Raw genomic sequence first — 57,671 nt, 5'->3', positions numbered from 1 at the left:
AGCAACGGATATTGGCTACCCAGTCTTAGTGCGACCATCTTATGTACTTGGTGGACGGGCAATGGAAATTGTAGAATCTGAAGAAGCGTTAAAACATTATATGACAAATGCAGTAAAAGTTAATCCGAAACATCCTGTGTTAGTCGATCGTTATGTTAGCGGTCAAGAAGTAGAAGTCGACGCAATCAGCGACGGCGAAAATGTATTAATCCCTGGAATCATGGAACACATTGAACGTGCCGGTGTCCATTCTGGTGACTCGATTGCCGTATATCCAGCACAACGTTTAAGCGAACAGGTGAAAAATACAATTGTAGATTATACGACCAGACTTGCAACAGGCTTAAACATTATCGGTATGCTTAACATCCAGTATGTTGTTGACGGTGAAGAAGTTTTCGTTATCGAAGTAAACCCTCGCTCAAGCCGGACAGCACCATTTTTAAGTAAAATCACGGAAATCCCAATGGCGAATGTGGCAACAAGAGTTATCTTAGGTGAAAATTTGATTGACCTTGGTTACACGCCGGGACTTGCACCAGAAAAACAAGAAATTTTTGTGAAAGTACCCGTGTTCTCCTTCGCGAAATTGCGTAGCGTTGATACATCACTTGGACCTGAAATGAAATCAACCGGGGAAGTTATGGGGAAAGACGTTACGCTTGAAAAAGCTCTCTATAAAGGCTTTGTAGCAAGTGGAACAACGATGCATGATTATGGGACAGTACTGCTAACAGTTGCTGACCGTGATAAAGAAGAAGCAGTTGAACTAGCTAAGAGATTTAATCGCATTGGTTTCACTATCATGGCGACAAAAGGAACAGCCAGCACACTAGAAGAAGCAGAAATCCCAGTTTCACAAGTGAAAAAAATTGGTGAAAATCAAGAAACATTAATTGATTACATTCGAAACGGCCAAGTAACGCTCGTAGTGAACACTTTAACTACAGGTAAACGTCCAGAACGTGATGGTTTCCAAATTCGTCGTGAATCTGTCGAAAATGGCATTCCAGTTTGTACGTCGCTCGATACAGCAGAAGCAATCTTGCGTGTACTTGAATCACGCTCCTTCGAACTAGAATCAATGAATGCCAGTGAAGTTAAGCAACCTAAAGCACGCGTATAAATAGAAGAAACGGGGTGGAACCGTGTTACAGACGGAAATGAAAGTCATTCAGCAAACCGAAATTGCAGATAAAGTATACGAATTAATCTTATCAGGAGAATGTGTAGCCGACATGTCACCGGGGCAGTTTTTAATGCTAAAACCAAGTCGCTCTGATTTAATAATGAGACGACCGATCAGTATTTGTTCTTATGATAAAACGGCAAAAACATGCATTCTCTTATACCGGGTAGAAGGAGATGGGACTAAAGATTTTAGTAGTCTTTTAGAAGGGGATTCTATCGATGTGTTAGGTCCGCTTGGAAAAGGTTTTGATCTAAATACTACTCCGGCACCAAAAACCGCTCTTTTAATCGGGGGTGGAATTGGTGTCCCTCCGATGTATCAACTTGGTAAAGAGCTAGCTGATAAAGGCGTACAAGTCACGTTTGTAAACGGGTTCCAATCTGAAAAAGACAGTTTTTATGAAAAAGAAATGACAGAATACGGCACTGTGCATATTGCGACAGTCGATGGGTCATACGGAACACAAGGCTTTGTCACAGATATTACGAAAAAATTACCAGAAGAGCCAGACGTTATCTATAGTTGCGGACCAAAAGCGATGTTACAAGCTGTGAAAGCAAGTTTTCCAGAAACAAAAACATATCTTTCTTTAGAAGAACGAATGGCTTGTGGAATAGGAGCTTGCTATGCATGTGTTTGTCCAAAAGCTGGGGATGCGAAGAAGCAATTTAAAGTGTGCGAGGATGGCCCAGTATTTCGTGCAGATGAGGTGAGTTTATGAATCGATTAGCGGTAGAAATTCCAGGATTATCCTTAAAAAATCCGATTATGCCAGCATCTGGGTGTTTTGGATTCGGACAAGAATATAGCAAATACTATGATTTAAATGAACTTGGTGCAATCATGGCAAAAGCTGTCACACCAGAACCTAGACTTGGAAATCCCACACCACGAGTAGCAGAAACAGCGAGCGGAATGCTTAATGCAATTGGCTTACAGAATCCTGGTCTGGAACATGTTTTAGCCCATGAATTACCATTTTTAGAGCAATTTGAAACGCCGATTATTGCTAATGTAGCGGGTGCGACGGAGGACGATTATGTTCAAGTCTGTTCCCGAATTGGGGAATCAAAAGCAGTAAAAGCAATCGAGCTCAATATTTCTTGCCCAAATGTGAAACACGGCGGCATTGCTTTTGGAACAGATCCGGAAGTAGCGCACCGTTTAACGAAAGCCGTGAAAAGTGTCGCAAGTGTGCCAGTTTATGTAAAATTATCACCGAATGTAGCGGATATTGTTTCCATCGCGCAAGCAATTGAAGCAGCGGGGGCAGATGGACTAACGATGATTAATACGTTACTCGGTATGCGTATTGATTTAAAAACTAGAAAACCAGTCATCGCTAATGGTACAGGTGGGCTTTCAGGACCAGCGATTAAACCAGTTGCTATCCGGATGATTCATCAAGTTCGTGCTGTAAGTAATATTCCTATCATCGGCATGGGCGGCGTGCAAACCGTTGATGACGTGCTAGAATTCTTAATTGCTGGGGCAGATGCAGTCGCAGTCGGAACGATGAACTTTACAGATCCCTTTATTTGCCCAAAATTAATTACCGAACTGCCAAAACGAATGGACGAACTCGGCATTTCTTCTTTACAAGAACTTAAAAAGGAGCTACTAAACCAATGAATAAACCAATTATCGCGCTAGATTTTCAAACCTACCAAGAAGTAGAGGCTTTTTTAGCCCAGTTTTCCGGAGAATCTTTATCCGTAAAAGTCGGTATGGAACTTTTTTATACTAACGGTCCAGCCATTGTTGAAAAAATAAAGCAACAAAATCATGCTATTTTTCTAGATTTGAAACTCCACGATATTCCAAATACGGTCAAAAGTGCGATGATTGGTTTGGCAAAGTTAGGTGTTGATATGGTGAATGTACATGCATCAGGCGGAAAGAAAATGATGGAAGCTGCTCGTGAAGGTCTAGAAATAGGTTCAACTAGTAGCAAACGTCCAAAACTTATCGCAGTGACACAACTTACTAGTACAAGTGAAACCGACATGCAAAAGGAACAATTAGTAAAGGCTAGTCTCCTTGAATCAGTGCTACATTACAGTGACTTAACCAAACAAGCAGGGCTAGATGGTGTTGTCTGCTCAGCACTCGAAGCAGAAGAAATTAAACTACAAAATGGTTCTGACTTTTTACGCGTAACGCCAGGTATTCGATTAGCAAGTGATGCGGCAGACGATCAAATCCGCGTCGTAACACCTAAAAAAGCTCGTTCGATTGGATCATCAAATATCGTCGTTGGTCGCTCTATCACTCGAGCAAACGACCCAGTAGCAGCATATAATCAAGTTTTGAAGGAGTGGAATGCATGAGTATTGAAAAACAAGTTGCGGAACAATTATTAGAAATTAAAGCGGTATTTTTAAAACCAAATGAGCCATTCACTTGGGCTTCCGGCATTAAATCACCTATTTACTGTGATAATCGTCTAACACTAGGCTTTCCAAAAGTTCGTCAATTTATCGCTAAATCGTTAGCAGAAAAAATCAAAGAAAATTTTGGCGAAGTAGATGTTGTAGCAGGAACCGCAACGGCAGGAATCCCGCACGCCGCTTGGGTAAGCGATTTACTAGATTTACCAATGGTCTACGTACGTTCAAAAGCAAAAGAACATGGCAAAGGGAACCAAATCGAAGGGCCACTTACTAAAGGTCAAAAAGTAGTTGTGATTGAAGATTTGATTTCAACAGGTGGAAGTTCGCTTAAAGCAGTTGAGGCTTTAGAGGAAGCCGGAGCAGAAGTACTAGGAATCGCAGCCATCTTTACATATGGATTAGATAAAGGTAAAAAACTACTTGAAGAATCTGATACAAAACTAGTAACTTTAACAAATTATGACGAACTGATTGAAGTCGCTTTAAATAAAAATTACGTTACTACTGAAGATATGGCAACCTTGAAAGAATGGAAGAAAAACCCAGAAGCTTGGGGGAAATAAAAAAACAGCTCACCGGTAGAGGTGAGCTGTTTTTTATTAATATACTTTATAACTTTCACCCGTTTGTGCACCAAAAACACTTTTTTCAAACGCACGGGCAACTTTTGCGGCAGGAACTGGGAGGAAACCTTCGAAAAATGGTTCTAGTTTATCCCAAGATTCTTCTAGTACATTCGGGCTCACTGTATTAATCCGAATTCCGCGTGGCATTTCAATCGCCGCAGATTTTGCAAAAGCAGTTACTGCACCGTTAGCCATGGCAGCGGAAGCCCCTTGAACGATTGGATCTTCCATCATAATCCCAGTCGTAAGTGTAAAGCTTCCTTTATCATTTAATGAGTCAATTCCTAGTAATACGAGATTAATTTGCCCGCCTAATTTACTACTAATTGTCACGGCATTTTTCTCTGGAGTTAATTCCGTTAAAGGTGAAAAAGTGGCGCTCCCAGTTGCTGAAACAATCGCGTCTACCTTACCCACTTGTTCGTACATTTTTTTTATACTATCAATATTTGTTATATCCACGGTAACATCACCACTATGTCTACCAGCAGTAATCACTTCGGCTTTTTTCTCCAAACGTTCTTTCACCGCAGAACCAAGCGTACCTGAAGCGCCAATTAATAAAATTTTCATTTGTCTATCATCCTTCCAATAAAAAAGTAAAGTCAGTATAATATCTACCCTAAATTTGAAAGAAAAAACGGCTCCGCGAGGGAACCGTTAATTTTTCAGCGCTAAAACAAGTGTTTCATCTGGTGTGACAAAATATGTTGTTTGATTATCGTAAATAACATAACCAGGTTTAGCGCCATTTGGTTTTTTAACGTGTTTTACAAGTGTGCCGTCGACTGGGACAGTTGCTGAAAGACGCGCTTTGGAGTAGTAGGCGGCAATCATCGCTGCCTCTGTGATAGAAGTCTCATCCGGGTTATTTGACTGAATCACAACATGCGAACCGGGTAAATCCTTCACGTGGAACCAATATTCATTATTTCGAGCTAATTTATTCGTTAAATAATCATTTTGTTTATTATTTTTTCCAACTAAAATTGATAAGCCGGTCGAAGAAGTATATTTTTCTGGTGTGGGTAAAGTAGCTTTTTTACGGCTACCTTTTTTCTGTTTGTAACGAAGATAGCCTTGTTCAGCTAGTTCTTGGCGAATTTCTTCCACATCTTCTGGACCGGAAGTTTCTAGTTGGGCTTCAACGGACTCTAAATAAGAAATTTCTTCTTTAGTAAGTACGATTTGCTCTTTTACTACTTCGACGGCGTTACGTAATTTTTGATAACGACTAAAGTAACTTTGCGCATTGGCAGATGGCGTTTTTCTAGAGTCAAGCGGGATCGTCATTTTTTTCATATCATCGTAAAAATTTTCGACGGTAATTTCTTCCATTCCGCGCTCCATTAAATGTAAATTGGCTGTTAGAAGCTCACCTTGGATACGATAAACGTCCGCTTTTTCTGTTTCAAGTAAGGTGTTTTCGAGTTTTTCGATTTTCAGCCTACTTCTAGCGAGTTCATTGGAAATCAGTTTTTCCAAATCATGTGCAAATTGGTGAACACGGTCACGACGCGCTTTGCCGATATAAAAATGATCTAAAAGGGCGCTTAAATTAGCGAATTCAGTTGTCACAGCATCAACATGACGGAGCGGGAAGAAATAATAATCTTCCTTATTTTGGATCCGCCATTCGTTTGGAATAGCGGCACTTCCTAAATGCTCATTCACTAACCCAATCACTTCAAAAAAGGCAGAAACAAGCGAGTCGGCTGTTAAATTTCCAGCACGAAAAACAATTTCTCGAGCGAGTAATGGACTAAATCCCGCAAAATTTTGTACGAGTTGTTTGTCGATTCGACCTGCCGTAAAATCAAGTCTATCCAGAATTTGCTCCGAATTAACCTCGAATGGGTTCAGTTTATCGGTTGCAGGCGGTAACACATAAGTCGCCCCCGGTAAAAGTGTCCGGTAACTATTTTGTGCTGGAGAGACGTGTTTAATACAGTCGACAATCACATTTTTCGCACGATCGACAAGGGTAATATTACTGTGGCGCCCCATAATTTCCACAAATAAGTCGCAAAAACGGTTTTCGCCAATATCATCTTTCCCGCGAATACTAAATTGTAAAATCCGTTCATTAGGAAGTTGCGTGATAGACTCAATAATTGCTCCTTCTAAATATTTCCGGAGTAACATACAAAACATTGGTGGTGTTGCTGGGTTTTCTGGAATATCATCGGTCCACTGAATTCGGGCATAGCTAGGGTGCGAAGAAATTAGCAGACGTTTATTTTCACGGTTTTTTCGAATATATAAAACAAGTTCATGCGAAAATGGTTGGTGGATTTTCATAATACGACCACTTTCACCATGTTCCGCAAGTTCTTCTGTCATTGCTTTTAAAAACATTGCATCAAACGCCATTAGTTATTCATTCCTTTTTTGAGTTAGTTACTTTCTATTTTAACATACATTCCGAAAATGTATTGTATGCATGAAGTAGCTTTGGTATAATAAGAAGTCAGAACAAATTTCAAGTAATCTTAGAGGAAACTTTAAGTTATGAAAGGTGTCTTGCCAAATGGTGAAAAGCATGACGGGATTTGGGCGTGCTACGAAAGAATTTGAAGCGTTCAAAGTAACCATTGAATTAAAAGCAGTCAACCACCGCTACTCCGAATTTCTTTTTCGGATGCCAAAACAACTTGCTTATTTAGAAGGAAAATTAAAAAAGACGATAAGTAAGCAAATCAAACGTGGTAGAATTGAATGTTTCTTTTCCATCACAGGAGAACAAATTTCAAAACGTGAACTACATATTGATTGGGACCTCGCAGACAGCTATTACCGTTTTATTAAACAAGCAAGCGCTCGATATGAATTACAAGAATTACCTACAATGACCGATTTACTTCAAGAACAAGCTTATCTTTCTATTGAAGAAGAAGTGGAAGCAAGTAGCGAGCTAGAGCGACTAGTTTTAGACACACTTGCCCGCGCAACCGAGCGACTGGACGAGATGAGAAGTATGGAAGGAGCAGAATTACTGCTATATTTCAAACAACATCTTACAGCACTCGAAACAAGTTTGGAAATCATTCAAGCCGAAATTCCAAATACAGAAAAACATTATCAAGAAAAAATTGAAACTCGCTTACAAAACGTTGTGGGCGACCAATTTGATCCTAGTATCGTTCTTACAGAAGTCGCAATGCTACTTGAAAAGACAGATATTAATGAAGAAGTAGAACGAACTAAGAGCCATTTAAAGCAATTTTATGGTATTATTTTACTCGAAGAACCAATTGGACGGAAGCTGGATTTTCTTATCCAAGAAATGAACCGCGAAATCAATACCATTGGATCCAAAGCAAGTTCTCTAAAAATCACCGAACAAGTGGTTGAAATGAAAACGACGCTAGAGAAAATTCGGGAACAAGTGCAAAATGTGGAATGATATGCAGGAGGGGAAATGATGACAGAAAGAGGACTGTTAATTGTACTTTCAGGTCCATCTGGAGTAGGTAAGGGAACTGTTCGGGAAGCTGTTTTTAAAGATCCGGAAACAAGTTTTGATTATTCTATTTCCATGACAACTCGTCTTCCTCGTGAAGGCGAACAAGACGGTGTCGATTATTATTTTCGTTCACGAGAAGTGTTTGAACAAGCTATCAAAGACGGAAAAATGTTAGAATATGCAGAGTATGTCGGTAACTATTACGGCACTCCGCTTGAATATGTCGAGGAAAAACTAGCCGCTGGGATAGACATTTTTCTCGAAATTGAAGTACAAGGAGCAATGCAAGTTCGAAAAGCGATGCCAGAAGGAATTTTCATTTTCTTAACGCCACCAGATTTATCCGAGCTTAAAAACCGGATTATCGGGCGCGGTACAGAATCGATGGAAGTTGTCGAGGAACGCATGGAAACAGCTAAGAAAGAAATTGAAATGATGGCGTCTTATGATTATGCTGTGGTGAATGATGTCGTATCAAAAGCCGTACAAAAAATCAAAGGCATTGTCGAAACAGAACACTTAAAAACCGAGCGAGTAATTCATCGCTACAAAAAAATGTTGGAGGGATTACAATGATGTTATATCCATCAATTGATAATTTATTGTTAAAAATCGACTCAAAATATTCGCTAGTTACTGTGGCTGCTAAACGTGCGCGCTACATGCAATTAGAAAACGATAAAGGTGTATTACCAAGCTACCAATCTGATAAATTTGTTGGTAAAGCGTTAGAAGAAATTCACGCTGGAAAATTAGTTTTACAAAACGACGAGAAATAAGCCTAACTGCTCCGCTTCATTGCGGGGCTTTTTTGTTAGCTAGACTCATCATAAAAATAAGCAGAAATCTAGTTTCTTCATGGTTTTGTCCTGCCTTAATTTAAGGTATAATAGAACTAATGATTTTTTATAATAAAATGAGGTGACTTATCGATGCAAGGAAAAAATATTTTACTCGCAGTGTCAGGTGGCATTGCTGTCTATAAAGCAGTCGCACTTACAAGTAAATTAACGCAAGCAGGTGCAAACGTTAAAGTCATGATGACCGAGCACGCACAAGAATTTGTTCCACCGCTTTCGTTTCAAGTATTATCCAAAAATGATGTATATACCGACACCTTTGACGAAAAAAAATCTAGTGTGGTTGCACATATTGATTTAGCTGACTGGGCTGATTTAGTAATTGTCGCACCAGCAACAGCAAATCTGATTGGTAAAATGGCAAATGGTATTGCTGATGATATGGTAACAACGACTATTCTAGCTACAGAAGCGCCAGTTTGGGTTGCACCAGCAATGAACGTCCATATGATTCAACATCCAGCAGTTATTCGAAACATTAACAGACTATATGCAGATGGCGTCCGTTTTATTGAACCAGAAGAAGGTTACTTGGCTTGTGGTTATGTTGGCCGCGGTCGCCTCGAAGAACCCGAAAAAATCGTTCTCCGTATTGCAGAATTTTTTCAAGAAAAGAAAGACCTCCTTCAAGGCAAAAAAGTACTCGTAACAGCCGGCGCGACTCGCGAAAAATTAGACCCAGTACGCTACTTTACAAATCATTCTACAGGGAAAATGGGCTTTAGTATTGCTGAATCAGCAGCACGTCACGGTGCAAATGTAACGCTTATTACGACAAGTAAAACCCTACCCGTACCACCAGGCGTAGAAGCGGTGTACGTTGAATCGGCGGATGAAATGTATCAAGCTGTTTTAGAACATAAGACCGAACAACATATTTTCGTGATGACAGCAGCCGTCGCCGATTACACGCCAGCCAATGTTTCAGAGCAAAAAATCAAAAAACAACCAGGCGATTTTACAATTGAAATGAAACGAACAAAAGACATTTTACTTGAAATCGGCCAAAATAAAACAGCCGACCAAGTAGTAATTGGTTTTGCTGCTGAAACAGAAAACCTAGAAACAAATGCACTTAAAAAACTCACGTCAAAAAATGCCGATATGATTGTCGCAAATAATATCAGCGAAGCAGGCGCAGGTTTTTCAGGAGATACCAATATTGTCACTTTTTACCGAAAAGATGGATCGAATGAGGCATTACCGTTACTAGACAAAAAAGAAGTTGCAGAACATATCATCGAAGAAGCCGCTAACTTTTTAAGGAAGTGAACGAATGATTAATATAGCAAAAGTTATTGTGGACGTTCCAGCCATGCAAGTGGATCGTCCATTTGATTACTTTATTCCAGAAGATTTAGAAGATCTTATTCGTCCTGGTATGCGAGTGAGTGTCCCATTTGGAAATCGTAAAATACAAGGCTTTGTCATTTCTCTTGGCGAAACAGAAGAAAATCCGAAATTAAAAGGTATTGAGGCTGTCATGGATTTAGCGCCTGTATTAAACGAGGAATTGATGGAACTAGGTGATTGGTTAGCGGAGGATACCCTTAGTTTTCGCGTTTCTGCTTATCAAGCCATGTTACCAGCTGCACTACGGGCGAAGTATGAAAAATATTTTTTGCGTTTAGATGAAGAAAATGAAGCGCTAGAACGATTATTCGAAGGCTATGAAACACTTGATTGGAAAGTAGCAGAGTCGCGCGGCTTACTCAAAGAAATTGGCAAATGGGTAAGAGAAGGTAGCGTAGAAGTTGTCTACCAAGTGAAAAATAAAATTACAAGCAAAAAAGTTCGTGTCGTTAGCTGTTTAAAGGCACCGCACCAATTAGCTGAAATAATAGAAGATATGCCTAAAAACGCCAAAGCACAATCACGTGTATTAGCATTTTTTCAAGCATTTGAAGGAACCGAAATTGCCGCTGCAGAACTAAAAAAACAAGCAGAAACAACCGATGCAACAATAAAAAAATTAGTAGATTTAAATATACTCACTATCCAAGAAAAAATCATTTCACGCGATCCATACGAAAATCACCAATTTGAAAAAAGTGAGTCGCTCCAGTTGCTACCAGATCAAGCGTTAGCCTGTGAGAAAATCATTGCAGCAACCGAGCAAGAAACCTTCTTAATACACGGCGTCACCGGAAGTGGAAAAACCGAAATCTATTTACAAACAATTGAAGCAAAACTAAAAGAAGGTAAAGAAGCTATCGTTTTAGTGCCAGAAATTTCCCTTACACCGCAAATGGTAGAACGTTTTAAAAGTCGCTTTGGTAGTGAAGTTGCAGTACTCCACAGTGCCCTTTCTTCCGGAGAAAAATACGATGAATGGCGTAAAATCGAACGGAAAGAAGCACGTGTTGTCGTTGGCGCTCGTTCCGCTGTGTTTGCACCATTTGAAAATTTAGGAATAATCATTATTGATGAAGAACACGAAGCAAGTTATAAACAAGAAGATAATCCGCGCTATCATGCAAGAGACGTAGCGATTTGGCGCGCAGAAAAGTACCAATGTCCAGTCGTTCTTGGGAGTGCCACACCATCTCTTGAATCTTTTGCTAGAGCGAAAAAGGGCGTTTATACATTGATTGAACTCCCTAGCCGAGTGAATGATCGTGCAATGCCGGAAGTTCGGGTTGTGGATATGCGCGAAGAATTGCGTAAAGAAAACCGCACTGAATTTTCGACTGAATTGTTAGAGAAAATTAAAGACCGAATTGCCAAAAAAGAACAAACCGTTTTAATGCTAAATCGTCGTGGTTACTCTTCTTTTGTAATGTGTCGTGATTGTGGTTATGTTGTCGAATGTCCTAACTGTGATATTTCGCTCACTTATCACCAGTCTAGCAACCAAATGAAATGTCACTACTGTGGTCATGAAGAACGCGTCCCTAAGCATTGTCCTAGCTGTGAAGGCGAACATATCCGTTATTTTGGAACAGGTACTCAAAAAGTAGAAGAAAGCCTAACGAAGCTGATTCCAGAAGCTCGTGTGATCCGAATGGACGTAGATACAACGAGAACAAAAGGCGCCCATGAAAAATTACTCAAAAGTTTTCGTAACCATGAAGCGGATATTTTACTAGGAACACAAATGATTGCTAAAGGGCTAGATTTTCCCGATATTACGTTAGTTGGCGTATTAAATGCGGACACCATGCTTCATTTACCTGATTTTCGCGCCTCAGAAAGAACTTTCCAATTGCTCACTCAAGTAAGTGGTCGGGCAGGGCGCCATGAGCGAACAGGCGAAGTAGTTGTCCAAAGCTATAATCCAGAGCATTACAGCATTGAATTTGCCAAACAACATGACTTTATCGGCTTTTATAATCACGAGATGAAGCTCAGGAAAATGGGTTCTTATCCACCATTTTATTACTTAACGATGATTAATGTCAGCGATGAAAATGAAATGAAAGCCATTCGAACAATTCAAGAAATGGCGCAGTTTTTACGAGGGAAGTTAGGTCCTGATGCCGTTATTCTTGGCCCAGTTCCAAGCACTATCACCCGAATTAAAAACAAATATCGTTACCAATGTATTATTAAATATAAAATTGAACCCAACTTAAAAAAAGAACTCAAAACACTCATCACCCATTATCAAAAAGACCAACAAAAAGGCTTAACGATAACGATTGACGTACAACCATACGTATTAATGTAAAAGGAGTAAACCGATGACAAAAATTATTTTTATGGGAACACCTGCATTCTCTGTCCCAGTTTTAGAACAATTAGCTAATGCATATGATGTGATTGCAGTTGTCACACAGCCGGACCGACCAGTTGGACGTAAACGAATTTTAACCCCACCGCCTGTAAAAAAAGCAGCTTTGGAATTAGGAATCCCAGTTTATCAACCAGAAAAATTACGCACATCTAGCGAGCTAGAAGAACTTATTTCATTAGAAGCAGATTTACTTGTAACAGCCGCATACGGTCAAATTCTACCTAATACGCTGCTTGAATCACCTAAGCATGGCGCGATTAATGTCCACGCATCACTTTTACCAGAATATCGTGGTGGGGCTCCGGTCCATTATGCACTGCTTGACGGAAAAACAGAAACCGGCGTAACGATTATGTATATGGTTGAAAAATTAGATGCAGGCGATATGATAAGTCAGCGCAAAATTCCTATCACAGAAGAAGATAACACCGGTACTATGTTTGATAAATTAAGCAAACTTGGCGCAGAACTATTAATGGATACATTACCTGACTTTTTAGCAGGAAAAATTACCGCTGTAGCACAAGATCCAGAAAAAGTAACTTTCGCGCGAAATATTTCTAGAGAACAAGAGAAAATCAATTGGACAAAACCAGGACGGACGATTTTTAACCAAATTCGTGGACTTTCGCCTTGGCCAGTTGCTTATACGACACTTGAAGAAAAACCTTTTAAAATTTGGGAAGCAACGTTTGAAGATACAAAAACAAGCGGCGAACCGGGCACGATTTTAACAGATAAATCAACGCTCAAAATCGTAGCAGGTGACGGCACACTTATTGTCCCAACAGTAATCCAACCAGCTGGAAAACCGAAAATGGATATCCATTCATTCATGTCTGGTGCTGGCAGAAATCTAAGCAAGACGACAAGGTTTGGTGAATAAATGAAAAAACAAAAAACAGTTCGTGCAATTGCATTAGAACTCATCATTAAAATCGAAAATAATCAATCATACAGCCATTTATTAATTAATGACGCGCTAAAAAAACAGAAGTTAAACCCGCTTGATAAAGGACTTTTAACAGAATTAGTATACGGAACCACACAGCGCAAAATCACGCTTGATTACTACTTAGCGCCGTTTCTAAACAAAGAACCAGACAACTGGGTGAAAAATCTATTAAGAATGTCCGTTTACCAATTAACCTTTTTAGATAAAGTTCCAGAACACGCGATTTTAAATGAAGCAGGCGATATTGCTAAAGACCTTGGACATCAAGGCGTGACGAAATTTGTCAATGGGGTATTACGAAATGTTATCCGTAAAGGCGTACCAAGTATTGATTTAATTAAAGACCCAGTACAAAAAATCGCTGTCGAAACAAGCTTGCCGGAATGGTTAGCGAGAAGATGGGCTGATCAATATGGTCTCGAAAAACTACGTGAAATTGGTCTGGCATTCTTAGTAGCCCCGCATCAAAGTATACGCGTGAACCAAACGGAAATTCGCGCCGAGCAGCTAATCAAAGAATTAAATGACCAAGGTATCACTGTTACTCGCAACGAATTTATCGATGAAGCTTTACTCGTTGAAAAAGGGTCTGTAGCTGAAACAAAAGTTTATAAAGACGGCAAATGTAGCATTCAAGACGAAAGTTCGATGCTCGTAGCCTATGCGCTTCAACTAGAAGACAATTTAACCGTACTAGATGCTTGTGCAGCGCCAGGCGGAAAAACAACCCACATAGCTGAAAAAATGCACGGCACTGGAATGGTTCATGCACTTGATATTCATGAAAAGAAAACCAAACTCATTGATCAAGCCGCCAAAAGATTACAACTTTTAAACATTCGTACAGCTCATCTAGATGCGAGAACCGCAAGCACAATGTTTGAACCAGAAACGTTTGACCGTATTTTAGTCGATGCGCCGTGTTCAGGATTTGGTGTTCTTCGCAGAAAACCAGATATTAAATACGCAAAAACAGAAAAAGATATTCATAAACTAGCAGAAATTCAACTAGCAATTTTAGATGATGTTAGCCAATTAGTAAAAGAAAATGGTATATTAGTTTATAGTACTTGTACCATTGACAAGGAAGAAAACGAAACAGTCTTGCGCGCATTCCTAGAAAAACATCCAGAATTTGCACTAGAACCTGTAGTACTTCCTGAAAAATTGGCACAAATTAAGAAGGACGATTTTGTACAACTTTTACCAACAGATATCGGAAGCGATGGATTCTTTGTTTCCAGCTTAAGAAAAGTGAGTCCTGAAAAATAGTGAGGTGCGTATAAATGCATGCAGAATTTAGAACAGACAGAGGCAGAATAAGACATCATAATGAAGACAATGGCGGCGTATTTGAAAACAAAGATAAGCAGCCGATTGTCATTGTTGCAGACGGTATGGGGGGGCACCGCGCAGGAGATGTTGCGAGCGAAATGGCAGTTCGTCTACTTAGCGACGCGTGGAAAGAAACGACCGCTCTTTTAACCGCAGAAGAAATTGAAACATGGCTTCAAAAAACAATCCAAGAAGTCAATAAAGAAATTGTACTTTACGCGGAAAGTGAAATGGATCTAAATGGTATGGGGACAACCCTTGTTGCAGCAATTATGGCTCAGTCACAAGTAGTTATCGCCAATGTAGGGGATAGCCGAGGTTATTTACTTCAAAATGATGTAATGCGTCAATTAACAGAAGATCACTCGCTTGTACACGAACTTCTAAGAACTGGCGAAATCAGCAAAGAAGATGCGATGAATCATCCGCGGAAAAACATTCTTTTACGAGCACTAGGCGTAGAAGGAAAAGTTGAAGTAGACACATTTGTAGTACCATTTCAAACGAGCGATACATTATTACTTTGTTCCGATGGTTTGACTAATATGGTCCCAGAAGCTGAAATGGAAGAAATTTTAAAAAGTAAACGAACTCTTTCTGAAAAAGCCGATGTATTTATTACAAAAGCGAATTCTTACGGGGGAGAAGATAATATCACTGTGTTGTTAGTAGAAAGAAATCTTATGCAGAAAGGGAGGGATGCTTCATGATGATTGGTAAGCGACTAAATGATCGATACAAAATTTTACATGCGATAGGCGGGGGTGGAATGGCCAATGTCTACCTTGCGCATGATATAATTCTTGACCGCGATGTAGCTGTAAAAATTTTACGGATTGATTTAGCGGATGAAAGCAACCTTATTCGCAGGTTCCAACGTGAAGCCCAATCAGCAACTAGCTTAGTGCATCCTAACATAGTTAGTGTGTACGATGTTGGCGAAGAAAATGATTTACACTATATAGTGATGGAACATGTGGATGGGATGGATTTAAAACAGTATATCCAAGAAAATCACCCAATTAGCTATGATAAAGCTGTAGACATCATGCTTCAAATCGTTTCAGCAGTAGCTATCGCACATCAACATCACATTATTCATCGCGATTTAAAACCACAAAATATTTTAATTGATCATGATGGAGTCGTAAAAATTACTGATTTTGGGATTGCGATGGCACTTTCTGAAACATCCATCACCCAAACGAATTCCTTACTTGGCTCTGTCCATTACTTATCACCAGAACAGGCTCGCGGTGGGATGGCAACTCAAAAGTCAGACATCTATTCGCTCGGAATTGTTTTATATGAACTCCTAACTGGGAAGGTACCTTTTGACGGAGAATCGGCTGTTTCAATCGCTATCAAACATTTACAAGCAGAAATTCCGTCTGCAAGAGCCCAAAACCCAGAAATTCCTCAAAGCTTAGAAAACATTATTATTAAAGCAACAGCAAAAGATCCATTTTTACGTTATCAAAACGCAGAAGAAATGGAAAAAGATTTGCAAACCTGCTTAAATAAAGATCGTCTAAATGAACCTAAATACGTTTTTCCTACTAATGATGATGATGGCGACACAAAAACAATTCCAATCATCGCCACAAAAGAAGCGATGCAAAATCTAGATAAAACCATCGTTCCAGAAGGTAAAGTAGCTGCAGAAGAAGTAGCTGTAGACGATAAAAAAGGTAAAAAGAAGAAAAAAATGAGCAAGAAAAAGAAGATTATTTTAATCGTGTCTTCCGTAATCGTTCTTTTCATTATTGGTATTTTACTGTTATGGCTTTTAGGTAAAAGTCCTGATGAAGTCGCTGTACCTGATGTTTCTGGTAAAACAGAAGACCAAGCAATTGCCTTACTGCAAAAAGATGGCTTTGTTATTGGTAAAACAGCAGAAAAAAATAGCGATGACGTAGAAGAAGGCAAAGTTATTAATACTGACCCATCAGCGGGTGAAATGAAAGAAAAAGGCACGAAAATCAATTTATTTGTAAGTATAGGTTCTAAGAAAATTACGATGGAAGACTATACTGGTAGAAGTTACTCTGAGACTAAAACTTTGTTAGAGCAGCAAGGTTTCAGTAATATTTCTGCAGAAGAAGCATATAGTTCTGAAGTTGGTAAAGGAATGATTATTAGCCAAACGCCAACTCAAGGAACGGAAGTAGTTGCTAAGTCGACAGATGTAAAATTTGTCGTAAGTAAAGGTGCTGAACCGATTACACTTAAAGACCTTCGTGGTTATACAAAAACAGCTGTAGAAGATTATGCTTCACCACTTGGACTCAAAGTTTCGAGTAAAGAAGAAAACTCAAACTCAGTAGAAAAAGGGCAAGTAATTTCGCAATCCCCATCAGCTGGAACGGCAATAAATGCAGGCGATACTATTGAAATCGTTATTTCTGCTGGACCAAAAGAAAAACAAGTTAAAGAAGTTACAAAAACGTTTAACATTCCTTATACACCAAGCGATCCAGAAAATCCAAAACCACAGAAAGTCCAAATTTATATTCAAGACAAAGATCATAGTATGACAAGCGCATACCGAGAAATGAATATTACCCAAAATACCTCGGTAGAAGTGACTTTCCAAATTGAAGAAGGTTCTAGCGCAGGCTACAAAATCATCAGTGACGATAAAGTAATCGATGAAGGTACAGTCCCTTATCCAAATTAAAAAAGAGAACGGAGGAAATGTGCTGGAAGGACAAATTATCAAAGCGTTGAGCGGATTTTACTATGTATTCTCTGAAGGGAAAATATACCAATGTAGGGCGCGCGGAAATTTTAGAAAACGAAATATTTCCCCGCTAGTTGGTGATGACGTAGAATTTCAAGTAGAAAATAAGACGGATGGTTATATTTTAGATGTGTTATCACGGGAGAATGCGCTAGTTCGCCCTCCCGTGGCAAACATCGATATTGCGATTCTTGTGTTTTCGGCAGTAGAACCAGATTTTTCTACAAACCTGGCAGATCGTTTCTTAGTCGCAATCGAAAAAGAAGACATCCAACCTGTTATTTGTATTAGTAAAATGGATTTAGCAACAGATGCGGAAAAAGAACAAATTGCGGTTTATAAAGAGGTATATGAAACAATTGGCTACGACGTTTTTGTAACTAATGATGAACCAGATAAAGAAGCAATTAAAGACTACATTAGCGGAAAAACAGCAGTTATTGCCGGGCAATCGGGTGTAGGTAAGTCCACTTTATTAAATAGTTTAAATAGCGATTTAACCTTAAAAACGGCCGAAATATCGAACTCACTTGGACGTGGTAAACATACGACTAGACACGTAGAACTAATGCCAATTGGTGATGGCTTTGTAGCAGATACGCCTGGCTTTAGCTCGATTGAGTGGGATGATTTACAACCAGAAACATTACAATTTTGTTTTCCAGAAATGGAAGATCGTCGTAGTGGCTGTAAATTCCGAGGTTGCATGCATGACAATGAGCCGAATTGCGCTGTAAAAACAGCTGTTGAAGCAAATGAAATAGCCGATTTTCGCTACAAACACTACATCCAAATTTTACAAGAATTAAAAAACAGAAAGCCGAGGTATTAAAAATGGGAAAAATAGCTCCTTCGATTTTAAGTGCAGACTTTGCAAATCTTGCAAGAGATATTAAAGAAGTAGAAAATTACGGCGCGGATTATATCCATGTTGATGTAATGGACGGACATTTCGTTCCAAATATCACTTTCGGTCCGGCTGTCGTAAAAGCGATTCGTCCAGAAACAAAACTACCACTTGATGTTCATTTAATGATTGAAAATCCTGATACATACATCCCTGAATTTGCAAAAGCAGGCGCGGATTATATTACCGTTCATGTGGAAGCGTGCACGCATCTTCACCGCACGTTACAACTCATCCGTTCGTACGGAGTAAAAGCAGGTGCAGTACTAAATCCAGCAACACCAATTGACGTATTACAACATGTTTTAAATGAACTAGATATGGTTTTATTTATGACAGTAAATCCAGGATTTGGCGGACAAAAATTTATTCCAGAGGTACTAGAAAAAATTTCTGCCTTTAAAAAAATCGTGGATGAAAAAGGCTTAGACATCGAAATCGAAGTAGATGGCGGCGTGGATCATGAAACAGCGAAATTATGTCGAGATGCCGGCGCAAATGTTTTTGTAGCTGGAAGTTATATTTATGGAAATAAAAATCGTCAAACGCCAATTGACAAATTACGAGCTATTGTAGGCGAATAATATTTGGGGGCTGGGACAGACTTTTCGTTCCAGCCTTATTTGTTAGGAAAGAAGGGAACACAAATATGAAAATAATTAATATCATGGTTGGTGGACCTGCGTCAGAAATTCCTGATTTAGCACAATATACGAATACAGATATTAGTTGGGTTGGCGTAGACCGCGGGGCTAAACGTCTATTAGATAGAGGAATTGTTCCGACCGTCGCAATGGGAGATTTTGATTCTTTAACAAAAGAGGAATTAGCTCATTTAAAAACAAAAGTAGCTGATGTACATGAATTTCCTGCTGAAAAGGATGAAACAGATACAGAAATTGGGCTAAGCTGGGCAATGGAACAGAAACCAGATAAGATACGTATTTTTGGAGCAACAGGAGGCCGTTTAGACCACTTACTTGCGAATCTGATGATGCTAACAAAGCCACGATTCTTAGACGCTGTGCCGGTTGTAGAAATGATTGATCGCTATAACTATATCAAAATGTATACACCAGGAAGCTATACAATTGAAAAACTGCCAGATAAAAAATATGTAGCATTCACAACAATGAAAGATGTTACAGGACTTACGCTAAAAGGATTCGTTTATCCACTTGATAATGCCACTTACCCAGTAGGTTCGGCACTTTCGAGTAATGAGTTTGTTGATCAAATTGGAGCGTTTTCTTTTAAAACTGGAATGATTTTATTAACACAAAGTAACGATTAATAAGAAATACGGGTGATTTTCGCCTGTATTTTTTTATTTTTAGACAAAGAAAAAATGCACCGACATGATTGTCGCTGCACTTGATTTCTCCTTCGATTAAACGCGTTCCACTTTACCAGATTTAAGCGCACGAGCAGATACCCAAACTTTTTTAGGTTTGCCGTTAACCAGAATCCGTACTTTTTGCAAGTTAGCTTTCCAAGTACGTTTGCTGGAGTTCATTGCGTGGGAACGTTTGTTACCGGAACGTGATTTGCGGCCTGTAATAACACATTCTTTAGCCATAGTTTACCCCTCCTTACAGAGCTCTTCGGATAATTTATTTAAAATAACCTATCCTTTTGTTTTTCATACACTAGAATAATTTATCATAAACAAGTATACTTTGCAAGAGGATATGCGAAAATAGTGCAAAGAATTTTTACTTGACAGCATAAATGCGGATTTAATCAGCCAAATTTGTGATATGCTTTCCAAAGGGCTGTGATTATAGTAAAATAGGTAAGAACAACTAAACTAGCAATTAAAAACAATAATAAAAAAATAATCGAACGAGAATATAATCCGTAGGGAGGAATATAGAATGGCAATCGAAATCGACACAAAGCTTGGCAAAATTGATATTACTAGTGATGTTATCGCAACAATCGCTGGTGGTGCTGCCGAAGAAAATTTTGGAATTGTAGGTATGGCAAGTAGACATCAAATTCGTGATGGTTTAACCGATATTCTTAGAAGAGAAAATTATACAAAAGGTGTTATTGTAAGACAAGAAGAAGAAGGTATACATATTGACATGTATATCATTGTTAGCTTTGGAACTAAAATTTCAGAAGTAGCTCATAACGTACAAGAACGCGTGAAATACACACTAGAAAAAACACTCGGTATTACAGTGGAATCAGTGAATATTTATGTTCAAGGTGTCCGAGTAATCAAGGAATCATAAGGAGGATTATGTAAGTGAGTATATATCAGTTAGACCCAGAGAAATTTGCAGCAATGATAGCGCTTGGAGCAGAAAATTTAGCGAAAAATGCTGATTTTGTTGATTCATTAAACGTTTTCCCGGTTCCAGATGGCGACACGGGAACAAATATGAATTTATCCATGACAAGTGGAGCAGAAGAAGTAGCAAAAAATGACAAAGAAACAATTAGTGCCGTTGGAGCAAACCTTGCAAAAGGCTTGTTGATGGGAGCACGTGGAAATTCTGGCGTTATCTTATCCCAACTTTTCCGAGGCTTTTCTAAATCAATTGAAAATAAAGAAACACTTAATGCAGAAGAATTTGCAAATGCCTTTGTAAAAGGCGTAGAGACAGCTTATAAAGCAGTAATGAAGCCAGTTGAAGGAACCATTTTAACTGTAGCACGTGAAGCTGCCAAAGCGGGTGTTCTTGCCGCAAATGAACATCAAGAAATCGAATTAGTAATGGAAGCAATTTTGAAACAAGGAAAAGTAGCCCTTGAAAAAACGCCTGATTTACTTCCAGTTTTAAAAGAAGTTGGCGTTGTTGATAGTGGTGGCCAAGGTCTGATTATTATTTATGAAGGATTTTACGGAGTGCTCACTGGTAAAATGGCTGAAGCACCTGATTATATGGCATCAATGGGCGAATTAATTAATGCAGAACATCATCGCCATGTGCAAGACTTTATGTCCACTGAGGATATTCATTTTGGTTATTGTACAGAAATTATTGTGAAGATTAACGAAAATAAACCAGGGCTAAAACCTTTTGATGAAGAACAATTCCGCCAAGACTTAAGTGAACTAGGTGATTCTTTACTTGTAGCGGCAGATGATGAAGTCGTAAAAGTGCATGTGCATGTAGAACATCCTGGTGAAGTTCTAAACTATGGTCAACAATACGGTAGTCTCCTTAAAATGAAAGTAGAAAATATGCGCGAACAGCATAATGAAATCGTTGGCGATGATAAAGCGCCAGCCAAGGAAAAAGCTCCTTATGGTATCGTTACAGTTTCAGCAGGAGAAGGATTGAAAAAACTATTTGAAAGCATGGGCGTATCCATTGTTCTTTCTGGTGGTCAAACAATGAATCCAAGCACAGAAGATATTGTAAAAGCCATTGAATCAGCAAATGCAGAACAAGTTTTTGTTCTTCCAAATAATAAAAATATCCAAATGGCTGCAGAACAAGCGGCTCAAATTCTTGGAGAAGATAAAGTACAAATCATCCCAACTAAAACAATTCCACAAGGGCTTACTGCTGTGCTTACTTTCCAACCAGAACAAGATTTCACTTCCAATGCAGAAGCGATGAGAGAAGCAATTCAGGACGTAGCAAGTGGTCAAGTTACAACAGCTGTACGAGACACTACGGTGGAAGGCGTTGTAATTAAAAAAGACAGTTTTATCGGTATGGTTGAAGGTAAAATCAAAGTCAGCCGCGAAACTTTAGAAGAAGCTGCTTATGAAACATTAGAAAAATTACTTGATGATGATAGCGAAATCGTTACTATTATTTTCGGGGAAGATGCAGATGCTAAAAAAGCAGAACTTTTAGCAGATACTATAACAGAAGCGTTTCCAGATGTAGAAGTAGAAATTCATGAAGGCGACCAACCAGTTTACCCGTACATTTTTGCGGTAGAGTAAAGACTTGTTTTAAATGAATAGAAGAAAGGATGATTTTAGTGAAATTTAATAGCGTGTTTGATATTATTGGTCCAGTAATGATTGGTCCATCGAGTTCTCATACTGCCGGTGCTAGTCGTATTGGTGCCATTGCACGAGCTGTTTTTAATGAACAACCATCCCAAGTAGATATTCATTTATATGGTTCTTTTGCTAAAACGTATAAAGGCCACGGAACAGATGTGGCGCTGATTGGTGGATTGCTTGGTTTTGAGCCAGATGATCCGCGTATGAAAGAATCCGCTAAGCTTGCAGAAGAATGGGGCATGCGCATCCAATTTATTGAAGAAGTGGAAGAGCCGCCTCATCCAAACACTGTCAAATTAGTGTTAAAACATGGTATGCAACAAATGACCTTAATTGGCGCATCGATTGGTGGCGGCAAAGTAGAAATTATTCGCTTAAACGAATTTGAGCTAGAATTCACTGGAACTGCTCCAGCTATCCTTATTTTACATCAAGACAAATTTGGCGCGATTGCAGCAGTGTCATCCGTAATCGCCGACCATAAAATTAATATCGGTCAAATGAAAGTATCGCGCAAAGTAAAAGGCGACGAAGCTTTAATGGTAATAGAAGTTGACCAACAAGTTGAACAAGATTTAATTAGCAAAATTGCTGAATTACCAGGGATTTACCAAGTAGCAAGCGTAATGATTTAATCGTTTTGGTACTTATCTCTAGTAAATCGGTGGCTTTCGCTCGATTTGTGTAAAGCCAAATGTGCGTAAATAAAACGTGCATTTGGCTTTATTTTGAGTTGTAAATCAGGTATGTTGGTAATGAGTATAGAAAGTGAGTGTTGATAATGTTTAGAACTGTTGCAGAATTAGTGAACATCGCTGAACGCGAGAACCTAACTATTGCTGAAATTATGATTAAACGTGAAATGAATATTTCTGGTTTACCGCGGGAGGAAATAACTGCTGCGATGGAACGGAATTTAGATATTATGGAAGAAGCTATTCATGAAGGTGAAGCAGGCGTTACTTCAACTACCGGATTAACAGGCGGAGATGCTGTCCTTATGCAAGACTATATCAAAAAAGGAAACTTCTTATCTGGTGAAGTTTTACTAGATTCAGTAGCAAAAGCGATTGCTACAAATGAAGTCAATGCAGCAATGGGTGTTATTTGTGCAACTCCTACTGCTGGAAGCGCTGGCGTTGTACCAGGCGTACTTTTCTCTTTAAAAGATCGTCTTGATATGACGCGTGAGGACATGGTTAACTTTTTATTCACAGCTGGAGCATTTGGTTATGTAGTTGCGAATAATGCGTTTATAAGTGGGGCAGCGGGTGGTTGTCAGGCGGAAATTGGTTCTGCAAGTGCAATGGCTTCAGCAGCGATTGTAGCAGCAGCGGGAGGAACCCTCGAACAATCTGCGCATGCGATGGCGATGACAATGAAAAATATGCTTGGGCTTGTGTGTGATCCAGTAGCAGGACTTGTAGAAGTACCATGTGTGAAAAGAAATGCCCTTGGTTCTTCGCAAGCAATTATTTCAGCTGATATGGCACTAGCAGGCATTAAAAGTCGTATCCCATGTGATGAAGTGATTGAAGCAATGCACCGCGTTGGGTTACAAATGCCAAGCTCTTTAAGAGAAACGGCAGAAGGAGGATTGGCGGCTACACCGACTGGACGCGCCATTCAGCGGAAGATTTTCGGATTGTCGCCAGAAGATAAACGTGAGTGAACTTAAACGAATCCCGACAACTGAAATCAAAGGAATTGGTGAAGAAACAGCTAAAACTTTAAAAGAGCTAGGTTTATCGACCGTGCATGATTTGCTATGGAACTTCCCGTATCGCTATGAAGATTACCGGTTGCGGGATTTATCGGAAGTAGCGCATGAAGAACGAATTACAATTCAAGGCGAAGTGCTAACCGAAGCAACTGTAGCCTTTTACGGACGAAAAAAATCCAAGCTCTCTTTCCGCGTGTCAACAGAAGGCCAAGTCATCAAAATCGATTTTTTCAACCAACCCTATTTAAAAAATAAAATTACTGTTGGTGAAACAGTGACGATTTCTGGCAAATGGGACAAAAGCCGCGCCCAAATTACAGCCAGCAAAATTAAAATAGGTGCTGTCGAAAACGAAGAAGAATTAGAAGGCGTTTATAGATTAAAAGGAACCCTTCGCAATAAAACTATGCAAAAATACACTCGGCTTGCTTTTGATAGTTATAGCAAGGATATAGAAGAAGTTATCCCAACCAATTTACTAGAAAAATATCAATTAATGGATCGCTTAGAAGCTGTTCGCGTGCTTCATTTTCCAAAAAACAATGAGGAATTAAAACAAGCTAGACGCCGAATGGTTTATGAAGAATTCTTGCTTTTCCAATTAAAAATGCAGTTTTTCCGTAAAATCGAACGTGAGAAGTCGGGTGGGATTTCGATTAATTATGATGTAGAAGATTTGCGTCATTATATTGATTCTTTACCATTCCCGCTAACAAAAGCGCAAAAAAGAGTAGTGAACGAGATTTGCGGAGATATGTTATCGCACTTCCACATGAATCGTTTGTTACAAGGAGACGTTGGATCAGGAAAAACAGTTGTAGCCTCCATCGCGATGTATGCAGCTGCCAAAAGTGGTTTCCAGAGCGCTTTAATGGTCCCAACGGAGATTTTAGCTGAACAACATGCGAATTCTTTAGTGGAGCTACTACAACCCTTTGATATTACAGTTGGTTTGCTAACTAGTAGTGTGAAAGGGAAGCAACGGAGAGAATTACTGGCAATGCTTGAAAATGGCTCAATTGACGTTTTAATTGGCACCCATGCTTTAATCCAAGACGAAGTAATTTATCATCGACTTGGTTTAGTTATTACAGATGAACAACACAGATTTGGCGTAGCACAGCGCCGGATTCTACGGGAAAAAGGTGAATATCCCGATGTGTTATTTATGACCGCAACGCCAATCCCCAGAACACTCGCAATTACAGCTTTCGGGGAAATGGACGTATCGATCATTGATGAACTTCCAGCTGGACGAAAAGAAATTGAAACCTACTGGGTAAAACATCAAATGCTTGATCGCGTTATCGGTTTTATGGAAAAAGAAATCGATAAAGGTCACCAAGTTTATATCATTTGCCCATTAATTGAAGAATCCGAAAAACTCGATGTGCAAAATGCGATAGACGTTTTCAACATTTTACAAAATAAATGGGGCACTAAATATGTTCCAGGACTCATGCACGGCAAGTTATTACCGGCAGACAAAGAACAAATTATGCGCGACTTTAATGATAAAAAAATTGACTGCCTCGTATCCACTACCGTAGTCGAAGTTGGCGTAAATGTTCCGAATGCTACGATGATGGTCATATATGATGCAGACCGTTTTGGTTTAGCGCAGTTGCATCAACTGAGGGGACGAGTGGGGCGAGGGGCTGACCAATCTTATTGTATTTTAATTGCTGACCCAAAAACCGAGGTCGGAAAAGAACGAATGATGATTATGTCAGAAACAAACGATGGCTTTGTTGTCAGCGAACGAGACCTCGAACTTCGTGGACCAGGAGATTTCTTCGGTAGAAAACAAAGTGGCGTTCCAGAATTCAAAGTCGCTGATATGGTTCATGATTACCGTGTGCTTGAAATCGCTCGCCAAGATGCCGTCCATATGATCTTTGAAGAAAACATGTTGGAAAATAAAACGTACGATAAATTAGTGGCGCTACTTGAGGAAGAAGGCGTCTTCACTGAACAAAAACTAGATTAAACCTATGTAACAATCTTTAAAAAAACTTGCAACTTGGCTTGATTTTTAATAACATATTAAAGTACCAATAAATACGAGGAAGTTCTGAAGGTTATCCAGCAGAGGTAACTTCCTTTTTTTAGCCAGTCTTTAGTAGCTGGTGTTAATACCTTTCACAAAAAAAGAGATGAGGAACCGTGCATGAAAAAATATTCTAAGAAGGATCGACAAATGAAACTTCAAGTTGCTATTGAAGAAAATCCTTTCATAACAGATGAGCAACTTGCTGAAAAATTTGGGGTTAGCGTTCAGACTATCCGTTTAGACCGGGTGGCTCTTTCTATCCCTGAACTCAGAGAGCGAATCAAACATGTAGCGAGTGTCAATTATGCCGACGCAGTAAAAAGTCTTCCCATCGATGAAGTGATTGGTGAAATTATTGATATCCAACTTAGTAAGAGTGCAATTTCTATTTTTGACGTGAGAAGTGAGCATGTTTTTAAACGAAATAAAATCGCTCGAGGGCATCACCTATTTGCCCAAGCTAATTCCTTAGCAACCGCAGTCATCCCAAATGAACTCGCTTTAACTACACAAGCAACCGTTCGCTTTGTTCGTTCTGTATACGAAGGTGAACGCATCATAGCAAAAGCAAAAGTACGTCCAGCAACAGACAACAGAGCTATTACTATAGTGGATGTAAAAAGCTATGTTGGAGACGAAATTGTACTCAAAGGTAAGTTTGAAATGTATCACGCAACGCAAAAATGAAAATAAAGGACTGACGTATAATGAAAATTGCTGTAGATGCGATGGGTGGAGATCACGCACCAAAAGAAATTGTTTTAGGTGTAATGAAAGCTGTTGCCCAATATAAAGATATCGAAATTCTTCTTTTTGGAGACGAAACAAAAATAAATGAACATTTAACAGATAAAACTCGTGTGAAAATCATACATACCGATGAAAAAATAGAAAGTGACGATGAACCAGTTCGCGCCGTAAAACGGAAGAAAAAAGCTTCCATGGTACTTGCAGCCCAAGCCGTAAAAGACGGAGAAGCAGATGCCTGTATCTCAGCAGGAAATACAGGTGCCCTTATGTCTACTGGACTCTTTGTCATTGGACGCATTAAAGGGATTGACCGTCCAGCACTTGCGCCAACACTTCCAACCGTTACTGGAAAAGGCTTTGTTATGCTCGACTTAGGTGCAAATGCCGAAGCAAAACCAGAACATTTATTACAGTTTGGCTTAATGGGTTCGGTCTATGCGGAAAAAGTACGTAAAATCGAACGCCCACGTGTGGCACTTTTAAACATCGGAACAGAAGAAACAAAAGGAAACGAATTAACAAAAAAATCATTTGAGCTAATGAAAAATCAAGATGCTTATGAATTTATCGGTAATATCGAAGCACGTGATTTGTTAATGGATGTAGCAGATGTAGTTGTTACTGACGGATTCACTGGTAATATGGTACTTAAGTCAATTGAAGGAACAGGTGCAGCTTTCCTAAGTATGCTAAAAATGAGCTTACTAAATGGCTTTAAAAATAAAGTCGCAGCAAGCTTCCTGAAAAAAGATTTAATGGAACTAAAAGCAAAAATGGATTATAGCGAATATGGTGGCGCTTGTTTATTCGGTGTTCAAGCACCAGTTGTAAAAGCACACGGATCATCTAATGCAAATGGTATTTTTACCACGATTCGTCAAGTACGTGAAATGGTTGAAAAACAAGTTGTTGAAACCATCAAATCAGAAGTAGATAAAGTAAAAGTAGGAGGAACAGAAACAAATGACTAAAATCGCATTCGTATTTCCCGGTCAAGGAGCACAAAAAATTGGCATGGGGCAAGATGTAGCTGCAGAATATCCAGAAGCAAAAAAAATCTATGATGCTGCTGATGATAGATTAGGCTTTTCCATCACAGATGTTATTACAGAAGGACCAATCGAATTATTAACGAAATCCGAAAATGCACAACCAGCATTAGTTTCAACAAGTGTAGCTATTTTACGCGCATTAGAAACATATGGTGTTAAAGCGGATTACGTAGCAGGACATAGCCTTGGCGAATATAGCGCGCTTGTTGCTGGCGGATTTTTAGAAGCAAGTGATGCGATTTATCTTGTTCGTAAACGCGGAGAATTAATGGAAGCCGCTGTACCAAATGGCGCCGGCGCAATGGCTGCGGTTCTTGGCGTAGACCGTGAAACATTAAAAAAAGTAACCGAAGAAGTAACAGCTGAAGGGGATGCAGTTCAACTTGCTAACCTGAACTGTCCAGGACAAATCGTTATCTCTGGAACAACAGCTGGCGTTGAAAAAGCTGGCGAAAAAGCAAAAGAAAGTGGTGCGAAACGCGTATTACCACTTGCTGTTAGCGGACCTTTCCACTCAAGTTTAATGGAACCAGCTGCACTTGCTTTCCGTGATATTTTAGCAGAAGTTAAAATTTCTGATGGTCAAATTCCAGTAGTTAATAACGTGGATGCTAAAGAAACTACGGATAAATCCGAAATTAGCGATAAACTAATCAAGCAAATTTATTCCCCAGTATTATGGGAAGATATTGTCGAAGAATTAATTAAAAACGGCGTAGATACTTTTGTTGAAATTGGTTCTGGAAAAGTCTTAGCTGGTTTAATTAAGAAAATCAATCGTGATGTAACCGTACTGTCCGCAGGTGATGTTGAGTCAGTGAAAAGTGTTGCCGCGACATTGAAAGGAGAATAATTAATGACTTTACAAGGCAAAGTAGCAGTAGTAACAGGTGGATCACGCGGAATCGGTCGTGACATCGCCATCAAATTAGCTAAAGAAGGCGCAAATATTTTCTTCAATTACAATGGTAGCCCAGAAGCTGCGGAAGAAACAGCAAAACTCGTTGCCGAACATGGTGTAGAAGTAGAAGCAATGAAAGCAAACGTATCGATTGCTGAAGATGTGGATGCATTTTTCAAACAAGCAATAGAGCGCTTTGGTCGTATCGACATTTTAGTCAATAATGCGGGAATTACGCGTGATAATTTATTAATGCGTATGAAAGAAGACGAGTGGGATGACGTTATTAACATCAACCTAAAAGGAACTTTCCTTTGTACAAAAGCAGTAAGTCGTACAATGATGAAACAACGCGCTGGTAAAATTATCAACATGGCTTCTGTTGTTGGCTTAATTGGTAATGCAGGTCAAGCAAACTATGTTGCAAGTAAAGCAGGCGTAATTGGCTTAACAAAAACAACTGCTCGTGAACTTGCTCCACGTGGTATTAACGTTAATGCTGTTGCTCCTGGTTTCATTACAACAGAAATGACAGACAAATTAGATGATAAAACAAAAGAAGCAATGCTAGCTCAAATTCCGCTTGGTGCTTACGGAACAACGGAAGATATTGCGAATGCAGTTCTTTTCTTAGCAAGCGATGCATCGAAGTATATTACTGGCCAAACACTATCCGTTGATGGCGGAATGGTAATGTAAAATTGGTTAATGAATGCGAATTTACTTGGCTCGCATTACTTTAAATATTTTTGTTTACGTAGGAGAAATAATCCTATATAATACTTGGAGGGAGGTGAAGTGAAAAATGGCAGAAGTATTAGAAAAAGTTACAAAAATCATCGTAGACCGTCTAGGTGTCGAGGAATCCAAAGTAACTTTAGAAGCTTCCTTCAAAGAAGATCTAGGTGCAGATTCCCTAGATGTTGTTGAATTAGTAATGGAACTTGAAGACGAGTTCGGAGTTGAAATCTCTGATGGCGACGCTGAAAACATTAACACAGTTGGTGATGCAGTGAAGTACATAGAGGCAAACGCATAAAACTTTATGTGACCGGATAAATGAGGGTGCCCGTGTTACTTATCTTTGCTGTGGTAACTTCCGCACGTGAGATAAGTAGCACAGGTAGCCTCTTTTTCAAGGTTAAGAAGATTTGTTGGTTCATTTTCTAAGCAGCTTTTTGCTAGTGGCTGTTTAGAAAATGAACTTGCTTACTAGTATAGAGAGGGGCAAGTGAAATGAATCAATGGGAAGAATTACAAGAAAGTGTTGGTTTTGATTTTCAAAATGTAGAATTATTACAGCAAGCATTCACACATTCCTCGTATGTCAATGAACATCGCCGGGAAAATGTGAAAGATAATGAGCGCCTAGAATTTCTTGGTGATGCAGTCCTTGAACTAACTGTTTCAGACTACCTTTTTAATAAATATCCAGATATGGCAGAAGGACACATGACAAAAATGCGTGCAGCTATTGTATGTGAACCTTCCTTAGTAGAGTTCGCGGAAGCAGTACATTTCTCTAAATATGTGCGTCTAGGTAAAGGAGAAGAAAAAGCAGGTGGGAGAACACGCCCGGCTTTACTTGCTGATGTATTTGAATCTTTTATCGGTGCACTATACTTAGATAATGGTATTGATAAAGTCGTGAAATTTCTAGAACGAGTTATTTTTCCGAAGATTGATGCAGGTGCATACTTGCAAACAGTCGATTACAAAACGCAACTACAAGAGATTGTTCAACGGGACCGTGATGTCTTGATCGAATATGATATTCTTGGCGAAACAGGACCAGCACACAATAAAGCATTCGATGCCCAAGTTATTGTTAACGGACAAGTACTCGGAAAAGGCAGCGGTAGAACAAAAAAACAAGCAGAACAAAGTGCGGCACAATTTGCTATAAATCAACTAACACATAGATAAACAAAAATGGAGGTGTCCGGACATGTTATTAAAACGATTAGAAATGAATGGCTTTAAATCCTTTGCTGACAAAGTTGCGATAGATTTCGTGCCCGGCATGACTGCAGTTGTAGGGCCAAATGGTAGCGGGAAAAGTAATATTACAGAAGCAATCCGCTGGGTACTTGGTGAGCAGTCCGCTAAATCGCTCCGTGGTGGCCGAATGGGCGATGTTATTTTTGCTGGAAGTGATACGCGTAAACCAATTAATTTTGCAGAAGTATCGCTTATTCTCGAAAATGAAGACCATTTTTTACCACTTGATTATAGCGAAGTAGCTGTAACTAGACGTATTTACCGTAATGGTGATAGTGAATTTTTAATCAATAAAGAAAATTGTCGACTGAAAGATATTGTCGATTTATTTATGGATTCTGGACTTGGGAGAGAGTCTTTTTCGATAATCTCACAAGGGAAAATCGATGAAATTCTGAACAGTAAGCCAGAAGAACGCCGCTCGATTTTTGAAGAAGCAGCCGGCGTACTTAAATACAAACATCGTAAAAAACAAGCTGAAAATAAATTATTTGAAACCGAAGAAAATTTAAATCGTGTACAAGATATTTTATATGAATTAGAAGGGCAACTGGAGCCGCTCGAAATGCAAGCTTCTATTGCCAAGGATTATTTATTCCAACAAGAAGAACTAGAAAAATACGAAGTGACGTTACTTGCGAGTGAAATCAGTTCTTTAACAGAAAAACTAGCTGAAGTCCGTAAAGAGTTTGGTGAAAATCAAACGGTTTTAATTAAGCTACGCGAAGAATTACATGCGGAAGAAGCAATTGTTTCCCGTGAAAAACAAGCGCTTAATGAAACTGATATTGCGCTAGATAATTTACAAGAGCGTTTGTTAGTAGAAACCGAAAAACTCGAACAACTAGAAGGAGAGCGGAATCTTCAATTAGAACGTAAAAAACATAGCAGCGAAAACGAACAAGTCTACGCAGAAACATTGGCTGCGATTACCGAAAAAATTACTGCTCTTGAAGAACAAAAAGAAGTGCTAAGTAGTTCAAAACTCGAAAAAGAAACGGCGCTTGAAATTGCCGTAAAAGCGAAAAAAGAACTAGAAGCGACACTTTCAAAATATGATGATTTATCCGAAGAAGCGATTGAAAATCGTAAAAGTGATTATATTGATTTACGCCATACACAAACGACAATCAATAATGATTTAGGGTATATCGAACGCCAAATCGGACAAATTACTAGCCGAATTGATAAATTAGATTTAGAAAATAGTCAACATGTCGATGAAAGAAAAGATATGTTAGCTCAAATTGATACAACAAAAATGCACCTTACAAAAATCCAAAGTGAGCTCACAGAACAAATGGAAATATACCGTGAAGTGCAGCAAACATTGGCAAAACAAGAAGCTGTTTTTGGAACACAAGAACGTGCGCTTTATAAACATTATGAAACAGTTCAACAAATGAAATCACGGAAAGAAACCTTAGAAGAATTGGCAGATGATTATGCCGGATTTTTCCAAGGCGTGCGTGAAGTATTAAAAGCAAAAAAAGAAATTCCTGGCATATTGGGAGCTTTAGTAGAACTTATTGAAATACCAGCAAAATATCAACAAGCTATGGAAACAGCGCTCGGAGCAAGTGCGCAAAATGTCGTTGTTGAAGATGACCGAGTTGCTCGTGAAGCAATCAGCTTTTTAAAGAAAACGAAAAGCGGTCGCGCAACATTTTTACCACTTTCAACTATTCAACCTCGAGAATTACCAGCAGCAACTAAAAACGCTTTAAGTAATCAACCAGCTTTCATCGCGCTTGCTAGCGAAGTAATTTCATTTGACCAAAAAGTGTCTCCAGTGATTTTAAACGCGCTCGGTACAACGATTTTAGCGAAAGATTTAAAAGGGGCAAATACGCTCGCTCGTTTAGTAAACTTCAGGTATCGCATTGTGACACTTGAAGGTGATGTGGTTAATGCCGGTGGTTCAATGACTGGTGGAGCAACAAAAGGCGGCAAATCGTCTATCTTAACGAGAAAACACGAATTAGGTCAATTAGCAGAAAAAATCGCTGAATTAAATAATTCCACTCGTGAACTCGAGTCTGCTGTTCAAATTGCCAAAGATAGCATGTCGAAAAAACGAGAAGAACTTGAAGAAACTCGTGTTATTGGTGAAAATTTACGTTTACAAGAAAAAGAATTGCTTGGTAAATTAGATCGCGAAACCGAAAATCTAGAACGTTTTAACAAACAATTACAGCTATATGATATTGAAAAAGCAGATGGCAGCGAAGAATTAAACAAACTGCTGGAACGAAAAGAAACGCTACTTCAAGAGCAAGTAGAAATCGCTAAACAAATCGAAAAAACCGACGAAGAAATAAAAGCGATGACATCTTCAAGTAAAGCACTAGAAAGTAAACGTACAGCAGATTTAGAAAGCTTGTCGTCCTTAAAAGCGCAAATTGCCGCTAAACGTGAGCAGTTACAGTCTGCCGTCGAAGCAGTAGACCGCGTAACAATGACATTACATGAAAACTATGAACAAAAAGAAGCAGCTGAGCAAAAACTTGCTTCCTTAAAAACAAATCTATCAAGTGTCCATACAAGCGAAGAGTCTGCTAGAAAATCCATCGAAGAACTTCGTAAAGACAAAGCAGAGACAAGTGAAAAACTAAATCAAACAAGACAAACTCGCACCGAACTACAAGAAAAAATAGAACTACTAGAAGCTGAGTTGACGCAAAAAAATAACCAAATTAGTTTTTATGTGGAACAAAAAAATAATGCGGAAATAAGCATCGGTCGTCTCGAAGTAGATATTACCAACCGAATCGATCGCTTGCAAGAAGCCTATTTACTAACACCAGAACAAGCCGAAGAAAAAATCTTACCAGAAGTAGATACGGAACAAGCACGTTCTAAAGTTCGTTTATTAAAACGTTCGATAGACGAGCTCGGAATCGTTAATATTGGCGCTATTGAAGAATTTGATCGCATCCAAGAACGCTTTGACTTTTTAACAGGGCAACAAGCGGATTTACTTGCCGCAAAAGAAACCCTCTTTAAAGTTATGGACGAAATGGATGAAGAAATGAAAATTCGTTTCAGTGAGAGTTTTGAAGCAATAAAAACAGAATTTGCCATTGTTTTCCCAGAATTATTTGGCGGAGGAAGTGCGGAACTCGTACTACTTGATCCAGAGAATCTACTAACGACAGGGATTGACATCGTCGTTCAACCACCAGGGAAAAAACTACAAAACTTATCGCTTCGTTCTGGCGGAGAGCGTGCATTAACTGCGATTGCATTACTTTTTGCTATCATTCGTGTTCGACCAGTACCATTCTGTATTTTGGATGAAGTAGAGGCGGCCTTAGATGAAGCCAATGTTACACGTTTTAGCCGCTACTTAAAACAATTTGAGTCAGGCACTCAGTTTATCGTTATTACGCACCGAAAAGGAACAATGGAAGAAGCCGACGTACTCTACGGTGTCACAATGCAAGAGTCCGGCGTCTCCAAATTAGTTTCGGTTCGCTTAGAAGAAACAGCCGAACTCATTAAATAAAAGGAGTATATAAAATGACCTTTTTTAAAAAATTAAAAGATAAAATTACCCAGCAAACCGATTCTGTTTCAGGAAAATTTAAAGATGGTTTATCAAAAACTCGCGGTAACTTTTCCGGGAAGATCAATGAAATGGTCGCTCGTTATCGTAAAGTAGATGAAGATTTCTTTGAAGAACTAGAAGAAATTCTTATCGGAGCAGATGTCGGTTTTGAAACAGTAATGGAATTAGTCGATACACTTCGCCGTGAAGTACAATTAAGAAATATTAGCGACCCAAAAGATGTACAAGAAGTTATTGTTGAAAAACTAGTTGATATTTACCAAGGCGACGAAAAAGAAGACGAAACTTTGCATATTGAAGAAAATGGTCTAACTGTTATCTTATTTGTTGGTGTTAATGGCGTTGGTAAAACAACCTCTATCGGAAAAATGGCACATCGTTTTAAACAAGAAGGTAAAAAAGTCATGCTTGCGGCGGGAGATACATTCCGAGCAGGTGCAATCGATCAACTAGAAGTCTGGGGCGAACGAACAGGTGTCGATGTTATTAAACAAGCTGAGGGAAGCGATCCTGCTGCTGTCATGTTTGATGCCGTTCAAGCCGCCAAAGCTAGAAAAGCAGACATCTTACTTTGTGACACAGCCGGCCGTTTGCAAAATAAAGTCAACCTGATGAACGAACTTGAAAAAGTAAAACGTGTCATTACGCGTGAAATTCCTAATGCGCCGCACGAAGTTTTACTAGTCCTTGATGCTACAACTGGCCAAAATGCCTTCGTTCAAGCAAAACAATTTAAAGAAACAACAGACGTGACAGGTATTATCTTAACAAAACTCGATGGGACTGCAAAAGGTGGTATCGTCATAGCCATCCGTAACGAACTCGATATTCCAGTAAAATTCGTCGGACTCGGGGAACAAATGGACGATCTGCAAGCCTTTGATGCAAATGAATATGTGTATGGCTTATTTGCTGATATGGTTGATAACGAAAAATAATCAGAGAAAGCCGAATGATGCTCGTCATTCCGGCTTTTTTCTCTTTTATTTAACCTTCCTTGACATTCCCGTGATTTCCCCGTATCCTTTAAAAGGAGAGAGGTGAAATGCCTTGTTTGAGAAGACAAACCGTATGAATTTATTATTTGATTTTTACCAAGAATTACTAACAACAAAACAAAAATCGTATGTTTCTTTTTATTACTTGGATGATTACTCACTAGGCGAAATTGCCGAAGAATTTGAAGTGAGTAGACAAGCTATTTATGATAATATTAAAAGAACAGAAGAAAGCCTAGAGAAATACGAAGAAAAACTAGGGATGTTAAGAAAATATCAACAACGAGAAAAACTCTTTGATCAATTAGAAGCACAATTAACCAAGAAGAATTTTCTGGACGAGCAAGTGAAAGATACGCTCGAACAGCTTAAAAATATCGATTAGGAGGCCAGAATCATGGCATTTGAAGGACTAGCTGGAAGACTCCAAGAAACAATGAACAAAATTCGCGGTAAAGGGAAAGTAAATGAAGCTGACGTAAAAGAAATGATGCGTGAAGTTCGTCTTGCTTTACTAGAAGCCGATGTTAACTTTAAAGTCGTTAAACAATTCATTAAAACAGTAAGCGAACGTGCTGTTGGCGCGGACGTAATGAAAAGCCTAACACCCGGTCAACAAGTAATTAAAATCGTTCAAGAAGAATTAACAAGCCTCATGGGCGGCGAAGAAAGTAAAGTCGGAACAGCTGATCGCCCGCCAACCGTTATTATGATGGTAGGTTTACAAGGAGCTGGTAAAACAACCACTTCAGGAAAACTAGCTAATTTATTACGCAAAAAATATAATCGTAAACCTTTACTAGTCGCAGCAGATATTTATCGACCTGCAGCAATCAAACAATTAGAAACACTTGGCAAACAATTAGATATGCCAGTATTTTCTCTAGGTGATCAAGTAAGCCCAGTAGAAATCGCGAAACAAGCTATCGCTAAAGCAAAAGAAGAACATTTAGATTATGTCATTATCGATACAGCTGGTCGTCTTCATATCGACGAAACACTGATGGACGAATTAAAACAAGTAAAAGAAATCGCTTCGCCAACTGAAATTTTACTCGTAGTTGACTCAATGACGGGACAAGACGCAGTAAATGTGGCCCAAAGCTTCAACGAACAATTAGAAATTACCGGCGTTGTATTAACAAAATTAGACGGTGATACACGTGGTGGGGCAGCACTTTCCATCCGTTCAGTCACAGGAAAACCAATCAAATTCGTTGCTACCGGTGAAAAAATGGAAGCAATCGAAACGTTCCATCCCGATCGTATGGCTTCAAGAATTCTCGGCATGGGTGATGTACTTTCTCTTATTGAAAAAGCACAAACTGATGTAGATGCAGAAAAAATGAAAGCTATGGAACAAAAAATGAAAGACAACAGCATGACCTTAGATGACTTCTTGGACCAATTGCAACAAGTAAAACAAATGGGACCACTAGATGAACTACTAAAAATGATGCCAGGGGCAAACAAAATGAAAGGCCTCGACAACATGCAGGTAGATGATAAACAACTTGGTCATATCGAAGCGATAATTAAATCCATGACCAAAAACGAAAAAGATAATCCGGACATCATCAATGCGAGCAGAAGAAAAAGAATTGCTCGTGGTAGCGGACGCCCAATTCAAGAAATCAATCGCCTCCTAAAACAATTTGCTGAAATGAAAAAAATGATGAAGCAAATGACTGGTGGAGGAAAAGGTAAAAAAGGTAAAAATCCATTCGGCAATTTCAAAATGCCATTTTAATTCAAAAAGCTAAAACCCTAATGCGGTTTTGGCTTTTTTCATACCTTAACATCCTGCAAATCATTTCTTTACAAACCCTTTATTCAACCAATAAAATCCATTGTTATAATTACAATTAAGCTTACAAAAGGAGGAGAAAGAATGAGAAATTGGGTAAAAGTAACAGGAGCAGGTGTATTAAGCGCAACATTATTACTAGGGGGATGTGGAACTCAGTCAGAAGAAAAAGCAGAAGCGAATGTTAAAACCGAAAAAACACTCCAACCAGGTAGTCAAATAAAACTACAAGGGGCAGTAAACGTTCGTGACTTAGGTGGTTACAAAACAACAGATGGTTTAACAATCAAACCACATAAATTAATCAGAAGCGCCGAACTTGCCACTTTAAGTGATTCAGATAAAAAGAAACTCGTAAATACATATGACCTTTCGCATATAGTTGATTTTAGGACAAATACCGAAGTGAAAGCCAAACCAGATCCAGAACTTACGGGAGTCGATTATACACATGATTCTGTGATGAAAGATAACGGAGCATCCACGAGCACGCAAGATTTAACCGCCAGTCTAGCTAAAATGGATAATCCCGAAACCTTTCTAATTAATGCTAATAAAAGCTTTGTCACAGATGAAACTTCTATTCAAGCCTACAAAGATTTTTTTGAGATACTACTAGCGAATCAAGATGGCTCAGTTCTTTGGCATTGTACAGCCGGAAAAGACCGAGCTGGATTTGGAACTGCTTTAGTCCTCTCGGCACTAGGTGTAGATAAAAACACTGTAATAGACGATTACATGTTATCCAATAAATACCGTGCTAGTGAAAATGAAAAAGCAATCCAAGCAGTCGCAGCTAAAACAGATAATAAAAAAGTTATCGACGGGATGACAGCTGTAATGGAAGTTCGTGAATCTTATATCAATGCCGCTTTCGATGAAATTGATGCTAAATATGGTTCGATGGATAACTTTTTAAAAGAAAAACTCGGACTAACTGATGATAAAAAAGAGCAACTAAAAAAAGCATATCTTTACTAAAAAAAATGGCCCTTTCAAAGAGGGCTATTTTTTTTGCGTACAAATAGATTTAAAGTGAGGAACCATTTTAAAAATATTTGTATACAATTTAAAGACAATTCATGTAAAGTTGAATTTAGTAGATATATTTACCTACTAAAGACCAGTGCTAAAGTTTAAATATAAGCCTTAAATGCGCATATTTGTATAACTTTTAGACTAATGATATTGAATTGAAGTATTTTTTCTTTCTAGTACTTTTTACTTTAATTTTTAAAAATATACTATATAGTAAAGTTATCTAACGGGTTATAACATTAAATGAAAGGTTCACTTAGATACATAAAAAGAAAGGAGGGGCATTTTGCTGAAATGATTTTAATCTGATATTGGATAAAGGTTCAGGGGATACTTAATAGTTAGCTTATTAGTAAACAATAATTAAATACCTTTATTCTGTTTTCAGTTATTTTTCAAAATCAAAACTTATTGATTTTTAAGGGGGAAAAATGATGAAAAAACAGCGTGTGGATTACAAAAGGAAACTTGACCAAAAGCGAGCGCAAAAAGCAAAATTAATTGCTGCTCTAATTACAACAACAACAATGATGGTAGCACCTGTCACAGTGAATTATGATTCTTTTAATCACAAATTTGCCCTCAGTGGTATTCAAGCGGATGCAGCAACGATTGATCTACTTGGGAATTCAAGCTTGAATACACAATATGCGAATGGGAAATTAGTGATTACTCTATCAGGGAACCAATTAGTTAGTGCGAGTGCTGTGTCTACGTATTATCCGTATTTTGAACTGCCTAGCGAATTAACTTCTATTTTGAGTAATCCAAATATAAAAGCAAATACAAAAATTGATTATAAAATTGCTTATTTAGGAATTGGGAATATTGGGTTATTTAATCAAGGAACAGTTAATGGTAGTTCAAATAATTTCTTCATTGATACTAGTAGAAATGCAATTGGGGCAAGAGTAAATCATTTACTGGGAGTTGGCGTTAGTAGTGTATCTACTTTTACGCTAACAATTGATTTACTAGCGCTCGGTGTTACGGCTCTTCCTAGTGCAAATGATGGAAAATTGGATTTCGCAGCTAGAACTGGCGATGGACTATTGGATGTTGATTTGCTGAATAGTAACGCAGCTCGTGGATTTATTACGACGGATGTTGGGGATGCAGATGCCGACGCTGATGCGGATGCGGATGCGGACGCTGATGCGGATGCAGATGCCGACGCTGATGCGGATGCAGATGCCGACGCTGATGCCGACGCTGATGCTGATGCGGATGCGGATGCGGACGCTGATGCTGACGCCGATGCAGATGCCGATGCGGACGCTGATGCGGATGCAGATGCCGACGCTGATGCGGATGCGGATGCTGACGCCGACGCTGATGCTGACGCCGACGCTGATGCTGACGCCGATGCCGACGCTGATGCGGACGCTGATGCGGATGCGGATGCTGACGCTGATGCCGATGCGGATGCCGACGCTGATGCGGATGCCGACGCTGATGCGGATGCCGATGCAGATGCCGATGCGGATGCCGATGCCGATGCGGATGCCGACGCTGATGCGGATGCGGATGCTGACGCCGATGCCGATGCGGATGCCGACGCTGATGCGGATGCCGACGCCGATGCCGATGCGGATGCCGATGCCGATGCGGATGCGGATGCCGATGCGGATGCCGACGCTGATGCGGATGCCGATGCCGACGCTGATGCGGATGCTGACGCTGATGCCGATGCGGATGCCGATGCCGACGCTGATGCCGACGCCGATGCCGACGCCGATGCCGACGCTGATGCCGATGCGGATGCTGATGCTGACGCCGATGCGGATGCCGATGCGGATGCTGATGCTGACGCCGATGCGGATGCCGATGCTGATGCGGATGCTGATGCTGACGCCGATGCTGATGCGGATGCTGATGCTGACGCCGATGCTGATGCGGATGCCGACGCTGATGCCGACGCTGATGCCGATGCGGATGCTGACGCTGATGCGGATGCCGACGCTGATGCGGATGCCGACGCTGATGCGGATGCCGATGCTGATGCGGATGCTGACGCCGATGCTGATGCGGATGCGGATGCTGATGCGGATGCTGACGCCGATGCTGATGCGGATGCCGATGCGGATGCTGACGCCGATGCGGATGCGGATGCCGACGCTGATGCGGATGCGGATGCCGACGCTGATGCGGATGCCGACGCTGATGCGGATGCCGACGCCGACGCTGATGCTGATGCGGATGCTGACGCCGATGCGGATGCGGATGCCGACGCTGATGCGGATGCCGACGCTGATGCGGATGCCGATGCGGATGCGGATGCGGATGCCGATGCGGATGCGGATGCCGACGCTGATGCGGATGCCGATGCAGATGCCGACGCTGATGCCGACGTAGATATCGACTGGAGAGATTTCCTAGTTGAAAAACCAACTGTCAATCCAATTTATGAAGGAACTAAAACTATTACAGGTTCTTCTATCTATAAAAACCTTAATATGAATACCCTATTAAAATCATTACAAAGAGATGCTCCAGCCGGAACAGTTTTCTATATTAATTTAACGCTTCCGGATGGCACAGTCATTGGCAATGTATTAATTAATTCAGATGGAACCTATACAATAAATATTCCTAATTATAATTTGAAAGCTGGAGATGTTATCCACCTTCAAGTAACTGCTAAATATGGTGACGAAGTAAAAACAAGTGATGATGTAGCAGTAACAGTTCAACCATTAGTTGATTCGGATGCTGACGCCGACGCAGATGCCGATGCTGACGCCGATGCAGATGCCGATGCTGACGCCGATGCAGATGCTGACGCTGATTCAGATGGAGGAGGCACTAACTCTTCTAATAACGGTGGAACTACTGGAACAGCAAATGGAGGTACGGGCGTAACCGTTTCTAATATGAGTACAAACGGCTCCGGAACAATGCTTTCCTCAGGCTACAGTGCTGATGGAACTACAAGTATTTCCGCAAGCGACCTTCCATCCACAGGGGATACTAGTAGCAGTCTTCCTTGGGTAGGGCTTGGACTCTTCTCATTAGCTGGTGCGTTCTTACTACGTCTTTTCCGTAAATAAAGCCACAAAACATCGATTCCCTGCTGCTAAGTAAGTTTAAGCAGCAGGGAAATTATAAAAAGGAGTGGTACATATGCCTTGGAGAGGTGTACTTGATGAACTTGAAAATAAAATTATTGATCAATTAACAGAAGCAGAAGAGCACGCCACTTACAACGGGAAATGGCATGGTTTTCTAACAATAGGTTATAAAAATAAACGAGCGACAGTAATCAACTTTAGCTATCTTTGTTTAGCAAATTTAATTAATGAAATGAAAAAAAGTGCATTGAAAAATCAAACCGAAGAAGCAATTTCATTTAAAATGGATATTGCGGTGAATTATCAACTCGAAAACTTAGGCGAATGGAATAGAAAAGCCTTAAAAACAAAGAAAAATTATTATAGACGAGGCATTGCCTTAAATGAAAATTTTAAAATAGCTTTAATGGAACAGGAAATTAATGCGAACGCTATCCTTTTACCTGGAGATGAAGGACTAGCTATCAACGTTGAAAATATGAATAGATATTTAATTCAAGCCAATAAAAATCAAGCCCAATTAAACTTAACCATCGATTCTAGTGTTGTCACTTTCGAAACAGTAGGGTGGTTTTTTGATGGAAAGAACATTCATGAATTAGAAACAGCTAGTTTAGACCACGGACGTAGGAAAGTAGAATATTTGACGCCAGAAATTATTTCTACATTAGTTGAAAATGCTGGAGAATATTTGGCGCATCAAGTAAACACAACTGGGGAATTTAACTATGGTTGGTTTGCTTGTTTTGACAAAAAAATCAAACATTATAATAGTTTGCGCCATGCCAGTACTACTTATTCCATGTTAGAAGCATATGAATTAACGGGAAATAAAGCTATTTTAGAAGCCACAACAAAGGCTTTAACATACCTTGAAAAACACTTTATTTATGAAAAAGACGACATGGCCTTTCTTATCGAACCAGAACTTCGTGAAGTTAAATTAGGTGGTTCAGCCGCGACTCTACTAGCTTTAACTAAATATATGCATATTACTGGCACTAAAACGTACTTACCTCTTTGCCGAAAAATAGCAAATGCAATTCTCTCATTACAAGACGAAAATGGAAAGTTCACACATGTGTTAGAATATCCATCATTAGAAGTAAAAGATATTTTTCGAATTATTTATTATGATGGGGAAGCTGTCTTTGGCCTACTTCGCTTATATGAAATTGACCGCGATTCCAAATGGTTAGACGCAGCAGCTAAATCTTTTAATCACTTTATACAAGATAAATACTGGCAAAATCACGATCACTGGTTAAGCTACTGCGCCAATGAAATTACCAAATATATCAAAGACGAAGCTTACTATGAATTCGGACTGCAAAATGCCTTTGACAACTTACCATTTATTTACGAGCGCGAAACCACTTTTCCAACATTTTTAGAGCTTACCGTCGCTACAAAAGAAATGACACTGCGGATGGAAGCGGAAGGCCATCAAGCATTATTAACATCTTATTCGCTGGAAAATCTTGAAAAAACAATTACAAAACGCGCACTTTATCAATTAAATGGTTACTTTTATCCAGAGCTTGCGATGTACTACAAAAATCCAGCCAGAATAGAAGGTAGTTTCTTCATTCGTCACCAGTCTTTCCGCGTGAGAATTGATGATGTTGAGCATAATATTTCCGGATATGTGAGATATTATCAACTATTAAAACAAGGAAAACTAAGCACTGAAGCCGAAAGTGTCCGCTGAAAAGAAAAAAATATCCTCTGTAAAGAAAAAACACTTTACAAACAAATCCTTTACTGGTAATATATATACTTGTGTAAGACTTTATGGAGGTGTAATTAAACTATGGCAGTTAAAATTCGTTTAAAACGTATGGGTTCTAAAAAGAAACCTTTCTACCGTATTGTAGTCGCTGATTCTCGTTTCCCACGTGATGGCCGTTCAATCGAAACTATTGGTACTTATAATCCATTACTTGATCCGGTTGAAGTGAAAATCGACGAAGAAGCAACTTTGAAATGGATGCATAATGGTGCGAAACCATCTGATACAGTTCGCAATCTTCTTAGCCGCGAAGGTATCATGGAAAAATTCCATAACCAAAAATTAGGTAAATAAGGAGGTCTCGGCGCGAATGGAAGAACTCATTCTCTCAATCGTGAAACCCCTTGTTGACCACCCGGAAGACGTTGTTATCACGCCAGAAGAAACGGATACTTCGTTAACCTACAAATTGTCTGTCAGTAAAGAAGACATGGGACGCGTGATTGGTAAGCAAGGTCGTATTGCAAAAGCGATTCGTACTCTTGTCTATGCAGTTGGCTCCAAAAACGATAAGAAGATTCGTCTTGAAATTATCGAATAACAAAAACTCGTCAAATTGGCGAGTTTTTTTATAACTTTTTTTAATAATCATCAGAGAAGCAATTACCTCACTAAATGTTGTAAAATAAAATAGAAATGGAGGAATTGTTATGAAGCCAGTTATTGGAATTACAGGAAATAGATTAGTAAAAGGAGTGGACGTGTTTTACGGACACCGTGTAACCTATACACAACAGCGATATGTAGATGCTATTCAGAAAGTTGGCGGATTTCCTATCGCGTTACCAATAGATGACCCGTCTACTGCCGTTCAAGCAATTTCTCTCGTAGATGGTTTACTTTTAACCGGTGGACAAGATATTACACCGCAATTATATTTAGAAGAACCGTCCCAAGAAATCGGGGCATATTTTCCACCGCGCGATAGCTATGAAATCGCCTTAGTCCGAGCAGCTTTGGACGCTGGAAAACCTATTTTTGCGATTTGCCGCGGAATGCAACTTGTCAATGTTGCACTAGGTGGCACGCTGTATCAGGATATTAGCCAAGTTGAAACGAAAGCACTCCAACATCTGCAACGTGTCGATGAGCAACTCGGCTCCCATACAATCGATATTGAACCTACAAGCGAACTCGCAAAACACCACCCAAATAAAAAACTAGTTAACTCACTCCATCACCAATTTATCAAAAAATTAGCACCGAGTTTTAAAGTAACGGCTCGGACTGCCGACGGGATGATTGAAGCAGTGGAGGGTGACAATTTACCAAGCTGGTATTTAGGTGTTCAGTGGCACCCGGAATTAATGTTCCAAACAGATCCAGAAAGTGAACAATTATTCCAAGCTTTAGTAGATGAATCCAAAAAAACTATGGTAAAATAAGGACATAATCGCTAGTGGAGGTGTCCTGTGGAAATCATCCAAAAAGTTGTCGTCAAACAAATTCTGACAGAAACAAGTAAACAAGAATTAATCGAGTATTATACCGAACAAAAACGACAAATTGAACAAGAATGCGATCAGTTGCATTTTGAACAAAAGAAAATGGAACGAAAAAGCAAATTTCAACCAGAACGAGTGGCTGACTATTTCACACATGAACTTGAAGTGCGCCGAGAAAAGAAAAAATTAATCCAGTTTCAAATGGAGCAATTAGAAGTACTTGAACTTGGTAGTGAAATTCGCGAACGAGAAATGGAAACAATCATTGATGTACAAGTAGGAGACAAGTGGGATAAATCCATTTTCGATAAAACAATCGTTGTGAGAGATGGAATCATAGTAGAAATACGCTAGAGGTGACTTATGGAGAAAATGTATAATGTAGGAAAAATTGTTAATACGCATGGCTTAATCGGTGAAATTCGTGTTATCGCGACGACCGATTTTCCAGAAGAACGGTTCCAAGTTGGGAATACCGTGTACTTATTTGAAAAAAACAGCAAAAAGCCTGAAAAACTAATTATTCGTTCACACCGCAAACACAAAAACTTTGATTTGCTTATGTTTGAAGGACTTACCGGCATTCATCAAGTAGAGCGTATGAAAGAAGGCGTTCTTAAAATCAAAGAAGCGCAACTAACCGATTTAGAAGAAAATGAATTTTATTTCCATGAAATCATTGGTTGCACAGTTGTGACGACTGACGGAGAAGAGCTTGGCGAAATCACAGAAATTCTAACACCAGGCGCAAATGATGTATGGGTTGTAAAAGGCGCAGACAAAAAAGAAAAACTCATCCCTTATATTGCTGATGTAGTTAAAGATATTAATACTAACGATAAAAAAATTACCATTGAAGTAATGGAAGGGCTGCTAGATTAATGAAAATCGACATTCTATCCATTTTTCCAGATATGTTTTCGGGAGTGACTGGGAGTTCCATTATTAAAAAAGCAATCGAAAATGAGCGGGTCGCGGTTGAAGTAACTGATTTCAGGGAATATGCAGAAGGAAAGCATCAGGTTGTCGATGATTATCCATATGGTGGTGGGGCAGGGATGCTCCTTAAAGCCCAACCAATCTTTGATGCCGTTCAAGCGGTCAAAGATAAACAACCAGAAACAAAGCCAAGAGTTATTTTAATGGATCCAGCCGGTAAACGCTTCGACCAAAAAATGGCAGAAGAATTTGCAGAAGAAGAACATCTTGTTTTCATTTGTGGTCACTACGAAGGATACGATGAGCGAATTCGCGAACACCTTGTTACAGATGAAGTTTCGATAGGGGATTATATTTTAACAGGTGGCGAAATTGGTGCAATGATTGTGATGGACAGCGTTATTCGTCTTTTACCAGGTGTACTTGGAAATAAAGATTCAGCTGTGACGGATTCTTTCTCCACCGGTTTGCTTGAACATCCACACTACACACGACCAGCCGATTTTCGCGGAATGAAAGTACCTGATATTTTACTCAGCGGAAACCATGCTTGGATAGAAGAGTGGCGCGATAAAGAATCACTCAAAAGAACTTACGAACGCCGACCAGATTTACTTAAAAACTATCCCTTAACAGACAAGCAAAAAACTTGGCTCAAAGAATGGTCTGACAGTAAATAAAAAAGGACGTGATTTTAAATGGCAATCTTCGGAACTCCAGATGAAAAAGAAGCTAAAAAATCCGAACGACAAAAAGAACGAGAAGCCTATGTGCAAGAAGAAAATGACCAAAAGCGAATAGGTCAAAGATGGCAGGATATTCAGGTCTCAACAGGACCCATAAATGTTAATCATGATATTCTAACCGTTGTTTTCGCCAAAAGTGTTCGCCCAAGAATTAAAAGCGATCCAGAAGCGTACTTAGAAACAGTAGGCTTTGAAAATTTACTACAGGAATTGCAAAAGAAAGCTTTAGATGCAGGCGGAAATGGCTTAATTCATTGTTCATTCACTGAGCAATTCGTCGACGGGCTTGTATATCAACTGGCATATGGAACAGCCGTGAACATTAAAATTACGAGATTCTAAAAAAAGACTAGAAAGCCGGGTAACTGGTTTTCTAGTCTTTTTTATTTGTTAGTTGTGTTTTTGCACGCTGAATGATGCTTAATAAATCAAAATCACTCATGGATTTAACAGGTCCGTGACCACAAGCGATTTCAGTCACATCAACCAGCTGCAACTTTTCCGCAGAAAGAATACTCGTTTCTAAGTCCCAAGATCCCATCGCAGGAAAAGGAAACAAAATCCGTTTCTCCCCACAAATAGCTGCACCACCACGAGTTTGAAATAAATCACCAACGAATAAATGCCCATTACGCTCATCAAAAAAAGAAATCGAGCCAGGTGTATGTCCGGGTGTATCCATAATTAATAATGAACCTACCATATCACCATCTTTTAATAGTTGATCAATTTTTACTGGAAATTGATCAGGATAACTACCCTTTAACGGTTTTTGAGCTTCAAAAGCATAAATCTCTTTTGTTTCTACCAGCAATTTTTCCCTGCTTCCAACCATCAAAAGGGCTTCTGGAAAAGCTTCTTTAAGTGCAACTAAACCGCCAATATGGTCCCCATGCCCATGTGTCAACAAAATTCGTTTTAAAGGTAATTTCAGTTTAGTAATAAGTGAAATTATTCCTTTTGCATGAGATAAAATCCCTGTATCAATTAAAGTTAAACCATCTTTCTCCAAAACTAAGTAACAATTTACCGGAAAAAGGTGCGGCAATGTTGTTATTTGCCAATATTGATGTTTCGCAGTAACTTTCATTCCAAAACCTTCTTTCTACATTACTTTTTTAATAAAAAATGTAAATCTTTTTTAGCTGCTCGAGCAATTTTTTTATCATAGTATTCATTTGATTTTCTAATGGAAAGATCAAGTCGGTCAATTGAAGTCGTCTTAACAGAAAGGACGCCACTCATCCAAAGTGGATAGCGGAGGGCGGTAAGGGCAGGACGAGCGAACAGCCGATGTTGTAACTCCATCCCGCCAATCGTATAAATTAAGCGCGCTCGTTTTTTTCGCCAAGGACCTGTCAGTAAATATTTTTTATCTTTAAAACTATAACTCTCGCCGCGCCAAAACAAATGATCAATTACACCTTTTAGTACAGCTGGAACATTAAACCACCAAACGGGATAAGCAAATAGCAGCAAATCAGCCGAACTGGTATCTTGTTTTAAGTTGGTCATTTCGGTAGTTTGTTCAGTTCTGTAGCCCTCAGGTAAATTTGGATCAAAAGCCAATTCGCGAATATCATACGTTTTTATCTCGATTGCTGAGTGTCCTTGAAAAAAAGTTAAATACTTATGAAACAGTTCTCTTGATGTTCCTTTTTCTCGCGGGTCACCCATTATTGCTACAACTTTTGCCATTAAAATCCGTCCTTCCTGATGTCAGTGAAAATATGTTCCACAAAGGTATTTACATCTTTTTGGACAGTCGAATAGTCTTGTACATCATCGATTTGAGGTAATTCTTCTAAAAGAGCGGCGATTTTCGTATAGTGTGCAATAGTTTGTTTAATCTCTGCTGCTTTAAGGGCAAGCAATTCTTTCGACGCCGTATTACACGCAACAGATGGCTCACTTCTTAACCATTCCATCATTAATTTTATTTCGGCAAGGGAGAATCTGGCATACTTCATCACCAAAATAAACTTTAATTCTAGTAAATGTTGTGCGTTATAAACACGATACCCGTTTTCCAGCCGATTAGGTACTATTATCTTATTTTTTTCATAATATCGTAGTGTGTCCGCCCGAATTCCAACGCAAGCAGCCATTTCTTTTACTGTCCATTGTTCCATGTTCGACACCTCCATTTGATATACTTAAGGTAACATTAGACCATACTCCAAGGTCAAGTTTTTTTATTAAAGAAAAAGTAAGAAAAAAACTTTACAGCGAATCTAGTTTATGGTAACCTAAATAAGGTGACTGGAGAGACCAGTCTGATAACGATATTCCGCTTCATTATTAATATGAATGAATGTTTGTTGGAAGGAGAGAAAAACATGAACAAACTGATTGATGAAATCACAAAAAGTCAACTAAACCCAGATGTTCCAAGTTTCCGTCCGGGTGATACTGTACGTGTACATGCGAAAGTAGTCGAAGGTACTCGCGAACGTATCCAATTATTCGAAGGCGTTGTAATCAAACGTCGCGGAGCTGGAATCAGCGAAACTTTCACTGTTCGTAAAATTTCTAACGGTGTTGGTGTGGAACGTACTTTCCCAGTACATACTCCACGTATCGCGAAATTAGAAGTTATCCGTCGTGGTAAAGTACGTCGTGCGAAACTTTACTACCTACGTAACCTACGTGGTAAAGCGGCTCGTATTAAAGAAATTCGTTAATCATTTAACGGCTGAAACCCTTGAGAAATCAAGGGTTTTTGTTTTACTAATTATTAGACAAACAACCGAAAGAATATTAACTACAGATTAGGAGAACTATTATGCTTAGATTTTCTGGATTAGTAATAACAATCGCTTTAATTATATATATTGTCTTTTTCTTATGGAGATGGTTGAAAAGGCACGACACAAAAAAAACAATTTTCTTCAAGACTTGTTTTTATGTGTATACGTGTGGAGTAATCAAGTTTACGATGTTTCCTATTATGCTAGATTCTTTTCTAATTGAGGATACAAAAAAATATGCAACTGGTTCCTATATGAATTTAATACCATTTAATTCCATAGGCGAAATGTTTATGGAAGGGAGAGAATATGCTAGTTTCCAAATAGTCGCAAATTTTATTATGTTTGTTCCCCTCGGAATACTTTTACCATTATGTTTTCCAAAATTAACATGGAAAAGTGTTTTCGCTATAAGTTTTATAGCAACCGTTGGGATTGAATTTGCCCAGTTATTACAAGACCTTATTTATCAAGCGCCTTTTAAATTTGTAGACATTGATGATGTAATATTGAACTTTTCTGGCGGGATTTTCGGCTACATAGTTTATGTTATAATTCGACCTTTATTAAGAAAAATGAATTTATGCCCAATTGTAGAAAAAAACAGCTAGTATATAATCCTAGCTGTTTTTTTCGATTTATTTACTGAAGGTTATAAGATTTTTCGATTAGTGTCACTGGTTCTCCTTGGCTGTTTCTAAGTGCGATATTTTCTTTTCCCCACTGACACATTGTATCAACTATAGCATTTAAAGTAAGCCCGTAAGCAGTTATACTATACTCGACTTTAGGTGGAAGCTCATTATAAACCGTACGATCAATAATCCCATCTCTCTCTAATTCCCTTAGTTGCTGAACTAGAACCTTCTGTGATATTTTCGGAATACATCTTTGCAGCTCCCCAGTCCGCTTAGTCCCTTGAGCAAGAAAACAAATAATCAAGGGTTTCCATTTTCCACCCATAATATCGAGTGTAGCTTCTACACCTAAATTATAAACTTTCATTTGTTTTCCTCCTCCGATTTAGATACTTGCAAATAATACCACTTATAGACACTTACTTACAAGTAACTAAGCCACTTTCGAGTGTGTATTTACTTTCTTTCAAAACTAAATTACGATAAATAATAACGATAGAATAAAGGAGTAATCGAATGAAAACATTAGTTATTATCGCACATCCGAATATCGAAAATTCACGCGTAAATAGAGTATGGAAAGAAGCTCTTTTAAAAAGTACAGAAGAGTTGGCAATTCATGAATTATATGAAGTTTATCCTAACTGGGATATTGATGTAGCCTTTGAACAACAACAATTGCAAAACTACGATAAAGTCATTATCCAATTTCCATTTTATTGGTACAGCTACCCGCCGTTATTAAAAAAATGGTTCGATGATGTCTTTTCGTATGGCTGGGCTTACGGCTCAAAAGGGGACAAGATGGCTGGGAAAAAGCTTGCTCTTGCAGTTTCAATTGGCGATAAAAAATATAATTATAAAGAAGATGCACCAATTGGCTATTCACTCGATACATTACTCACACCATTTCGAGCAACAATAAACCACATTCGAGCTGACTATAGAGGGGCTCACACGATATATGGCAGCTCCTTTGAAGTCACATATGAAGAAATAGTAGAAAATGCGTATGTGTATGCAAACCAATTTTTAACATGCTTGGAGTAAAAGATACTTTGTGATGGCTACTACCAAAAAAAGCTATTCTCCTTTAATCCTCAGAGAATAGCTTTTTTTATTAATATATCTAGAAAAGATTACTTACTTAAATTTTTAATCGCATAATCAGCTTCTTCAGCAGTGAATTTTTCACCTGCAGAAGATGTTAATTGATCGCGAATAGCTTCAGGAGCCATAGCCATTGATTTTTGGTAATCTTCAGCTTTTGCGAGTGCATTTGCATTGTAGTCAGCTTTTAAGTTATCTACAGCATATTTTCCAGCTTCTGCGGAAAATTTTTCACCAGCTTCTGATGTTAATTGGTCGTAAATACCAGCTTTAGACATCTTCATCATAGAAGAATATTGCTCCGCTTTTTTTAGAGCAGATTTATATTCTGAAGGAACACTATCTTCTTTTTTCTTCTCTTCAGCTTTCTTTTCTTCAGCAGCTTTTTCTTCTTTTTTCTTAGCTTCATCTTTTGCTTTATCTTTTGTTTCTACTGCTTCGGTGTTCTTCTTATCATCTGCTGCAGTGTCATTTCCACCCATTGCAGAACCAATCGCTCCCAACGCGATTACGACAATCAACCAGAACCACCATTTTTTGTAAATTGCTTTCTTTTGTTTCCCTTTTTCCATTTTTCTATCTCCCTTTTTTTATATCTATATAATCGCTGATGCGTTTATACCCCTTTGTACTTTGGAAAGGTTTACAAATTTATATGTACTTACATAAGAAGACAAAACAAAATAGCCACTAAACAACGAATTTTTCACATTATGGCGGGCTATTGTAATAAATATTTGGTTATATCCCAAGTCTATAATAATCTTAAATCTATGTCAATATCATAATCTAGCTTATAAAGCTGTTTCGAGATTTTTTTTTAAGTTCTTGTAATTCGCCTTGACACTAAAAACCCCATATGATATAGTAAGTAAGGTTATTAAACAAGAAAGAAGAAGCAACCCGCTTCTCGCCTCGTTAACACGAACGTTTTCAGGCAAAAAATTCAAACTTTCGTCGCGTAACTTACGCGATTTTGAATGTGCGGGATTGCTGAAAAGCAGCCCGTTTTTTTATGGCCTCTGAACGAACGAGTTAGCAGGCCGCAGATTTGAACAGCTATTTTCTATCTTGTTGTAACAAAATTAAGTGGAGGTGGCTCACCATTAGCAAAGACATGTTGGTAAACGATGGGATTCGTGCACGTGAAGTAAGATTGATCGACCAAGACGGTGAACAATTAGGCGTGAAGAGTAAAATCGATGCGCTTCAAATTGCTGAAAAGGCTAATCTTGATCTAGTGCTTGTTGCTCCAACAGCGAAACCGCCAGTAGCTCGTATCATGGACTACGGTAAATTCCGTTTTGAACAACAGAAGAAAGATAAAGAAGCCCGTAAGAACCAAAAAGTCATCGTAATGAAGGAAGTTCGTTTAAGTCCAACAATTGACGAACATGATTTTGATACGAAGCTACGTAATGCACGTAAATTCCTTGAAAAAGGCGATAAAGTAAAATGCTCTATCCGTTTTAAAGGTCGTGCCATTACACACAAAGAAATCGGTCAGAAGGTGCTTGACCGTTTTGCAAAAGCGTGCGAAGACCTTTGTACAATTGAGCAAAGACCAAAAATGGACGGACGTTCCATGTTCTTAGTCCTAGCACCACTTCATGAAAAGTAAAGTTTTGAGGAGGAAATATTCATGCCAAAAATGAAAACCCACCGCGGTTCCGCTAAACGTTTCAAGAGAACAGGATCTGGAAAATTAAAACGCAGACACGGTTTCACAAGCCATATGTTCGCTAACAAATCCCAAAAACAAAAACGTAAATTGCGTAAATCAGCAATGGTATCAGCTGGCGACTTCAAACGTATTCGTCAAATGGTCGCTAAAATGAAATAAGAGAAACAACATTTTTGTAAATTCTAGGAGGTAGACAATATGCCACGCGTAAAAGGCGGAACAGTAACACGCAAACGTCGTAAAAAGATAGTTAAATTAGCCAAAGGGTATTACGGCTCTAAACATTTATTATTCAAAGTAGCTAACCAAGCGGTAATGAAATCTTACCAATATGCTTATAGAGATCGTCGTCAAAAGAAACGTGATTTCCGTAGATTATGGATCGCACGTATCAATGCGGCAGCTCGTATGCAAGATCTTTCTTACAGCAAATTAATGCACGGCTTAAAATTAGCTGGTATTGATATTAACCGTAAAATGCTTGCAGACTTAGCAGTAAATGATATTGCTTCATTTAACACACTTGCTGATTCAGCAAAAAAAGCATTAGCTAAATAATTCAAAAATCCTCACTCTTTGGAGTGAGGATTTTTTTATGTTATAAATTAAGTTCTAGCTCAACTGGACAATGATCCGAACCAAGCACATCCGCATGAATTTTCGCATCCACTAACTTATCTTTCAATCGTTCTGAAACAACAAAATAATCAATCCGCCAACCAGTATTCCTAGCACGCGCGTTCATTCGGTATGACCACCAAGAATAAGCGTCGGTCAAATCAGGATAAAAATAACGGAAACTATCAATAAAACCAGCGTCTAAAAACGCAGAAAATTTTGCGCGTTCCTCATCCGAGAATCCCGCATTTTTGCGATTTGTCTTCGGATTTTTCAAATCAATTTCTTCGTGCGCAACATTCAAATCACCACAAAGGACAACCGGCTTCGTTTTATCCAAGTTTTTGACATATTCCAAAATCGCATCCTCAAACGTCATACGATAATCTAATCGTTTTAACTCAGCTTGCGAATTTGGTGTATAAACCGTTACCATATAAAAATCTTCAAATTCAAGCGTGATTACGCGACCTTCAGTATCATGTTCCGGGACACCTAAACCATATTGCACCGATAATGGCTCAACTTTTGTAAAAATGGCAGTACCTGAATAACCTTTTTTTACGGCATAATTCCAATAATCTTTATACGCAGGTAAATCAAGTTCAATTTGACCTTCTTGTAATTTTGTTTCTTGTAAGCAAAATATATCAGCATCAACTTCTTCAAAATACTCCAAAAAACCTTTTTTCACAGCTGCACGAAGCCCGTTTACATTCCAAGAAATTAATTTCATCCAAAAACCTCCCATCTCTAATAGAACTATTATAACGTAAGTAACATGCTATAATGTAGTTAAACGATTGGGAGGGACTAGAATGGAAAAATACGTTGCTTTACTAAGAGCCGTAAATGTCGCAGGGAAAAATAAAGTGAACATGAAAAATTTAAAAGCAGCCTTACAAGAAGAGGGATTCCAAAATGTAACAACCTATATCCAAAGCGGCAACCTCGTTCTAAGTTCTAATTTACAGACAGAAACCGAAGTAGCAGCAAAAATAACAGAAGTAATTATAGCGAGCTTCAATCTATCCATTGACGTATTCGTTTTTTCAGAACAAAACTACAAAACAATCATCAAAAACAACCCGTTCCCACCAGAAATAATTGGTGAAGAAGAACGTTGGATGATTGCTTTTTACAATGAAAATATTGATATTCCTAAACAAAAAAATACTCAAGCCGAAGTAATTGCAATCGACCGAGCGCTATATATCCACGTTTTCTCGAATCAAATCCATCAGTTAAAATTGCCTGTTTTCCTCGGAGAATATAAAAAAACACTAACGACAACGCGAAACTGGCGAACAACCGCTAAATTACTAACACTACTCGACAGTCAGGAATAGAATTTTTTGAAAATCAAGTTTATAATGAAAAAGAATCAATCTGAGGGAGTGATAGAAATGAAAGAAGAACTATTAAAACGATTTACAAAATATGTAAAAGTAGATACACAGTCAAATGAAGAAAGCACAGTTTGTCCAACAACACCAGGACAAATGGAACTAGCGAACATTCTCGTTACAGAACTAAAAGAAATCGGCATGCAAGAAGTAACAGTAGACGAATTCGGTTATGTAATGGCAACTCTTCCTTCTAATACAACGAAAGAAGTACCAGTTATCGGATTTTTAGCTCATTTAGACACTGCCACTGACTTAACTGGAAAAAATGTAAACCCACAAGTGCATGAAAACTATGATGGTAAAGACATCGTTCTAAATAAAGACCTAAATGTCGTACTGTCACCTAAACAATTTCCAGAACTAGCTAATTACAAAGGAAAAACGCTTATTACAACAGACGGAACAACATTGCTTGGCGCGGATGATAAAGCAGGAATTACAGAAATTATGGTGGCAATGAATTATTTAATCAATCACCCCGAAATCAAGCATGGTAAAATTCGCGTAGCTTTTACACCCGATGAAGAAATCGGCCGAGGACCAGAGCGTTTTGACGTAGAAGCATTTGGTGCCAAATATGCCTACACAATGGACGGTGGGCCACTTGGCGAACTAGAATATGAAAGCTTTAATGCAGCTGGTGCGAAACTTACTTTTAACGGAAATAGTGTGCATCCAGGAACAGCCAAAAATAAAATGATTAACGCTGTCAAAATGGCAATGGAATTCGATGCCGAGATTCCAAAAGAAGAAGCCCCTGAATATACAGATGGCTATGAAGGCTTTTATCATTTAATCTCATTAAACGGTGATGTGGAACAAGCAAAATCTTACTATATCATTCGCGATTTTGATCATCTGAAATTTGTAGAAAGAAAAACTCATATCGCAAGTATTGCTGAAAAACTAGCAGAAAAATATGGGGAAGGTTCAGTCGAATTAAAACTGAATGATCAATATTACAATATGCGCGAAAAAATCGAACCAGTAAAAGAAATTGTAGATATAGTAAGCGCGGCAATGAGAAATCTAGATATAGAACCAAAAATAAGCCCAATTCGCGGTGGGACAGACGGAGCTCAACTTTCATACAAAGGACTACCAACGCCAAACATCTTTGGCGGCGGCGAAAATTTCCACGGTAAGTTTGAATACGTCGCGTTAGAAAGCATGGTGAAAGCAACCGAAGTAATCATTGAAGTAGCGCGTTTATTTGAAGAAAAAGAATAATTTAAAAAGGGAGTCTAACGTAAGTTAGACTCCCTTTTTTATACGTTCATTTACTTTAGCTGCAAACACTTTTGCTTCTCCATTTGCAACGAGAAATGTATATTTTTCGCTATTTTTAAGATGTAATATCAATTTTTTTGTCATCGAGATAATACTTACTTTTTGCTCTAATAGCTCTATGTCTTCATATGCGAATTTCTTAAGTAAGTAAACATCTTCATTTTCTAAGTAAAAAATAAAAACATCTTCATTTGAAATCCAAAGTCCTGTTAGATCCATTAATTCGCCTTCCACTACATAAGAAAACGAACCATAAATCAGGCTAGTATCCATACCAAGAAGCTCACGTGCGCCTGCTTTTGCAATCATTGTTTCATACAAAATGTTTCGCCCCTTTTACATACGCGTTATTCGTAACCTTACTATACCACTTACTTCGGATAAACCGCAATCGCACCATCTTTAATACGAATTAACTCGACAGGCTTTTGATAAAACGCTTGAAGCACTTCCTCTGTCAAAAGTTTTTCTGTTTTCCCGTGATGAGTTATTTCCCCGTCACGGAGTAAAATGATATTATCAAAGCAGGGGAGAATTTCTTCTGTATGATGCGTGACAAAAAGCATTGTCGGCGAATCAGGACGTTCTGCAATTTTTTTAATCCGTTCTAATAAACGACTTTTCGCAAATAAATCAAGTCCGTTACAAGGTTCATCTAAAATCAGTAACTTAGGATTTGCCATCAAAGCACGAGCAATTAAAACAATTTGTCGTTCTCCTTGAGATAAGATTTTATAAGCTTTACCAATAAGCGAGGCCCCACCACAATCAGTCAGCAGTTTTTTCGCTTGGTTTACCTCAACATCTGTCACTTTCGCATACATTCCAATACTTGCAAACTTACCACTAAGCACAATTTGCTCACTTAGCTCGTAATCTTTCAGCTGATGATCTAAAGCATTACTCACCCAACCAATTGATTTACGTAATTCAGGTAAAGAAGTCTGTCCAAAAACATGCCCAAGCACTTGAAGCTTTCCACTACTAGGCCAAAGATACCCATTTAGAAGTTGTAGCAAAGTAGTTTTCCCAGAGCCATTTAGCCCAAGAATAGCCCAGTTTTCCTTTTCATTAACGGTCCAATTAATATCCGATAAGATAGTTTTATTTTCACGCTTTAAATAAACATGTTCAAATGCAAACATCGAATACCCCATTTCCATTTTCTACTATTGTACATGAAAAATAACATAAAAAGGAGTTAAAAAAATGAATAAAGAAGAAATTATTCTTTCAGCAAAGAATTGGATGCACTCTCATTTTGAAAATGAAACGACCGGTCATGACTGGTCTCATATAAAAAGAGTATGGAAATTAAGTAAAGAAATCCAATCAAAAGAAGGTGGCGACCTGTTCACTATAGAGTTAGCCGCTTTATTCCACGATTACTCAGATATTAAACTAACAACCGACGAACAGGAAGCAACTAAAACACTAATCAATTGGATGGAAACCAAAGAAATACCATCAGAACTAATCAAAAAAATTATCCGAATCATCCAATCAGTTTCATTTAAAAAAGGAAAAAATACGATTAAAGCATTAACAATAGAAGAAAAAATAGTTCAAGACGCAGATCGCTTAGATGCCATCGGAGCAATCGGCATAGCAAGAACCTTCACTTATGGCGGCGCTCATAATCGAGAAATAGCTAACCAGGACAATCCAAAAAACACCACATTACAACACTTTTACGACAAACTTCTCCTTATAAAAGATCAATTAAACACTGAAACAGCCAAAACTATGGCAAAAGAAAAACAAAAAATTATGCAGGATTTTATACAAGCATTAGAAAAAGAATTAAAAGTATAATTAAAAACACTTGTATTTATAGAAAAGGTATTATATAATAATAAAGCTGAATTGATACGAAATAATTCATCAAAAACTATTTAAAAATTAGTTGTTGACGCGATATAAACTTTATGGTAAGATTTAAAAGTTGCGTTAACAAAGCAACTGACCTTTGAAAACTGAACAAAGAAGAAGACGAAAAGCAATGAGACGTAAAGTCTCACTGGTAATCGCAGGGCAGAAAACAGAAAGCTGTTTTCAACAAAAACAAACTAGTAATTTAATTGCTAGCG

Annotated in this window: 61 protein-coding genes, 1 pseudogene and 1 other annotated feature (1 of these 63 running past the window's edge); of the genes and pseudogenes, 51 read left to right on the top strand and 11 right to left on the bottom strand. The window is 38.7% G+C overall.

From position 1 onward, the window contains the following. From carB to pyrE, 5 genes and pseudogenes are all read left to right on the top strand, one after another. Nucleotides 1–1,126 carry the 3' portion of a carbamoyl-phosphate synthase large subunit gene (carB, locus tag AC4PG8_RS07410; RefSeq protein ID WP_003767460.1) on the top strand. The gene continues 2,087 nt to the left of window position 1, outside the view, so 1,126 of the gene's 3,213 nt are visible here — the last part of the coding sequence; its start codon lies beyond the left edge, outside the window; it ends in the stop codon at nt 1,124–1,126. A gap of 19 nt (nt 1,127–1,145) precedes the next feature. Then, a pseudogene (locus AC4PG8_RS07405) lies at nt 1,146–1,913 on the top strand (dihydroorotate dehydrogenase electron transfer subunit); the annotation flags it as partial. Then, nucleotides 1,910–2,824, top strand: coding sequence for a dihydroorotate dehydrogenase (locus AC4PG8_RS07400; RefSeq protein WP_033532933.1), 915 nt, complete (start codon nt 1,910–1,912; stop codon nt 2,822–2,824). The pseudogene AC4PG8_RS07405 and the gene AC4PG8_RS07400, both read left to right, overlap by 4 nt. Continuing rightward, on the top strand, nt 2,821–3,522 hold the full coding sequence (pyrF, locus tag AC4PG8_RS07395; RefSeq protein WP_492170223.1) for an orotidine-5'-phosphate decarboxylase: 702 nt from the start codon (nt 2,821–2,823) through the stop codon (nt 3,520–3,522). Before AC4PG8_RS07400 ends, pyrF begins: the two co-directional genes overlap by 4 nt. Beyond that, nucleotides 3,519–4,148: an orotate phosphoribosyltransferase gene (gene pyrE, locus AC4PG8_RS07390; RefSeq protein ID WP_185501074.1), complete on the top strand. Its 630-nt coding sequence runs from the start codon at nt 3,519–3,521 to the stop codon at nt 4,146–4,148. The genes pyrF and pyrE overlap by 4 nt, the downstream gene beginning before the upstream one ends. Before the next feature lie 36 nt (nt 4,149–4,184). Here pyrE and AC4PG8_RS07385 read toward each other — a convergent pair whose 3' ends face one another. Both AC4PG8_RS07385 and fbpA read right to left on the bottom strand, forming a co-directional pair. After that, nucleotides 4,185–4,784, bottom strand: a complete 600-nt coding sequence (locus tag AC4PG8_RS07385) for a short chain dehydrogenase (protein ID WP_003769304.1) — start codon at nt 4,782–4,784, stop codon at nt 4,185–4,187. Between the two features lie 87 nt (nt 4,785–4,871). Continuing rightward, nucleotides 4,872–6,584, bottom strand: a complete 1,713-nt coding sequence (gene fbpA / locus AC4PG8_RS07380; protein ID WP_160464557.1) for an Rqc2 family fibronectin-binding protein FbpA — start codon at nt 6,582–6,584, stop codon at nt 4,872–4,874. Nucleotides 6,585–6,741: 157 nt separating this feature from the next. Here fbpA and AC4PG8_RS07375 point away from each other — a divergent pair, with 157 nt between their 5' ends. From AC4PG8_RS07375 to AC4PG8_RS07320, 12 genes are all read left to right on the top strand, one after another. After that, on the top strand, nt 6,742–7,617 hold the full coding sequence (locus tag AC4PG8_RS07375) for a YicC/YloC family endoribonuclease (protein WP_492170222.1): 876 nt from the start codon (nt 6,742–6,744) through the stop codon (nt 7,615–7,617). Nucleotides 7,618–7,635: 18 nt separating this feature from the next. Beyond that, on the top strand, nt 7,636–8,253 hold the full coding sequence (gene gmk, locus AC4PG8_RS07370) for a guanylate kinase (protein WP_010991026.1): 618 nt from the start codon (nt 7,636–7,638) through the stop codon (nt 8,251–8,253). Further along, entirely contained in the window at nt 8,253–8,456 is a 204-nt protein-coding gene (rpoZ, locus tag AC4PG8_RS07365; protein WP_003762944.1) for a DNA-directed RNA polymerase subunit omega, read from the top strand. Before gmk ends, rpoZ begins: the two co-directional genes overlap by 1 nt. A gap of 153 nt (nt 8,457–8,609) precedes the next feature. Further along, nucleotides 8,610–9,809, top strand: a complete 1,200-nt coding sequence (coaBC, locus tag AC4PG8_RS07360; protein ID WP_185501076.1) for a bifunctional phosphopantothenoylcysteine decarboxylase/phosphopantothenate--cysteine ligase CoaBC — start codon at nt 8,610–8,612, stop codon at nt 9,807–9,809. Between the two features lie 4 nt (nt 9,810–9,813). Then, nucleotides 9,814–12,207, top strand: a complete 2,394-nt coding sequence (gene priA, locus AC4PG8_RS07355; RefSeq protein ID WP_185543417.1) for a primosomal protein N' — start codon at nt 9,814–9,816, stop codon at nt 12,205–12,207. 13 nt (nt 12,208–12,220) lie between these two features. Continuing rightward, nucleotides 12,221–13,159, top strand: coding sequence for a methionyl-tRNA formyltransferase (gene fmt, locus AC4PG8_RS07350; RefSeq protein WP_160464562.1), 939 nt, complete (start codon nt 12,221–12,223; stop codon nt 13,157–13,159). Beyond that, nucleotides 13,160–14,500 (top strand): 16S rRNA (cytosine(967)-C(5))-methyltransferase RsmB, encoded by a 1,341-nt coding sequence (rsmB, locus tag AC4PG8_RS07345; RefSeq protein WP_492170221.1) that lies wholly within the window; start codon nt 13,160–13,162, stop codon nt 14,498–14,500. 14 nt (nt 14,501–14,514) lie between these two features. Continuing rightward, a complete protein-coding gene (locus tag AC4PG8_RS07340) occupies nt 14,515–15,273 on the top strand; it encodes a Stp1/IreP family PP2C-type Ser/Thr phosphatase (protein WP_003762934.1) in 759 nt (252 codons plus the stop codon). After that, nucleotides 15,270–17,243, top strand: a complete 1,974-nt coding sequence (gene pknB, locus AC4PG8_RS07335) for a Stk1 family PASTA domain-containing Ser/Thr kinase (RefSeq protein WP_070753659.1) — start codon at nt 15,270–15,272, stop codon at nt 17,241–17,243. The genes AC4PG8_RS07340 and pknB overlap by 4 nt, the downstream gene beginning before the upstream one ends. A gap of 19 nt (nt 17,244–17,262) precedes the next feature. Continuing rightward, nucleotides 17,263–18,138, top strand: coding sequence for a ribosome small subunit-dependent GTPase A (rsgA, locus tag AC4PG8_RS07330; RefSeq protein WP_010991024.1), 876 nt, complete (start codon nt 17,263–17,265; stop codon nt 18,136–18,138). Between the two features lie 2 nt (nt 18,139–18,140). Further along, nucleotides 18,141–18,797 carry a ribulose-phosphate 3-epimerase gene (gene rpe / locus AC4PG8_RS07325; RefSeq protein WP_003769291.1) on the top strand — a complete coding sequence of 219 codons (657 nt, stop codon included), beginning with the start codon at nt 18,141–18,143 and terminating at the stop codon, nt 18,795–18,797. A gap of 65 nt (nt 18,798–18,862) precedes the next feature. Continuing rightward, nucleotides 18,863–19,507, top strand: coding sequence for a thiamine diphosphokinase (locus AC4PG8_RS07320; RefSeq protein ID WP_185540655.1), 645 nt, complete (start codon nt 18,863–18,865; stop codon nt 19,505–19,507). Nucleotides 19,508–19,603: 96 nt separating this feature from the next. Here AC4PG8_RS07320 and rpmB read toward each other — a convergent pair whose 3' ends face one another. Further along, nucleotides 19,604–19,792: a 50S ribosomal protein L28 gene (gene rpmB, locus AC4PG8_RS07315; RefSeq protein ID WP_003720131.1), complete on the bottom strand. Its 189-nt coding sequence runs from the start codon at nt 19,790–19,792 to the stop codon at nt 19,604–19,606. Between the two features lie 298 nt (nt 19,793–20,090). Between rpmB and AC4PG8_RS07310 the strand changes: the two genes are divergently transcribed. The 25 genes from AC4PG8_RS07310 (at nt 20,091) to AC4PG8_RS07190 (ending at nt 46,424) form a co-directional block, all read left to right on the top strand. Further along, the gene (locus AC4PG8_RS07310; RefSeq protein ID WP_003720130.1) at nt 20,091–20,456 is read left to right on the top strand and encodes an Asp23/Gls24 family envelope stress response protein; all 366 of its coding nucleotides are present in this window, start codon (nt 20,091–20,093) and stop codon (nt 20,454–20,456) included. A 14-nt stretch (nt 20,457–20,470) separates the two neighbouring features. Then, nucleotides 20,471–22,129 (top strand): DAK2 domain-containing protein, encoded by a 1,659-nt coding sequence (locus tag AC4PG8_RS07305; RefSeq protein ID WP_045554484.1) that lies wholly within the window; start codon nt 20,471–20,473, stop codon nt 22,127–22,129. 38 nt (nt 22,130–22,167) lie between these two features. After that, nucleotides 22,168–22,830, top strand: coding sequence for an L-serine ammonia-lyase, iron-sulfur-dependent subunit beta (gene sdaAB / locus AC4PG8_RS07300; protein ID WP_010991023.1), 663 nt, complete (start codon nt 22,168–22,170; stop codon nt 22,828–22,830). A 146-nt stretch (nt 22,831–22,976) separates the two neighbouring features. Continuing rightward, the gene (gene sdaAA / locus AC4PG8_RS07295) at nt 22,977–23,867 is read left to right on the top strand and encodes an L-serine ammonia-lyase, iron-sulfur-dependent, subunit alpha (protein ID WP_492170220.1); all 891 of its coding nucleotides are present in this window, start codon (nt 22,977–22,979) and stop codon (nt 23,865–23,867) included. Continuing rightward, entirely contained in the window at nt 23,860–25,908 is a 2,049-nt protein-coding gene (gene recG / locus AC4PG8_RS07290) for an ATP-dependent DNA helicase RecG (RefSeq protein WP_185505119.1), read from the top strand. The genes sdaAA and recG overlap by 8 nt, the downstream gene beginning before the upstream one ends. A 180-nt stretch (nt 25,909–26,088) precedes the next feature. Further along, nucleotides 26,089–26,658 (top strand): transcription factor FapR, encoded by a 570-nt coding sequence (gene fapR, locus AC4PG8_RS07285; RefSeq protein WP_003762917.1) that lies wholly within the window; start codon nt 26,089–26,091, stop codon nt 26,656–26,658. 20 nt (nt 26,659–26,678) lie between these two features. After that, nucleotides 26,679–27,692 carry a phosphate acyltransferase PlsX gene (gene plsX / locus AC4PG8_RS07280; RefSeq protein WP_003767427.1) on the top strand — a complete coding sequence of 338 codons (1,014 nt, stop codon included), beginning with the start codon at nt 26,679–26,681 and terminating at the stop codon, nt 27,690–27,692. Continuing rightward, the gene (gene fabD / locus AC4PG8_RS07275) at nt 27,685–28,626 is read left to right on the top strand and encodes an ACP S-malonyltransferase (RefSeq protein WP_267650234.1); all 942 of its coding nucleotides are present in this window, start codon (nt 27,685–27,687) and stop codon (nt 28,624–28,626) included. Before plsX ends, fabD begins: the two co-directional genes overlap by 8 nt. A gap of 3 nt (nt 28,627–28,629) precedes the next feature. Beyond that, on the top strand, nt 28,630–29,373 hold the full coding sequence (gene fabG, locus AC4PG8_RS07270) for a 3-oxoacyl-[acyl-carrier-protein] reductase (protein WP_185510842.1): 744 nt from the start codon (nt 28,630–28,632) through the stop codon (nt 29,371–29,373). Between the two features lie 106 nt (nt 29,374–29,479). Then, nucleotides 29,480–29,713, top strand: a complete 234-nt coding sequence (locus tag AC4PG8_RS07265) for an acyl carrier protein (protein ID WP_003723866.1) — start codon at nt 29,480–29,482, stop codon at nt 29,711–29,713. Nucleotides 29,714–29,910: 197 nt separating this feature from the next. Beyond that, nucleotides 29,911–30,600, top strand: a complete 690-nt coding sequence (gene rnc, locus AC4PG8_RS07260; protein ID WP_003762908.1) for a ribonuclease III — start codon at nt 29,911–29,913, stop codon at nt 30,598–30,600. Nucleotides 30,601–30,622: 22 nt separating this feature from the next. Beyond that, nucleotides 30,623–34,183 (top strand): chromosome segregation protein SMC, encoded by a 3,561-nt coding sequence (gene smc, locus AC4PG8_RS07255; RefSeq protein WP_492170219.1) that lies wholly within the window; start codon nt 30,623–30,625, stop codon nt 34,181–34,183. 14 nt (nt 34,184–34,197) lie between these two features. Next, nucleotides 34,198–35,184, top strand: coding sequence for a signal recognition particle-docking protein FtsY (ftsY, locus tag AC4PG8_RS07250; RefSeq protein WP_003769286.1), 987 nt, complete (start codon nt 34,198–34,200; stop codon nt 35,182–35,184). 112 nt (nt 35,185–35,296) lie between these two features. Continuing rightward, on the top strand, nt 35,297–35,629 hold the full coding sequence (locus AC4PG8_RS07245) for a putative DNA-binding protein (RefSeq protein WP_003762903.1): 333 nt from the start codon (nt 35,297–35,299) through the stop codon (nt 35,627–35,629). A 12-nt stretch (nt 35,630–35,641) separates the two neighbouring features. Continuing rightward, a complete protein-coding gene (ffh, locus tag AC4PG8_RS07240) occupies nt 35,642–36,994 on the top strand; it encodes a signal recognition particle protein (RefSeq protein WP_492170218.1) in 1,353 nt (450 codons plus the stop codon). A gap of 141 nt (nt 36,995–37,135) precedes the next feature. Then, nucleotides 37,136–38,032: a tyrosine/lipid phosphatase LipA gene (gene lipA / locus AC4PG8_RS07235; RefSeq protein ID WP_003761507.1), complete on the top strand. Its 897-nt coding sequence runs from the start codon at nt 37,136–37,138 to the stop codon at nt 38,030–38,032. A gap of 491 nt (nt 38,033–38,523) precedes the next feature. Continuing rightward, nucleotides 38,524–41,139, top strand: a complete 2,616-nt coding sequence (locus AC4PG8_RS07230) for an Lmo1799 family Asp-Ala repeat surface protein (RefSeq protein ID WP_492170217.1) — start codon at nt 38,524–38,526, stop codon at nt 41,137–41,139. A 73-nt stretch (nt 41,140–41,212) separates the two neighbouring features. After that, nucleotides 41,213–42,871 (top strand): glycoside hydrolase family protein, encoded by a 1,659-nt coding sequence (locus tag AC4PG8_RS07225; RefSeq protein WP_492170216.1) that lies wholly within the window; start codon nt 41,213–41,215, stop codon nt 42,869–42,871. 102 nt (nt 42,872–42,973) lie between these two features. After that, nucleotides 42,974–43,246 (top strand): 30S ribosomal protein S16, encoded by a 273-nt coding sequence (rpsP, locus tag AC4PG8_RS07220; RefSeq protein ID WP_003767413.1) that lies wholly within the window; start codon nt 42,974–42,976, stop codon nt 43,244–43,246. 16 nt (nt 43,247–43,262) lie between these two features. Further along, nucleotides 43,263–43,493, top strand: a complete 231-nt coding sequence (locus AC4PG8_RS07215; protein ID WP_003728421.1) for a KH domain-containing protein — start codon at nt 43,263–43,265, stop codon at nt 43,491–43,493. 109 nt (nt 43,494–43,602) lie between these two features. Continuing rightward, nucleotides 43,603–44,337 carry a gamma-glutamyl-gamma-aminobutyrate hydrolase family protein gene (locus AC4PG8_RS07210; RefSeq protein WP_003762892.1) on the top strand — a complete coding sequence of 245 codons (735 nt, stop codon included), beginning with the start codon at nt 43,603–43,605 and terminating at the stop codon, nt 44,335–44,337. Between the two features lie 27 nt (nt 44,338–44,364). Then, nucleotides 44,365–44,751: a YlqD family protein gene (locus AC4PG8_RS07205; protein WP_003762889.1), complete on the top strand. Its 387-nt coding sequence runs from the start codon at nt 44,365–44,367 to the stop codon at nt 44,749–44,751. Between the two features lie 9 nt (nt 44,752–44,760). Continuing rightward, entirely contained in the window at nt 44,761–45,279 is a 519-nt protein-coding gene (gene rimM / locus AC4PG8_RS07200; protein ID WP_003772415.1) for a ribosome maturation factor RimM, read from the top strand. Continuing rightward, on the top strand, nt 45,279–46,016 hold the full coding sequence (gene trmD, locus AC4PG8_RS07195) for a tRNA (guanosine(37)-N1)-methyltransferase TrmD (RefSeq protein WP_003762885.1): 738 nt from the start codon (nt 45,279–45,281) through the stop codon (nt 46,014–46,016). Before rimM ends, trmD begins: the two co-directional genes overlap by 1 nt. Before the next feature lie 18 nt (nt 46,017–46,034). Beyond that, the gene (locus AC4PG8_RS07190; RefSeq protein WP_003762883.1) at nt 46,035–46,424 is read left to right on the top strand and encodes a hypothetical protein; all 390 of its coding nucleotides are present in this window, start codon (nt 46,035–46,037) and stop codon (nt 46,422–46,424) included. Nucleotides 46,425–46,455: 31 nt separating this feature from the next. Here the strand turns inward: AC4PG8_RS07190 and AC4PG8_RS07185 are convergent, their stop codons facing one another. Genes AC4PG8_RS07185 through AC4PG8_RS07175 form a run of 3 tightly spaced genes read right to left on the bottom strand, consistent with a single transcriptional unit; the run spans nt 46,456 to nt 48,214 of the window. Then, nucleotides 46,456–47,172, bottom strand: a complete 717-nt coding sequence (locus tag AC4PG8_RS07185; protein WP_492170215.1) for an MBL fold metallo-hydrolase — start codon at nt 47,170–47,172, stop codon at nt 46,456–46,458. A gap of 20 nt (nt 47,173–47,192) precedes the next feature. Then, a complete protein-coding gene (locus AC4PG8_RS07180; protein ID WP_492170214.1) occupies nt 47,193–47,780 on the bottom strand; it encodes an NAD(P)H-dependent oxidoreductase in 588 nt (195 codons plus the stop codon). Continuing rightward, nucleotides 47,780–48,214, bottom strand: coding sequence for a MerR family transcriptional regulator (locus AC4PG8_RS07175; RefSeq protein WP_010991014.1), 435 nt, complete (start codon nt 48,212–48,214; stop codon nt 47,780–47,782). The genes AC4PG8_RS07180 and AC4PG8_RS07175 overlap by 1 nt, the downstream gene beginning before the upstream one ends. 207 nt (nt 48,215–48,421) lie before the next feature. On the opposite strand from AC4PG8_RS07175, the gene rplS reads away from it, so the two are divergent. Next, nucleotides 48,422–48,766 (top strand): 50S ribosomal protein L19, encoded by a 345-nt coding sequence (rplS, locus tag AC4PG8_RS07170; RefSeq protein ID WP_003762876.1) that lies wholly within the window; start codon nt 48,422–48,424, stop codon nt 48,764–48,766. 101 nt (nt 48,767–48,867) lie between these two features. Beyond that, complete coding sequence (locus AC4PG8_RS07165) at nt 48,868–49,443, top strand: VanZ family protein (RefSeq protein WP_070753651.1); 576 nt, start codon at nt 48,868–48,870, stop codon at nt 49,441–49,443. 31 nt (nt 49,444–49,474) lie between these two features. Here AC4PG8_RS07165 and AC4PG8_RS07160 read toward each other — a convergent pair whose 3' ends face one another. After that, nucleotides 49,475–49,837, bottom strand: coding sequence for a winged helix-turn-helix transcriptional regulator (locus AC4PG8_RS07160; RefSeq protein ID WP_003772428.1), 363 nt, complete (start codon nt 49,835–49,837; stop codon nt 49,475–49,477). A 149-nt stretch (nt 49,838–49,986) separates the two neighbouring features. On the opposite strand from AC4PG8_RS07160, the gene AC4PG8_RS07155 reads away from it, so the two are divergent. Next, nucleotides 49,987–50,520, top strand: coding sequence for an NAD(P)H-dependent oxidoreductase (locus tag AC4PG8_RS07155; RefSeq protein ID WP_185540635.1), 534 nt, complete (start codon nt 49,987–49,989; stop codon nt 50,518–50,520). Nucleotides 50,521–50,609: 89 nt separating this feature from the next. Here AC4PG8_RS07155 and AC4PG8_RS07150 read toward each other — a convergent pair whose 3' ends face one another. Then, a complete protein-coding gene (locus AC4PG8_RS07150; RefSeq protein ID WP_045554006.1) occupies nt 50,610–51,152 on the bottom strand; it encodes an Ltp family lipoprotein in 543 nt (180 codons plus the stop codon). Nucleotides 51,153–51,464: 312 nt separating this feature from the next. Beyond that, nucleotides 51,465–51,603 (top strand) — a sequence feature (ribosomal protein L20 leader region). Nucleotides 51,604–51,685: 82 nt separating this feature from the next. Between AC4PG8_RS07150 and infC the strand changes: the two genes are divergently transcribed. The 3 genes from infC to rplT are packed head-to-tail and all read left to right on the top strand — an operon-like array spanning nt 51,686 to nt 52,822. Further along, nucleotides 51,686–52,201: a translation initiation factor IF-3 gene (infC, locus tag AC4PG8_RS07145; RefSeq protein ID WP_010958948.1), complete on the top strand. Its 516-nt coding sequence runs from the start codon at nt 51,686–51,688 to the stop codon at nt 52,199–52,201. Between the two features lie 21 nt (nt 52,202–52,222). Next, entirely contained in the window at nt 52,223–52,423 is a 201-nt protein-coding gene (gene rpmI / locus AC4PG8_RS07140; RefSeq protein WP_003720098.1) for a 50S ribosomal protein L35, read from the top strand. Between the two features lie 39 nt (nt 52,424–52,462). Continuing rightward, on the top strand, nt 52,463–52,822 hold the full coding sequence (rplT, locus tag AC4PG8_RS07135; RefSeq protein ID WP_003720097.1) for a 50S ribosomal protein L20: 360 nt from the start codon (nt 52,463–52,465) through the stop codon (nt 52,820–52,822). A gap of 40 nt (nt 52,823–52,862) precedes the next feature. Here the strand turns inward: rplT and AC4PG8_RS07130 are convergent, their stop codons facing one another. Beyond that, a complete protein-coding gene (locus AC4PG8_RS07130) occupies nt 52,863–53,618 on the bottom strand; it encodes an exodeoxyribonuclease III (RefSeq protein WP_003767395.1) in 756 nt (251 codons plus the stop codon). A gap of 82 nt (nt 53,619–53,700) precedes the next feature. Here AC4PG8_RS07130 and AC4PG8_RS07125 point away from each other — a divergent pair, with 82 nt between their 5' ends. Beyond that, complete coding sequence (locus AC4PG8_RS07125; protein WP_045553289.1) at nt 53,701–54,231, top strand: DUF1697 domain-containing protein; 531 nt, start codon at nt 53,701–53,703, stop codon at nt 54,229–54,231. A gap of 57 nt (nt 54,232–54,288) precedes the next feature. Next, entirely contained in the window at nt 54,289–55,521 is a 1,233-nt protein-coding gene (gene pepT / locus AC4PG8_RS07120) for a peptidase T (RefSeq protein WP_010991009.1), read from the top strand. Nucleotides 55,522–55,545: 24 nt separating this feature from the next. Here the strand turns inward: pepT and AC4PG8_RS07115 are convergent, their stop codons facing one another. Both AC4PG8_RS07115 and AC4PG8_RS07110 read right to left on the bottom strand, forming a co-directional pair. Beyond that, nucleotides 55,546–55,902: a hypothetical protein gene (locus AC4PG8_RS07115; protein WP_492170213.1), complete on the bottom strand. Its 357-nt coding sequence runs from the start codon at nt 55,900–55,902 to the stop codon at nt 55,546–55,548. Between the two features lie 50 nt (nt 55,903–55,952). Beyond that, entirely contained in the window at nt 55,953–56,726 is a 774-nt protein-coding gene (locus AC4PG8_RS07110) for an ABC transporter ATP-binding protein (protein ID WP_003762863.1), read from the bottom strand. Between the two features lie 64 nt (nt 56,727–56,790). Here AC4PG8_RS07110 and AC4PG8_RS07105 point away from each other — a divergent pair, with 64 nt between their 5' ends. Continuing rightward, on the top strand, nt 56,791–57,396 hold the full coding sequence (locus AC4PG8_RS07105) for an HD domain-containing protein (RefSeq protein WP_185540631.1): 606 nt from the start codon (nt 56,791–56,793) through the stop codon (nt 57,394–57,396). Nucleotides 57,397–57,671: the final 275 nt, after the last annotated feature.

This window comes from Listeria sp. MAN/IMW/UF555 (assembly GCF_058684075.1).
This window is presented reverse-complemented; position numbering and strand designations above follow the sequence as displayed.

What these genes read in the sequence shown, in the direction of transcription:
- AC4PG8_RS07400 (WP_033532933.1), top strand. Translation starts at nt 1,910, where the DNA reads ATGAATCGATTAGCGGTAGAAATTCCAGGATTATCCTTAAAAAATCCG.
- pyrF (WP_492170223.1), top strand. Translation starts at nt 2,821, where the DNA reads ATGAATAAACCAATTATCGCGCTAGATTTTCAAACCTACCAAGAAGTA.
- pyrE (WP_185501074.1), top strand. Translation starts at nt 3,519, where the DNA reads ATGAGTATTGAAAAACAAGTTGCGGAACAATTATTAGAAATTAAAGCG.
- AC4PG8_RS07385 (WP_003769304.1), bottom strand. Translation starts at nt 4,784, where the DNA reads ATGAAAATTTTATTAATTGGCGCTTCAGGTACGCTTGGTTCTGCGGTG.
- fbpA (WP_160464557.1), bottom strand. Translation starts at nt 6,584, where the DNA reads ATGGCGTTTGATGCAATGTTTTTAAAAGCAATGACAGAAGAACTTGCG.
- AC4PG8_RS07375 (WP_492170222.1), top strand. Translation starts at nt 6,742, where the DNA reads ATGGTGAAAAGCATGACGGGATTTGGGCGTGCTACGAAAGAATTTGAA.
- gmk (WP_010991026.1), top strand. Translation starts at nt 7,636, where the DNA reads ATGACAGAAAGAGGACTGTTAATTGTACTTTCAGGTCCATCTGGAGTA.
- rpoZ (WP_003762944.1), top strand. Translation starts at nt 8,253, where the DNA reads ATGTTATATCCATCAATTGATAATTTATTGTTAAAAATCGACTCAAAA.
- coaBC (WP_185501076.1), top strand. Translation starts at nt 8,610, where the DNA reads ATGCAAGGAAAAAATATTTTACTCGCAGTGTCAGGTGGCATTGCTGTC.
- priA (WP_185543417.1), top strand. Translation starts at nt 9,814, where the DNA reads ATGATTAATATAGCAAAAGTTATTGTGGACGTTCCAGCCATGCAAGTG.
- fmt (WP_160464562.1), top strand. Translation starts at nt 12,221, where the DNA reads ATGACAAAAATTATTTTTATGGGAACACCTGCATTCTCTGTCCCAGTT.
- rsmB (WP_492170221.1), top strand. Translation starts at nt 13,160, where the DNA reads ATGAAAAAACAAAAAACAGTTCGTGCAATTGCATTAGAACTCATCATT.
- AC4PG8_RS07340 (WP_003762934.1), top strand. Translation starts at nt 14,515, where the DNA reads ATGCATGCAGAATTTAGAACAGACAGAGGCAGAATAAGACATCATAAT.
- pknB (WP_070753659.1), top strand. Translation starts at nt 15,270, where the DNA reads ATGATGATTGGTAAGCGACTAAATGATCGATACAAAATTTTACATGCG.
- rpe (WP_003769291.1), top strand. Translation starts at nt 18,141, where the DNA reads ATGGGAAAAATAGCTCCTTCGATTTTAAGTGCAGACTTTGCAAATCTT.
- AC4PG8_RS07320 (WP_185540655.1), top strand. Translation starts at nt 18,863, where the DNA reads ATGAAAATAATTAATATCATGGTTGGTGGACCTGCGTCAGAAATTCCT.
- rpmB (WP_003720131.1), bottom strand. Translation starts at nt 19,792, where the DNA reads ATGGCTAAAGAATGTGTTATTACAGGCCGCAAATCACGTTCCGGTAAC.
- AC4PG8_RS07310 (WP_003720130.1), top strand. Translation starts at nt 20,091, where the DNA reads ATGGCAATCGAAATCGACACAAAGCTTGGCAAAATTGATATTACTAGT.
- sdaAA (WP_492170220.1), top strand. Translation starts at nt 22,977, where the DNA reads ATGTTTAGAACTGTTGCAGAATTAGTGAACATCGCTGAACGCGAGAAC.
- fapR (WP_003762917.1), top strand. Translation starts at nt 26,089, where the DNA reads ATGAAAAAATATTCTAAGAAGGATCGACAAATGAAACTTCAAGTTGCT.
- plsX (WP_003767427.1), top strand. Translation starts at nt 26,679, where the DNA reads ATGAAAATTGCTGTAGATGCGATGGGTGGAGATCACGCACCAAAAGAA.
- fabD (WP_267650234.1), top strand. Translation starts at nt 27,685, where the DNA reads ATGACTAAAATCGCATTCGTATTTCCCGGTCAAGGAGCACAAAAAATT.
- fabG (WP_185510842.1), top strand. Translation starts at nt 28,630, where the DNA reads ATGACTTTACAAGGCAAAGTAGCAGTAGTAACAGGTGGATCACGCGGA.
- AC4PG8_RS07265 (WP_003723866.1), top strand. Translation starts at nt 29,480, where the DNA reads ATGGCAGAAGTATTAGAAAAAGTTACAAAAATCATCGTAGACCGTCTA.
- rnc (WP_003762908.1), top strand. Translation starts at nt 29,911, where the DNA reads ATGAATCAATGGGAAGAATTACAAGAAAGTGTTGGTTTTGATTTTCAA.
- smc (WP_492170219.1), top strand. Translation starts at nt 30,623, where the DNA reads ATGTTATTAAAACGATTAGAAATGAATGGCTTTAAATCCTTTGCTGAC.
- ftsY (WP_003769286.1), top strand. Translation starts at nt 34,198, where the DNA reads ATGACCTTTTTTAAAAAATTAAAAGATAAAATTACCCAGCAAACCGAT.
- ffh (WP_492170218.1), top strand. Translation starts at nt 35,642, where the DNA reads ATGGCATTTGAAGGACTAGCTGGAAGACTCCAAGAAACAATGAACAAA.
- lipA (WP_003761507.1), top strand. Translation starts at nt 37,136, where the DNA reads ATGAGAAATTGGGTAAAAGTAACAGGAGCAGGTGTATTAAGCGCAACA.
- AC4PG8_RS07230 (WP_492170217.1), top strand. Translation starts at nt 38,524, where the DNA reads ATGAAAAAACAGCGTGTGGATTACAAAAGGAAACTTGACCAAAAGCGA.
- AC4PG8_RS07225 (WP_492170216.1), top strand. Translation starts at nt 41,213, where the DNA reads ATGCCTTGGAGAGGTGTACTTGATGAACTTGAAAATAAAATTATTGAT.
- rpsP (WP_003767413.1), top strand. Translation starts at nt 42,974, where the DNA reads ATGGCAGTTAAAATTCGTTTAAAACGTATGGGTTCTAAAAAGAAACCT.
- AC4PG8_RS07215 (WP_003728421.1), top strand. Translation starts at nt 43,263, where the DNA reads ATGGAAGAACTCATTCTCTCAATCGTGAAACCCCTTGTTGACCACCCG.
- AC4PG8_RS07210 (WP_003762892.1), top strand. Translation starts at nt 43,603, where the DNA reads ATGAAGCCAGTTATTGGAATTACAGGAAATAGATTAGTAAAAGGAGTG.
- rimM (WP_003772415.1), top strand. Translation starts at nt 44,761, where the DNA reads ATGGAGAAAATGTATAATGTAGGAAAAATTGTTAATACGCATGGCTTA.
- trmD (WP_003762885.1), top strand. Translation starts at nt 45,279, where the DNA reads ATGAAAATCGACATTCTATCCATTTTTCCAGATATGTTTTCGGGAGTG.
- AC4PG8_RS07190 (WP_003762883.1), top strand. Translation starts at nt 46,035, where the DNA reads ATGGCAATCTTCGGAACTCCAGATGAAAAAGAAGCTAAAAAATCCGAA.
- AC4PG8_RS07185 (WP_492170215.1), bottom strand. Translation starts at nt 47,172, where the DNA reads ATGAAAGTTACTGCGAAACATCAATATTGGCAAATAACAACATTGCCG.
- AC4PG8_RS07180 (WP_492170214.1), bottom strand. Translation starts at nt 47,780, where the DNA reads ATGGCAAAAGTTGTAGCAATAATGGGTGACCCGCGAGAAAAAGGAACA.
- AC4PG8_RS07175 (WP_010991014.1), bottom strand. Translation starts at nt 48,214, where the DNA reads ATGGAACAATGGACAGTAAAAGAAATGGCTGCTTGCGTTGGAATTCGG.
- rplS (WP_003762876.1), top strand. Translation starts at nt 48,422, where the DNA reads ATGAACAAACTGATTGATGAAATCACAAAAAGTCAACTAAACCCAGAT.
- AC4PG8_RS07165 (WP_070753651.1), top strand. Translation starts at nt 48,868, where the DNA reads ATGCTTAGATTTTCTGGATTAGTAATAACAATCGCTTTAATTATATAT.
- AC4PG8_RS07160 (WP_003772428.1), bottom strand. Translation starts at nt 49,837, where the DNA reads ATGAAAGTTTATAATTTAGGTGTAGAAGCTACACTCGATATTATGGGT.
- AC4PG8_RS07155 (WP_185540635.1), top strand. Translation starts at nt 49,987, where the DNA reads ATGAAAACATTAGTTATTATCGCACATCCGAATATCGAAAATTCACGC.
- AC4PG8_RS07150 (WP_045554006.1), bottom strand. Translation starts at nt 51,152, where the DNA reads ATGGAAAAAGGGAAACAAAAGAAAGCAATTTACAAAAAATGGTGGTTC.
- rpmI (WP_003720098.1), top strand. Translation starts at nt 52,223, where the DNA reads ATGCCAAAAATGAAAACCCACCGCGGTTCCGCTAAACGTTTCAAGAGA.
- rplT (WP_003720097.1), top strand. Translation starts at nt 52,463, where the DNA reads ATGCCACGCGTAAAAGGCGGAACAGTAACACGCAAACGTCGTAAAAAG.
- AC4PG8_RS07130 (WP_003767395.1), bottom strand. Translation starts at nt 53,618, where the DNA reads ATGAAATTAATTTCTTGGAATGTAAACGGGCTTCGTGCAGCTGTGAAA.
- AC4PG8_RS07125 (WP_045553289.1), top strand. Translation starts at nt 53,701, where the DNA reads ATGGAAAAATACGTTGCTTTACTAAGAGCCGTAAATGTCGCAGGGAAA.
- pepT (WP_010991009.1), top strand. Translation starts at nt 54,289, where the DNA reads ATGAAAGAAGAACTATTAAAACGATTTACAAAATATGTAAAAGTAGAT.
- AC4PG8_RS07110 (WP_003762863.1), bottom strand. Translation starts at nt 56,726, where the DNA reads ATGTTTGCATTTGAACATGTTTATTTAAAGCGTGAAAATAAAACTATC.
- AC4PG8_RS07105 (WP_185540631.1), top strand. Translation starts at nt 56,791, where the DNA reads ATGAATAAAGAAGAAATTATTCTTTCAGCAAAGAATTGGATGCACTCT.